General features: G+C 68.1%; 52 protein-coding genes (2 of these 52 cut by a window edge). 24 read left to right on the top strand and 28 right to left on the bottom strand.

Going from position 1 to position 57,671, the window contains the following annotated elements:
- From trpD to ABJF88_15825, 16 genes are all read left to right on the top strand, one after another.
- Positions 1-424: the 3' portion of an anthranilate phosphoribosyltransferase gene (gene trpD, locus ABJF88_15900; protein ID MEP0548421.1), read on the top strand. Its footprint begins 620 nt before the window's first position; the window shows 424 of its 1,044 coding nt (coding positions 621-1,044); the start codon falls outside the window, past its left edge; the stop codon is at positions 422-424.
- 115 nt (positions 425-539) lie between these two features.
- The gene (gene trpC, locus ABJF88_15895) at positions 540-1,367 is read left to right on the top strand and encodes an indole-3-glycerol phosphate synthase TrpC (protein ID MEP0548420.1); all 828 of its coding nucleotides are present in this window, start codon (positions 540-542) and stop codon (positions 1,365-1,367) included.
- Complete coding sequence (locus tag ABJF88_15890) at positions 1,368-2,012, top strand: phosphoribosylanthranilate isomerase (GenBank protein ID MEP0548419.1); 645 nt, start codon at positions 1,368-1,370, stop codon at positions 2,010-2,012. It begins immediately after the preceding gene.
- 64 nt (positions 2,013-2,076) lie between these two features.
- Positions 2,077-3,288 carry a tryptophan synthase subunit beta gene (gene trpB / locus ABJF88_15885; GenBank protein ID MEP0548418.1) on the top strand — a complete coding sequence of 404 codons (1,212 nt, stop codon included), beginning with the start codon at positions 2,077-2,079 and terminating at the stop codon, positions 3,286-3,288.
- Positions 3,289-3,293: 5 nt separating this feature from the next.
- The gene (locus ABJF88_15880; protein MEP0548417.1) at positions 3,294-3,731 is read left to right on the top strand and encodes a GNAT family N-acetyltransferase; all 438 of its coding nucleotides are present in this window, start codon (positions 3,294-3,296) and stop codon (positions 3,729-3,731) included.
- Complete coding sequence (gene trpA, locus ABJF88_15875; protein MEP0548416.1) at positions 3,728-4,552, top strand: tryptophan synthase subunit alpha; 825 nt, start codon at positions 3,728-3,730, stop codon at positions 4,550-4,552. The genes ABJF88_15880 and trpA overlap by 4 nt, the downstream gene beginning before the upstream one ends.
- A complete protein-coding gene (locus tag ABJF88_15870) occupies positions 4,549-5,706 on the top strand; it encodes a DUF4837 family protein (GenBank protein ID MEP0548415.1) in 1,158 nt (385 codons plus the stop codon). The genes trpA and ABJF88_15870 overlap by 4 nt, the downstream gene beginning before the upstream one ends.
- 55 nt (positions 5,707-5,761) lie before the next feature.
- Positions 5,762-6,685 (top strand): ATP phosphoribosyltransferase, encoded by a 924-nt coding sequence (gene hisG / locus ABJF88_15865; protein ID MEP0548414.1) that lies wholly within the window; start codon positions 5,762-5,764, stop codon positions 6,683-6,685.
- A 104-nt stretch (positions 6,686-6,789) separates the two neighbouring features.
- A complete protein-coding gene (locus ABJF88_15860) occupies positions 6,790-7,131 on the top strand; it encodes a hypothetical protein (protein ID MEP0548413.1) in 342 nt (113 codons plus the stop codon).
- On the top strand, positions 7,124-7,450 hold the full coding sequence (locus ABJF88_15855; protein MEP0548412.1) for a DUF4296 domain-containing protein: 327 nt from the start codon (positions 7,124-7,126) through the stop codon (positions 7,448-7,450). The genes ABJF88_15860 and ABJF88_15855 overlap by 8 nt, the downstream gene beginning before the upstream one ends.
- A 61-nt stretch (positions 7,451-7,511) precedes the next feature.
- On the top strand, positions 7,512-8,018 hold the full coding sequence (locus ABJF88_15850) for an asparaginase domain-containing protein (protein MEP0548411.1): 507 nt from the start codon (positions 7,512-7,514) through the stop codon (positions 8,016-8,018).
- Positions 8,019-8,124: 106 nt separating this feature from the next.
- On the top strand, positions 8,125-9,627 hold the full coding sequence (locus tag ABJF88_15845; GenBank protein MEP0548410.1) for a choice-of-anchor B family protein: 1,503 nt from the start codon (positions 8,125-8,127) through the stop codon (positions 9,625-9,627).
- A gap of 132 nt (positions 9,628-9,759) precedes the next feature.
- Positions 9,760-11,277 (top strand): choice-of-anchor B family protein, encoded by a 1,518-nt coding sequence (locus ABJF88_15840; protein ID MEP0548409.1) that lies wholly within the window; start codon positions 9,760-9,762, stop codon positions 11,275-11,277.
- 77 nt (positions 11,278-11,354) lie between these two features.
- Positions 11,355-12,845, top strand: coding sequence for a choice-of-anchor B family protein (locus ABJF88_15835; GenBank protein ID MEP0548408.1), 1,491 nt, complete (start codon positions 11,355-11,357; stop codon positions 12,843-12,845).
- A gap of 90 nt (positions 12,846-12,935) precedes the next feature.
- Positions 12,936-14,396, top strand: a complete 1,461-nt coding sequence (locus ABJF88_15830) for a choice-of-anchor B family protein (protein MEP0548407.1) — start codon at positions 12,936-12,938, stop codon at positions 14,394-14,396.
- Positions 14,397-14,495: 99 nt separating this feature from the next.
- On the top strand, positions 14,496-15,965 hold the full coding sequence (locus ABJF88_15825; protein ID MEP0548406.1) for a choice-of-anchor B family protein: 1,470 nt from the start codon (positions 14,496-14,498) through the stop codon (positions 15,963-15,965).
- Between the two features lie 2 nt (positions 15,966-15,967).
- Here ABJF88_15825 and ABJF88_15820 read toward each other — a convergent pair whose 3' ends face one another.
- On the bottom strand, positions 15,968-17,944 hold the full coding sequence (locus tag ABJF88_15820; GenBank protein ID MEP0548405.1) for an ATP-dependent DNA helicase RecQ: 1,977 nt from the start codon (positions 17,942-17,944) through the stop codon (positions 15,968-15,970).
- A 265-nt stretch (positions 17,945-18,209) separates the two neighbouring features.
- Here ABJF88_15820 and ABJF88_15815 point away from each other — a divergent pair, with 265 nt between their 5' ends.
- Positions 18,210-18,812 (top strand): hypothetical protein, encoded by a 603-nt coding sequence (locus tag ABJF88_15815; GenBank protein ID MEP0548404.1) that lies wholly within the window; start codon positions 18,210-18,212, stop codon positions 18,810-18,812.
- A 71-nt stretch (positions 18,813-18,883) separates the two neighbouring features.
- Positions 18,884-19,912: a glycosyltransferase family 2 protein gene (locus ABJF88_15810; GenBank protein MEP0548403.1), complete on the top strand. Its 1,029-nt coding sequence runs from the start codon at positions 18,884-18,886 to the stop codon at positions 19,910-19,912.
- 14 nt (positions 19,913-19,926) lie between these two features.
- Here the strand turns inward: ABJF88_15810 and ABJF88_15805 are convergent, their stop codons facing one another.
- The 9 genes from ABJF88_15805 to ABJF88_15765 all read right to left on the bottom strand — a co-directional run bounded on the left by ABJF88_15805 (position 19,927) and on the right by ABJF88_15765 (position 27,904).
- Positions 19,927-20,850: a DMT family transporter gene (locus ABJF88_15805; GenBank protein ID MEP0548402.1), complete on the bottom strand. Its 924-nt coding sequence runs from the start codon at positions 20,848-20,850 to the stop codon at positions 19,927-19,929.
- A gap of 21 nt (positions 20,851-20,871) precedes the next feature.
- Positions 20,872-21,285: a DUF4293 family protein gene (locus tag ABJF88_15800; GenBank protein MEP0548401.1), complete on the bottom strand. Its 414-nt coding sequence runs from the start codon at positions 21,283-21,285 to the stop codon at positions 20,872-20,874.
- A 78-nt stretch (positions 21,286-21,363) separates the two neighbouring features.
- Positions 21,364-22,383 carry an isocitrate/isopropylmalate dehydrogenase family protein gene (locus ABJF88_15795; protein ID MEP0548400.1) on the bottom strand — a complete coding sequence of 340 codons (1,020 nt, stop codon included), beginning with the start codon at positions 22,381-22,383 and terminating at the stop codon, positions 21,364-21,366.
- 95 nt (positions 22,384-22,478) lie between these two features.
- Positions 22,479-22,931, bottom strand: coding sequence for a biopolymer transporter ExbD (locus tag ABJF88_15790; GenBank protein MEP0548399.1), 453 nt, complete (start codon positions 22,929-22,931; stop codon positions 22,479-22,481).
- Between the two features lie 39 nt (positions 22,932-22,970).
- Entirely contained in the window at positions 22,971-23,552 is a 582-nt protein-coding gene (locus ABJF88_15785) for a biopolymer transporter ExbD (protein ID MEP0548398.1), read from the bottom strand.
- Between the two features lie 97 nt (positions 23,553-23,649).
- Positions 23,650-23,937, bottom strand: coding sequence for a hypothetical protein (locus ABJF88_15780; protein ID MEP0548397.1), 288 nt, complete (start codon positions 23,935-23,937; stop codon positions 23,650-23,652).
- An 81-nt stretch (positions 23,938-24,018) separates the two neighbouring features.
- Positions 24,019-24,780 carry a MotA/TolQ/ExbB proton channel family protein gene (locus ABJF88_15775; GenBank protein MEP0548396.1) on the bottom strand — a complete coding sequence of 254 codons (762 nt, stop codon included), beginning with the start codon at positions 24,778-24,780 and terminating at the stop codon, positions 24,019-24,021.
- 272 nt (positions 24,781-25,052) lie between these two features.
- Positions 25,053-26,783 (bottom strand): S41 family peptidase, encoded by a 1,731-nt coding sequence (locus ABJF88_15770; GenBank protein MEP0548395.1) that lies wholly within the window; start codon positions 26,781-26,783, stop codon positions 25,053-25,055.
- 311 nt (positions 26,784-27,094) lie between these two features.
- Entirely contained in the window at positions 27,095-27,904 is an 810-nt protein-coding gene (locus tag ABJF88_15765) for a glycosyltransferase (protein MEP0548394.1), read from the bottom strand.
- Between the two features lie 72 nt (positions 27,905-27,976).
- Here ABJF88_15765 and ABJF88_15760 point away from each other — a divergent pair, with 72 nt between their 5' ends.
- Both ABJF88_15760 and ABJF88_15755 read left to right on the top strand, forming a co-directional pair.
- On the top strand, positions 27,977-29,671 hold the full coding sequence (locus tag ABJF88_15760; protein MEP0548393.1) for a helix-hairpin-helix domain-containing protein: 1,695 nt from the start codon (positions 27,977-27,979) through the stop codon (positions 29,669-29,671).
- Positions 29,672-29,755: 84 nt separating this feature from the next.
- Positions 29,756-31,816, top strand: a complete 2,061-nt coding sequence (locus tag ABJF88_15755) for a penicillin acylase family protein (GenBank protein ID MEP0548392.1) — start codon at positions 29,756-29,758, stop codon at positions 31,814-31,816.
- A 37-nt stretch (positions 31,817-31,853) separates the two neighbouring features.
- Here ABJF88_15755 and ABJF88_15750 read toward each other — a convergent pair whose 3' ends face one another.
- The 4 genes from ABJF88_15750 to ABJF88_15735 form a co-directional block, all read right to left on the bottom strand.
- Positions 31,854-32,684 (bottom strand): polyphosphate kinase 2 family protein, encoded by an 831-nt coding sequence (locus ABJF88_15750; protein MEP0548391.1) that lies wholly within the window; start codon positions 32,682-32,684, stop codon positions 31,854-31,856.
- A 77-nt stretch (positions 32,685-32,761) separates the two neighbouring features.
- Positions 32,762-33,394 (bottom strand): DUF937 domain-containing protein, encoded by a 633-nt coding sequence (locus ABJF88_15745; GenBank protein MEP0548390.1) that lies wholly within the window; start codon positions 33,392-33,394, stop codon positions 32,762-32,764.
- Between the two features lie 34 nt (positions 33,395-33,428).
- Positions 33,429-35,219: an aminodeoxychorismate synthase component I gene (pabB, locus tag ABJF88_15740; protein MEP0548389.1), complete on the bottom strand. Its 1,791-nt coding sequence runs from the start codon at positions 35,217-35,219 to the stop codon at positions 33,429-33,431.
- A 56-nt stretch (positions 35,220-35,275) separates the two neighbouring features.
- Positions 35,276-35,752: a hypothetical protein gene (locus ABJF88_15735; protein MEP0548388.1), complete on the bottom strand. Its 477-nt coding sequence runs from the start codon at positions 35,750-35,752 to the stop codon at positions 35,276-35,278.
- A gap of 417 nt (positions 35,753-36,169) precedes the next feature.
- Between ABJF88_15735 and ABJF88_15730 the strand changes: the two genes are divergently transcribed.
- Positions 36,170-36,697, top strand: a complete 528-nt coding sequence (locus ABJF88_15730) for a hypothetical protein (protein ID MEP0548387.1) — start codon at positions 36,170-36,172, stop codon at positions 36,695-36,697.
- 94 nt (positions 36,698-36,791) lie between these two features.
- Here the strand turns inward: ABJF88_15730 and ABJF88_15725 are convergent, their stop codons facing one another.
- Positions 36,792-40,250: a methylmalonyl-CoA mutase family protein gene (locus ABJF88_15725; GenBank protein MEP0548386.1), complete on the bottom strand. Its 3,459-nt coding sequence runs from the start codon at positions 40,248-40,250 to the stop codon at positions 36,792-36,794.
- A 223-nt stretch (positions 40,251-40,473) separates the two neighbouring features.
- On the opposite strand from ABJF88_15725, the gene ABJF88_15720 reads away from it, so the two are divergent.
- The 3 genes from ABJF88_15720 (at position 40,474) to ABJF88_15710 (ending at position 44,119) form a co-directional block, all read left to right on the top strand.
- Positions 40,474-41,925, top strand: a complete 1,452-nt coding sequence (locus ABJF88_15720; GenBank protein ID MEP0548385.1) for a T9SS type A sorting domain-containing protein — start codon at positions 40,474-40,476, stop codon at positions 41,923-41,925.
- Between the two features lie 174 nt (positions 41,926-42,099).
- Positions 42,100-43,215, top strand: a complete 1,116-nt coding sequence (locus ABJF88_15715) for an alkene reductase (GenBank protein MEP0548384.1) — start codon at positions 42,100-42,102, stop codon at positions 43,213-43,215.
- A 16-nt stretch (positions 43,216-43,231) separates the two neighbouring features.
- Positions 43,232-44,119 carry a hypothetical protein gene (locus ABJF88_15710; protein ID MEP0548383.1) on the top strand — a complete coding sequence of 296 codons (888 nt, stop codon included), beginning with the start codon at positions 43,232-43,234 and terminating at the stop codon, positions 44,117-44,119.
- A gap of 1 nt (position 44,120) precedes the next feature.
- On the opposite strand, the gene ABJF88_15705 is transcribed toward ABJF88_15710, so the two are convergent.
- From ABJF88_15705 to ABJF88_15645, 13 genes are all read right to left on the bottom strand, one after another.
- Entirely contained in the window at positions 44,121-44,747 is a 627-nt protein-coding gene (locus ABJF88_15705) for a 4'-phosphopantetheinyl transferase superfamily protein (GenBank protein MEP0548382.1), read from the bottom strand.
- Positions 44,748-44,774: 27 nt separating this feature from the next.
- Entirely contained in the window at positions 44,775-45,059 is a 285-nt protein-coding gene (locus ABJF88_15700) for a hypothetical protein (protein ID MEP0548381.1), read from the bottom strand.
- A 147-nt stretch (positions 45,060-45,206) separates the two neighbouring features.
- Positions 45,207-45,821, bottom strand: a complete 615-nt coding sequence (locus tag ABJF88_15695; GenBank protein MEP0548380.1) for a superoxide dismutase — start codon at positions 45,819-45,821, stop codon at positions 45,207-45,209.
- A 223-nt stretch (positions 45,822-46,044) separates the two neighbouring features.
- The gene (locus tag ABJF88_15690) at positions 46,045-46,626 is read right to left on the bottom strand and encodes a hypothetical protein (protein MEP0548379.1); all 582 of its coding nucleotides are present in this window, start codon (positions 46,624-46,626) and stop codon (positions 46,045-46,047) included.
- 86 nt (positions 46,627-46,712) lie between these two features.
- Positions 46,713-48,200, bottom strand: a complete 1,488-nt coding sequence (locus ABJF88_15685) for an NADH-quinone oxidoreductase subunit N (GenBank protein MEP0548378.1) — start codon at positions 48,198-48,200, stop codon at positions 46,713-46,715.
- A gap of 72 nt (positions 48,201-48,272) precedes the next feature.
- Positions 48,273-48,563 (bottom strand): 4a-hydroxytetrahydrobiopterin dehydratase, encoded by a 291-nt coding sequence (locus ABJF88_15680; protein MEP0548377.1) that lies wholly within the window; start codon positions 48,561-48,563, stop codon positions 48,273-48,275.
- Positions 48,564-48,575: 12 nt separating this feature from the next.
- A complete protein-coding gene (locus tag ABJF88_15675) occupies positions 48,576-50,174 on the bottom strand; it encodes a sodium:proton antiporter (GenBank protein MEP0548376.1) in 1,599 nt (532 codons plus the stop codon).
- Between the two features lie 69 nt (positions 50,175-50,243).
- Positions 50,244-51,851, bottom strand: a complete 1,608-nt coding sequence (locus ABJF88_15670; protein ID MEP0548375.1) for an NADH-quinone oxidoreductase subunit M — start codon at positions 51,849-51,851, stop codon at positions 50,244-50,246.
- Between the two features lie 59 nt (positions 51,852-51,910).
- The gene (locus tag ABJF88_15665; GenBank protein MEP0548374.1) at positions 51,911-53,989 is read right to left on the bottom strand and encodes an NADH-quinone oxidoreductase subunit L; all 2,079 of its coding nucleotides are present in this window, start codon (positions 53,987-53,989) and stop codon (positions 51,911-51,913) included.
- Positions 53,990-54,067: 78 nt separating this feature from the next.
- Positions 54,068-54,373, bottom strand: coding sequence for an NADH-quinone oxidoreductase subunit NuoK (nuoK, locus tag ABJF88_15660; protein ID MEP0548373.1), 306 nt, complete (start codon positions 54,371-54,373; stop codon positions 54,068-54,070).
- A gap of 76 nt (positions 54,374-54,449) precedes the next feature.
- Entirely contained in the window at positions 54,450-54,959 is a 510-nt protein-coding gene (locus ABJF88_15655; GenBank protein MEP0548372.1) for an NADH-quinone oxidoreductase subunit J, read from the bottom strand.
- 232 nt (positions 54,960-55,191) lie between these two features.
- Positions 55,192-56,802, bottom strand: coding sequence for a Ppx/GppA phosphatase family protein (locus ABJF88_15650; protein MEP0548371.1), 1,611 nt, complete (start codon positions 56,800-56,802; stop codon positions 55,192-55,194).
- A gap of 238 nt (positions 56,803-57,040) precedes the next feature.
- Positions 57,041-57,671, bottom strand: the end of a protein-coding gene (locus ABJF88_15645) for a M4 family metallopeptidase (GenBank protein MEP0548370.1). The gene runs 2,162 nt beyond the window's last position; 631 of the gene's 2,793 nt are visible here — the last part of the coding sequence; the start codon falls outside the window, past its right edge; its stop codon occupies positions 57,041-57,043.

The following is a 57,671-nucleotide window of genomic DNA, read 5'->3' as shown; positions in this document are numbered from 1 at the left end:
CCTCGGCTCCGAGCACGTCGTCTGCATCTACGCCCACGACGGCCTCGACGAGCTGAGCACCACAAGCCCGACGACGGTCTACCAGACGGGCAGCGAACTCGACCCCTTCGGCGCGCAGACGCTGATGCAGCAGGTCGTCACGCCCGAGCACTACGGACTGAGCCGGGTCCGCGCCGACGATCTTTCGGGCGGGACGGCGGAGGAGAACGCCGAGATCGTCCGCTCCATTTTGAAGGGCGAGGCCGGGCCGCAACGCGACATCGTCCTCCTCAACGCCGCCTACGCCCTCCTCGCGAGCGGCAGCCACGGCTGGCTCGGCGCCTGCCTCGACGCCGCCCGCGAGAGCATCGACTCCGGCGCCGCCCTCGCCAAGCTCGACGCGCTCGTCGCGTCTTCCAACGACTACGCGACGGCCGCGGCCTGACCCATGCCCCGAGAGCAGATCCACAGCGAGCGATTTACGAACGAGCGATGGCGCCCCGTGCGCCTCGCCTGACGTGCTCTGCTCCTTCTCTCCGCTCGCTCTCGCTGCTCCTGCCATGACGATTCTCGACCAGATCCTCGCCGATACCCGCGCCCTCGTGCTCCGCCGCAAATCGGAGGTGCCCGTCGCTGCGCTCGAAGCACGCCCGGCGTTCCGCGCGCCGACCCTCTCGCTCGCCGAGGCCCTCCGCCGCTCCGGCTCCGCGCAGCCGCCCGCCATCATCGCCGAGATCAAAAAGGCCTCGCCGTCGCAGGGCGTGATCGCCGAAGACTTCCACCCCGTCGACACCGCGCGGGCGTACAAGCGGGCCGGCGCCGCCGCGATCTCCGTCCTCACTGAGCCGACGCACTTCCAGGGCTCGCTCGACGTGCTCGCGAAGGTCCGCCTCGCCGCCGACCTCCCGCTCCTGCGGAAGGACTTCGTCGTCGACACGTACCAGCTCGTCGAGGCTCGCGCGTACGGCGCCGACGCCGTGCTCCTCATCGCCGCCGCGCTCGACCCGGCCGAGCTTCGTGACCTCCACGCCGCCGCCACCGACCTCGGGCTCGAATGTCTGGTCGAGGTTCACGACGCGGACGAACTCGCTGCGCTCGACCTCGACCGGGTTCAGATCCTCGGCGTCAACAACCGCGACCTCAAGACCTTCGACGTGGACGTGGAGCGCGCGCCGCGCCTGCTCGCGGATGTGCCCGCCCACATCGTGCGCGTGGCCGAGAGCGGGCTCCGAGACGCCGCCGACCTCGCCATGCTCCGCCGCCGGGGGATCGACGCCGTCCTCATCGGCGAGACGTTCATGCGGAGCCGGCAGCCCGGCGACGCGCTCCGCCAGCTCCGCCGCGACACCGCTGACCTCCTCAACCCCGCCCTCCGGCTCGCCAGCTAAATGTCCCGAACGAAAGTCAAAATCTGCGGCATCACCCAACTCGCCGACGCGCGCTACTGCGCCGGCGCCGGGGCCGACTACCTCGGCTTCATCCAGTACCCCGACAGCCCGCGCTGGGTCGAGCCGAAAGCCGCGAAGGAGATCATCGGCTGGCTCGACGGCATCGAGTCCGTCGGCGTGTTCGTGAACGAGAACGCCGAGACGATCAACGCGCGCTGCGCCGAGGTCGGGTTCACGCTTGCCCAACTCCACGGGCACGAGACGCCGGAGACAGTTGCCGCCGTCGAGGTTCCGACGATCAAGTCGTTCCGGGTCCAGCACGATGCGTCGTCCGAGCAACTCCGCGCGCTGATGCTGCCGTACGCGGGCATCGCCGACTTCTTCCTGCTCGACACGCACAAGACGAGCCTCTGGGGCGGCACGGGCGAGAGCTTCAACTGGCGGCTCGCGCGCGACCTCGCCGGGGAGTTCCCCCTCTTCCTCGCCGGCGGCATCGACGCCGCGAACGTGCAGGAGGCCATCGACACGATGCGGCCGTTCGCCGTCGACCTCTCGTCGTCCGTCGAGTCCGCGCCCGGCGTGAAGGACTTCGACAAGCTCTACGACTTCTTCGAGGCCTACCGTGCCGCCGTCGAGGCCGAGTGACCAACCTATCATCGTGCGCCGCCCCGTACAGACGCAGCATGCTGCGTCTCTACCTCCCGATCTGATGCAGACGACGACAACTCAATACGCCGCCCCCGACGAGCGCGGGCGCTTCGGCGCCTACGGCGGCGCGTTCGTGCCCGAAATCCTCATCCCCGTCTTGGCGGAGCTGAAAGCGGCGTACGCCGAGGCGAAAGACGATCCTGGCTTCCAGCGCGACGTGGCGGACCTGCTGCGCGACTACGTCGGCCGCCCGACGCCCCTATCGTTCGCGGACCGGTTGACGGCGAAGCTCGGGGGGCCGAAGATCTACCTCAAGCGCGAGGACCTCTGCCACACGGGCGCGCACAAGATCAACAACACGATTGGTCAAGTCCTCCTCGCCCGGCGGATGGGCAAGCGGCGGATCATCGCCGAGACCGGCGCCGGGCAGCACGGCGTTGCCACCGCGACGGTCTGCGCGAAGTTCGGGCTCGACTGCATCGTCTACATGGGGTCCGAGGACATCGAGCGGCAGCACCTCAACGTTCAGCGGATGCAACTCCTCGGCGCCGAAGTCCGCCCCGCGACGAGCGGGAGCCGGACGCTGAAGGACGCCACGAACGAGGCCATCCGCGACTGGGTCTCGAACCCTGACGACACGTTTTACATCATCGGCTCGGTCGTCGGGCCGCACCCGTACCCGATGATGGTGCGCGACTTCCACCGCGTGATCGGCGAGGAGACGCGGCGGCAGTTGCTCCACGAAGAGGGCCGCGAGACGCCCGACGTCGTCGTGGCGTGCGTCGGCGGCGGCTCGAACGCGCTCGGCATCTTCTTCCCGTTCCTCGACGACGAGGGCGTGCGGCTCGTCGGCGTCGAGGCGGCGGGCGAGGGGCTCGACGTGGCGGCCGGGCAGCGGCACGCGGCGACGCTCACGCTCGGGCAGCCGGGCGTGCTCCACGGCGCGATGAGCTACCTGCTGCAGGACGCGGCCGGGCAGGTCGAAATCGCCCACTCGATCTCGGCCGGGCTCGACTACCCCGGCGTCGGGCCGGAGCACAGCCACCTCAAAGACACCGGCCGCGTCCAGTACCGCGCCGTCTCCGATGCCGACGCGCTCGACGGCGTAAAGCTGCTCGCGCGGACGGAGGGCATCATCCCCGCGCTCGAAACGGCGCATGCGATTGCCGTGCTCCCCACGCTCTGCGCCGAGATGCGCGCCGACGAAATCGTCGTCGTCAACGTCTCCGGCCGCGGCGACAAAGACATGGCGACGATCGCCGCGAACCTGTGACGGACGTGTTCACCCGCACCCGCGACGGCCTCACCCTCTCCGACGACCCGGCCCGGCTCGACGTGGCGGCGATCCACGCCTATCTCACACGCTCGTACTGGGCGAAGGGGATTCCGCGTGCCATCGTCGAGCGCTCGCTCCGGGGCTCGCTCTGCGTCGGGCTGTACGACGGCGACGCCCAAGTCGGCTTCGCCCGCGTCGTCACGGACCGCGCGACGTTCGCGTACCTCTGCGACGTGTACGTGCTCGAAGCCTACCGCGGCCGGGGGCTCGGCGTCTGGCTGACCGCGTGCGTGCTCGATCACCCCGACCTGCAGGGCCTCCGCCGGTGGCTCCTCACGACGCAGGACGCGCACGGCGTCTACGAAAAAGTCGGCTTCGTCCGCGCCCCCTTCCCCGAACGCTTCATGGTCATCGACCGCCCCACCCTTTACCAGCGATGACCCGGCTCCAGACGACGATCGAGGCCTGCCGCGCGCGCGGCGAAAAGGCGATGGGGCTGTTCCTCACGAACGGCTTCCCGCACCCCGACGCCACGCTCCCCATCCTCCGCGCCGTGGACGAGGCCGGGGCCGACTTCATCGAGCTCGGGATGCCGTTCTCCGACCCGCTCGCCGAGGGACTCCCGATCCAACACGCGTCCGAGCGTGCCCTCAGTCACGGCGTAACGATGGACGATGCCTTCCGCACGGCCGAGGCGTTCCGCGCCCACAGCGAGACGCCGCTGCTCCTGATGGGCTACGTCAACCCCGTCCTCCGCTACGGCGTGAGCAACTTCTGCCGCGCCGCGCGGTCTTCGGGCGTAGATGGGCTCATCCTCCCCGACCTTCCTCCCGAAGAGGCCGACGTGATCGAAGACGCCGCCGCCGAAGCCGGCCTCGGGCTCGTGTTCCTCGTCGCGCCCAACACGGCGGCCGAGCGCGTTCGGCTCGTGGACCAGCGGGCGACGGCGTTCGTCTACGCCGTCTCCGTGGCCGGGCTCACAGGCCAGCAAATCGGGGGGTTAGATCAAGTCTCCGCGTATTTGGCCCGCACCCGCGCCCTCGTCGACAACAATCCGCTCCTCGTCGGGTTTGGGATACAGACGCACGCGGACGCCCGCCGCCTCAGCGCCCACACCGACGGCTTCATCGTCGGCAGCGCGCTCATCCGCACGGCCGAAGCGCTCTGGGACGACCCGGCGCTGACCGAGCCCGAGCGGCTGGACCGCATCCACGCATGGGCGCACGAACTGAAATTCGGACCCACCGTCTCGCACGCATGAACCGACTCCCGCTCCTCCTCGCTTCGGCCCTCAGCCTCGTCGTGCTCCTCGGAGGGTGCCGCGAGATCACGAACTACAAGCCGCTCGCCGTCGGCGCCGAGGGCGACGTCATGGTCGTCACCGATTCCGCGACGTGGAACGGGCCCGTCGGCGAGGCGCTCCGCGCGACGCTCGGCCGCGAGGCGCTGACGTTCCCGCAGCCGACGCCGGCCTTCACGCTCTCGCGCCAGTCGCTCTCCGACTACGCCCTCGATGGCATCCAGCGCCAGCATAGCGTCGTCTTCGCCGCGCCCTACACCGACACCACGGCGACGGCCCGCTTCCTCCGCGCCCGCCTCGACTCGGCCGGCGTCGCCGCGCTCGACCGCGGCGGACAGGGCGTGATCGAGCGCGACGACCTGTGGATGCGCGACCAACTCGTCGTCTACGCCACGGCCCCGAGCGAGGATGTCCTCGCCGCGCAGATCCGCGCGAATGGCGACCGCCTCCGCGCTTCGTTCGCCCGCCTCGCCCGTGAGCGGCTGACCACCGACATGTTCGACAAAGGCCAGCAGACCGAGGTCGAGCAGCGCCTGCTCGACGAGCACGGCTTCACCGTCAACATCCAGCACGACTACGTCGTCGCCGCTGACACCACGTTCCTCACCGAGCGCGGCGAGCGCGGCACGTTCCTCCGCTTCCGCCGCCTCGCCGGGCAGGACTCGTGGCGCGACTTCTTCGTCTACTACGAGGAGGACCCGAGGCTGGAGCGGCTCCACCCCGACTCCGTCCGCGCCCTCCGCAACCGGCTCACTGAGCAGTTCGTGCGCGGGAGCTTCGACGAGAGCTACATCGCCATCGAGGACCGCGACCTCGTCCGCAGACCCATCGAGACCGACACCGTCAGCCTCGCCGGCCGCTTCGCGCTCGAGACGCGCGGGACGTGGCGGATGACGGGCGACGCGATGGGCGGCCCGTTCGTGAGCTACGCCTTCTTCGACGAGGACACCGGCCGGTTCTACCTCATCGACGGGATGATCTACGGCCCGCGCTACACGAGCGAGCAGAAGCGCGAATTCCTCCGCCAGATGGAGGCCATCGCGTACACCTTCCGCACCGACGATGTCGGCGCCGAAGTCATCGCCGGCTCCGGCCCGCCCGCCACTTCCGAATAATCCAACCGCAGAGGCGCGGCATGCTGCGTCTCTGCTTCTCACCCAACGCCTTTTCATGTCTACCGAAACCGCCCCCACCGCGACCTCCTCCAACGGCACCGCCGAGACGAACGTGCTCCGCCTCGGCCTCCCCAAAGGGAGCCTCCAGGACTCCACGTTCGACCTCCTCGCCAAAGCCGGCTTCAACTTCTCCGTCTCCAGCCGCTCCTACTTCCCCTCGATCGACGACGACGAGCTGACGGCGATGCTCGTCCGCGCGCAGGAGATGGCGCGCTACGTCGAGGACGGCGTGTTCGACGCCGGGATCACCGGGCTCGACTGGATCGCCGAGACGAGCGCCGACGTCCACGTCGTCGCCGACCTCGTCTACTCGAAGGCGTCGATGCGGCCCGTGCGCTGGGTGCTCGCCGTGCCCGAGGACTCCGACATCCAGAGCGTCCACGACCTCGAAGGCAAGCGGATCGCCACGGAAGTCGTGAACCTCACGAAGCGCTGGCTGGCCGACAACGGCGTCACGGCCGACGTCGAGTTCTCGTGGGGCGCGACCGAAGTGAAGGCCCCGGACCTCGTCGACGCCATCGTCGAGGTGACGGAGACGGGCAACTCGCTCCGCGCCAACAACCTCCGCATCGTCGAGGTGCTGCTGAAGTCAAACACGCAGCTCATCGCCAACAAGGCGGCGTGGGAGGACCCGTGGAAGCGGGAGAAGATCGAGAACATCGCGATGCTGATGGAGGGTGCGATCCGCGCAGAGGGCCGTGTCGGGCTCAAGATGAACGCCCGGAAAGAGGATGTAAACAAGATCGTCGAACTCCTCCCCGCGCTTCGCAACCCAACGGTCTCGCCGCTGTTCTCGGACGGCTGGCTCGCGATCGAGACGGTGATCGAGGAGCGGCAGGTGCGCCGCCTCATCCCTGAGTTGAAGCGCGCCGGCGCCGAGGGCATCCTCGAATACCCCATCGACAAGATCATCCCGTAGCAGACCGGCCGTATGACGTAGCGGGCGGAGCGTGCGCGATGGCGTCTCCGCCCGCCGTCGCCTATCTTTCGGCCGCCGCTATTCCCAAGCCTATCCGAAGCCCCTTGAAAACAAACCTCCTCGCCATCGCCCACGCCCGCAGCGGCGACAAGGGCGACGCCGTCAACGTCGGCCTCATCGCCCGCGACCCGAAGGCGTACCCGTTCCTCAAAGAGCACGTCACGGCCGAGCGCGTCAAGGCGCATTTCGGCCCCCGGTGCGCGGGCGACGTGGAGCGGTTCGAACTGGAGAACCTCGGCGCGCTGAACTTCCTGCTGCACGAGGCACTCGGCGGCGGCGGCACGGTCTCGCTCAAGCTCGACGCACAGGGCAAGACGTACGCCGCCCACCTGCTTCGGATGGAAGTGGACGTGCCCGACGACCTCCTCGCCCCGGCGGATGCGTAGGCTCGCGCTCGTCGCTGTGCTCGTCGCCGGCTGCGGATCGGAGAGCCCTTCCGCGCCGGACCTCACGGACAGCTTGATGGTCGACGTGCTCGTGGAGATCCACCTCGCGGATGCGCGGGCGTCGCACACGGGCGAGCCACGCGACAGCCTCCGCGCCGCTGCCCTCGCAGCGTTCGACACAGACACCGTCGCCTTTAACGACGCGCTCGACTACTACGCCCGCCATCCCGAAGCCTACCAGCCGCTCTACGAGCGCGCGCTCGACCGGCTCCTCAACGAGCAGCGCGGCGCGGCGCCGCCCCCCGAATCCGAATGGTGACGGCCCCCACGTTGTAGCCCCTGCCTCCGCCCCGCTCTCCCGCTCCCTAGCCCCGACCCGTGTGCCCATCAAAGTCTTCACCACCGGCGGCACGATCGACAAGGTCTACTTCGACGCCCGCAGCGACTACGAGGTCGGCGACCCGCAGGTCCGCGGCATCCTCGATGACGTCGGCGTGACGGTCGAGGTCGAGGTCGAGACGCTGATGCGGAAGGACAGCCTCGAACTCACCGACGCCGACCGCGCGCTCATCGCCGAGCACGTGCGCGGCGACGCCTGCGACCGCATCCTCATCACGCACGGCACCGACACGATGGTCGAGACGGCGAAGGCGCTCGGCGACACCGGGCGCAAAGTCGTCGTGTTCGTCGGCTCGCTCAGCCCGGCGCGCTTCAAGGGGTCCGACGCCGAGTTCAACATCGGGTTTGCCCTCGCGGCGGTGCAGCTTCTTCCGCCCGGCGTCTACGTCGCCATGAACGGCCATATCTTCCGCGCCGATGCGGTCACAAAAAACCGCCCGGCGAACCGTTTCGAAGGCGAGCCGTATCAACCTCTTAACGCTTCGTGACCCCGTCCCGATACCCTGCGTCCCCCGCTCGGCGATAGATCGCCGGACTGCCGAGTGGCCCCTGCTCCCGTAGGACCCGTTCCTCAACCTCCTAGCCTCTACCTGGATGACTCGTTTTGCTTCGTTCTGCACGCTCCTCGCGATGTTCTTCGCCGCCTCCCCCGGCGCCTTCAGCCAGGAGGCAGCGTGCGTCGACGGCTTCGCTGCTTCGTTCCCCTGCGCCTCCGTCAACCTGCTCAGCCAGGTCTCGCTCGCTGAAATGAACGGCTCGTACGCCAACGACATCTGGGGCTGGACCGACGACATGACCGGGAAGGAGTACGCCATCGTCGGCCTCTCCGACGGGACCTCGTTCGTCGACGTCTCGAACCCGACCGACCCCGTCTTCCTCGGCAAATTGCCCGGTCGGGGCAGCGCGTCCACGTGGCGCGACATGAAGGTCTACGCCGACCACGCCTTCGTCGTGAGCGAGGCCAGCGGCCACGGCATGCAGGTCTTCGACCTCACCCAGCTCCGCGGCCGGACGGGCCCGACGACGTTCGCCGAGACGGCGCACTACAATACGGTCGGCCGTGTGCACAACATCGCCATCAATGAGGACACGGGCTATGCGTACATCGTCGGTGCCGGCGGTGGCGCGGGTTGCGCCGGCGGCCTCCACATGGTCGACATCCAGGACCCGCTGAACCCGACGTTCGCCGGGTGCTTCGACGACGACGGCTACACCCACGACGTGCAGTGCGTGGTCTACGACGGCCCCGACACCGACTACACCGGCGCGGAGATCTGCTTCGCCTCGAACGAGGACACCGTCACCATCGTCGATGTCACGGACAAGGCGAGCCCGGTCGAGATCTCGCAGGCGGTCTACCCCAACGACGCCTACACCCACCAGGGCTGGCTCACCGAGGATCACAAGTACTTCATCGCCAACGACGAGCTCGACGAGAGCAACTTCAGCTTCAACACGCGGACGCTCATCTTCGACGTGTCGGACCTCGACTCGCCGGAGTTCGCGCGGCAGTACAACCACCCCACGGCGTCCACCGATCACAACTCCTACGTCAAGGGGCGCTATGCGTACCAGTCCAACTACACGTCCGGGCTCCGCATTGTCGACCTCGACCGCCTGCTCTCGACGGGTGGCCCGGTGAGGGAGGTCGCCTTCTTCGATACGTTCACGCAGAACGACAACGTCGGCTTCGGCGGCGGCTCGTGGAGCAACTACCCGTATTTCGAAAGCGGGATCGTGATCGTGAGCGACCAGGGAGGCGGCCTCTTCGTCGTCGAGCCGCAGCTTGCGGGTCAGAACCCCGTCGCGAACGAAAGTGACGCCACGCCGGGCTCGGTCGCCCTCTCGGCGGCGTACCCCAACCCCTTCGCCGACCGCACGCAGTTCGAGCTCACCCTCGGCGACACGCAGGAGATCGACGTCGCCGTGTACGACGTGCTCGGCCGCCGCGTGGTCGACCTCTTCCGCGGGACGCTCGGCGCAAACGAGCAGCGCACGTTCGTCTTCGACGGCACGGCGCTTCCCGCGGGGCTCTACTTCGTCCGCGTCACCGGCGAAGACTTCGCCGAGACGCGGCAGGTCGCGCTCACTCGCTAACAGGGCCGCCCTGAAACGTCAGTCTGCCGTACGCGTACGCGTGCCGATCCTCCGACGGTCGGCGCGCGTACGTTTCATGTTCGCCCTCCGTCGACCGACGACCTGCCCGCTCCGCCCCTACCGATCTCTCCTATGCGCTTCTTCCCGCTCCTCCTCGCCCTCTTCTGCCTGACGGCGCTGCCCGCCGCCGCGCAGTCCGTCCCCTGTGACGATGCCGGCATGGCCGGGGAGTACCCCTGCGGCAACGTGACCCTCCTCTCCCACATCGGCCTGCCCACGATGAACACCCAGGCCGGGAACGACGTGTGGGGCTGGACCGACTCCGTCACCGGCAAGGAGTACGCCCTCATGGGCCTCGCCGACGGCACCGCGTTCGTCGACGTCAGCGACCCGACGACGCCCGTCTACCTCGGCAAGCTCCCGACCCACACCTCCGCGACAATCTGGCGCGACGTGAAGGTCTACGGCGACTACGCCTTCATCGTGAGCGAGGCCGACGGCCACGGCATGCAGGTCTTCGACCTCGCCCGCCTCCGCGACATCGCCCCGACGCAGGGGCCGGTCGAGTTCACCGCGGATGCGCACTACGACCGCGTCGGGCAGTCGCACAACGTGGCGCTCAACGAGGAGACCGGCCTCGCCATCATCGTCGGCAACCGCGAGTCCGAGGGCTGCGCCGGCGGGCTCCACCTCGTCGACGTGACGACGCCGCTGAACCCGACGTTCGCCGGCTGCTTCGACGACGACGGCTACACCCACGACGTGCAGTGCGTGGTCTACGACGGCCCCGACGCCGACTACACCGGCCGCGAGATCTGCATCGCCTCGAACGAGGACACCGTCACCATCGTCGACGTGACGGACCGCGAGAACACGGTCGAGATCTCACAGGCGGTCTACCCGAACCCGGCGTACACGCACCAGGGCTGGCTCACCGAGGACCACCGCTACTTCATCGCCAACGACGAGCTCGACGAGCAGCGCTACAGCCACAACACGCGGACGCTCATCTTCGACGTGTCGGACCTCGACTCGCCGGAGTTCGTCGACGTCTACCTCAGCGACTACCCCTCCATCGACCATAACCTCTACGTGCGCGGCGACGCCGTGTACGCCGCCAACTACCGCATCGGCCTCCGCATCCTCGACGCCTCGAACGTCGCCGACGGCGAGCTGACCGAAGTGGCGTACTTCGACACGTTCCCCGTCGACAACGCGAACCAGTTCGGCGGCGCGTGGAGCACGTACCCCTACTTCGCGAGTGGGACGGTGCTGATCAGCGACATGCAGCGCGGCCTGTTCATGGTCCGCCCCGAGCGGGCCGAGCCGCTCGCGCTGGCCTCGTTCTCCGCGTTCCCGTGGGACGGCGGCGTCGATCTGAGCTGGCGACTGGAGCCAGAGGTCGAGGCGTCGCGGTTCGTCGTCGAGCGCGACCAGAACGGGACGTGGGCGACGGTGGGCACCGTGACGGCCAGCGCCGACCGGATGCTCTACCGCTTCCGCGCCAGCGGCCTCGCAGGCGGTGAGCACACCTTCCGCATCCGCGCCCTCGACACGGACGGATTCACCGTCTTCAGCGAGCCCGTGTCGGCGTCGCTGGGCATGGCCGCCGAACCCGCGATGGAATCCACGGACGTGGCGGGCGAGTAAACCTCGCGGCCTCCGACGTACGCGCGGCGGTTCGGCCTTTTGCCGGGCCGCCGCGTCTTGTTTAACTGGAATGCCCTATGCGCTGCCTCCGCTCCACGCTGCTCGCCCTCATTCTGCTGCCGGTCCTCGCCTCGGCGCAGCCTGTTCCCTGCGTGGGCGGCTTCGCGGGTGAGTTCGCGTGCCGCGACGTGGACCTCCTCGCCCGGCTCCCCCTCAACGCCACGCCCGAGTTCAGCCAGTCGTCGAGCGACATCTGGGGCTGGACCGATCCGGTGACCGGGACGGAATACGCCATCATCAACCAGTACAACTACACCGCGTTCGTGGACCTGAGCGACCCGACCGAGCCGGTCGTCGTCGGCACGCTCGACGCGCCGTCGCAGGCCGTCGCCCGCGACGCGAAGGTGTACGCCGACCACGTCTTCCTCTCGACGGACTCCGGCCTCGCGCCCGTGCAGGTGTTCGACCTCACCCGGCTGCGCGATGTCACCGATCCGCCCGAGACGTTCACCGCCGACGTGCTCTATACCGACGGCACGGACCCCCACAACATCGCGATCAACGAGGACTCCGGCTTCGCCTACTTCGTCCTGACAGGCTCCGGCATCTGCGATGCTGGCTTCCACTTCGTGGACGTCCGCGATCCGCTCAGCCCGACCTTCGCCGGCTGCTTCACCTACCCTACGGCCGAGTTCCACGACGCGCAGTGCGTGAATTACGACGGGCCCGACGCCGATTACAGCGGCCGCGAGATGTGCTTCGGCCCCGCCGGCTCCGGCGGCGTCCTCACCATCGTGGACGTAACCGATAAGGCAGACCCTGTTCTGGTCTCTGAAACGCCGTACCCGAACGCCGCCTACACGCACCAGGGCTGGTTGACCGAGGACGGCCGCTACTTCCTCCTCAACGACGAGTTCGACGAGGGCAGCTTCGGGATCAACACCCGCACCGTCGTCTTCGACGTCTCGGACCTCGACGAGCCCGCCTTCTTCTTCGAGTACGTCGCCCCAACGACGTCGACGGACCACAACCTCTTCGTCCACGACGGCTACGTGTATCAGGCCAATTACACCGCCGGCCTCCGCATCCTCGACCTCGCGGAGATCGATGGCGGCGCGCTCACCGAGGCGGCCTTCTTCGACACGCTCCCCGAGAACGACGAGACGGGGTTCGACGGCGCGTTCGGGGTATACCCGTTCTTCGAGAGCGGGATCGTCGTCGTCTCCGACATGCGGCGCGGCCTGTTCGTGCTGCAGCCCCGCCTCGGCACGGCGACCGGAATCGGGTCCGGCACCACGCCGGGCGACGGCGCCTCGCTCGCGGTCTACCCCAACCCGCTCGGCCCGCGCGCGACGGTGGAACTCACCGTTCCGACGGCGCAGTCCGTCGCCGTCGCCGTGTTCGATGTGCTCGGCCGGCGCGTGGTCGAGGTATACGAGGGGTCGGTCTCGGCCGGCACAGCGCACCGCCTCGCGTTCGACGCCGCCGTGCTGCCGGTTGGCTCGTACGTCGTCCGCGTCACGGGCGAGACGTTCGAGGCCTCGCAATCGGTCACGCTCATGCGCTAGCCGTCGCGGGCGGAGGATGGAGAGCCCCGAGTTGTTTACCGACGCCGGCTGTCGTTTCATGGGGTTCCTCCTCCTCTGTCCTGCGCTCCCATGAGATACGGCTTCGCCCTCTGCGCCCTGCTCCTCCCCTTCGTCGCCGTCGCGCAGCCGGTGCCGTGCGAGAACGGTTTCGCAGGCCCCTATCCCTGCTCGAACGTGGACCTCCTCTCCCAGCCCACCGAGGTGGGCGCGTCGGACATCTGGGGCTGGACCGATCCGCAAACGGGCACCGAGTACGCCATCTTCTTCACCGGAGGACGGACCACGTTCTACGACCTCAGCGACCCGACCGCGCCTGTCCTCGTCGGTCGGCTAGCAGCTACCGCCGGGAAAGATGCGCGCGTCTATGCCGACCACCTCTTCGTCGTGGACGACAGCGGCCTGCCAGGGATGCTCGTCTTCGACCTCACCCGGCTCCGCGGCGTCGAGACGCCCCCCGCCACCTTCGAGCACGACGCGGTGTACACCGGGATTGAGCGCGCGCACAACCTCTCGCTGGACCCGACGAGCGGCTTCGCCTACCCCGTTTCTTTCACCAGCCGAGGCCGGAATTGCGCCGGCGCCCTTCACATCGTCGACGTGCGCGATCCGCTGAACCCCGCGTTCGCCGGCTGCTTCACCGGCACGGCCTCGGTCATGAGCTTCCACGACGCGCACTGCATCACGTACGATGGCCCCGACGCCGACTACACCGGCCGCGAGCTTTGTTTCGGCTCCGCCGGGAGCGATGGCGTACTCGCGGTGGTGGACGTGACGAACAAGTCCCGGCCTGCCCTGATCTCCGAAGCGCCGTATCCGAATGCCGCCTTTGCGCACCAGGGCTGGCTCACGGAGGACGGCCGCTACTTCCTCCTCAACGACGAGTTCGACGAGGGCAGCTTCGGGATCAACACTCGCACCGTCGTCTTCGACGTCTCGGACCTCGACGAGCCAGAGTTCGTCTTCGAGCACTTCGCCGAGACGATGGCGACGGACCACAACCTCTTCGTCCGCGGCGACTACGTCTACCAGGCCAACTACGGGGCCGGCCTCCGCATCCTCGACCTCAACGGGATCGACGGCGGCGTGCTCACGGAAGCCGCTTTCTTCGACACGAGGCCCGACGTGGACGGGTTCAGCGGCGCGTGGGGCGTGTACCCGTTCTTCGAGAGCGGGATCGTCATCGTATCGGATATGGCGCGAGGCCTCTTCGTTCTTCAGCCCCGGCTCGATCCCACGACCGACGCCGAACCGGTTGCGGAGCCCAGCGAGCACCTAGCGCTGACGGCGTATCCCAACCCCTTCGCCGGTCACGCTACGGTTGCGCTCTCGGTGGAGACGACGCAACGGGTCCACGTCGCCGTCTACGACGTGCTCGGCCGCGAGGTGGCTCTGCTCCACGACGACTTGCTCGGCGCAGGCGAGGAGCGCACACTCACGCTCAATGGCGCGGGGCTCCCTGCCGGGTCGTACGTCGTCCGTGCCGTCGGAGAGACGTTCGAGGTCTCTCGCTCGGCCTCGCTCGTGCGCTAGCATGGCACTCCGAAAGGGCACGGCGGCGTGGACTTGTATTTGCCCCTCTGCCTTCGTTTCATGCAGCTAGTCTTTCTTGCCTCTTCGACTGGTTAGCCCATGAATCCTCGCTACACCATCCTGGTCCTGCTGCTCCCCCTCATCGTCCTGCTCCTCCCGCTCGCCGCCGCTGCGCAGCCGGTGCCGTGCGTGGATGGCTTCGCAGGTCCCTACGCCTGCTCGAACGTCGACCTCCTCTCGCAGCCGTCCGACGAGGGCGCCACGGACATCTGGGGCTGGACCGATCCCGTGACGGGCGTGGAGTACGCCATCGTTTTCTACGGTCTGGGGCCCCACATCTTCGACCTTAGCGACCCGGCGGCGCCGTTCGAAGTAGCGCGCTTGGAGGGAGGCGGACAGGACGCCCGGGTCTACGCTGACCACCTGTTCTTCGTGGGTGATGGAGGCCAGGGCATGGTGGTCTTCGACCTTAAACGCCTCCGGGATGTCGAGAACCCGCCCGTCACCCTCAGCGCCAACACCACTTACACCGGCATCCAGGGCGCGCACAACCTCTCGCTCGACCCAGAGAGCGGCTTCGCCTATCCCGTCCTCACCGTCGATAGCGACCTCTGCGCAGGGGAACTCCACATCGTCGATCTGCGCAACCTGCGCAGCCCGCGATACGCCGGCTGCTTCGATTCCCCGACGTTCGACCACTTCCACGACGCGCACTGCATCACGTACGACGGCCCTGACGCCGACTATACCGGCCGCGAGCTCTGCTTCGGCTCGGCCGGACTCAACCGCGTGCTCGCCATCGTCGACGTGACGGACAAGTCCAACCCGGTCCTGATCTCCGAAGCGCCGTACCCGAACGCTGCCTATACGCACCAAGGCTGGCTGACCGAGGACAGTCGTTACTTCCTGCTCGATGACGAGCTCGACGAAATGAACTTGGAGATCAACACACGCACCGTCGTCTTCGACGTCTCGGACCTCGACGAGCCGGAGTTCGCCTTCGAGTACGTCGCCGAGACCGCCGCGTCCGACCACAACCTCTTCGTCAAAGGGGATTACGCCTACCAGGCCAACTACACCGCCGGCTTCCGGATGCTCGACCTCACCGAGATCGACAGCGGCGTGCTCACCGAAGCGGCGTTCTTCGACACGTACCCCGAGGAAGATGGGGCCATCCTCAGCGGGGCGTGGGGCGTGTATCCGTTCTTCGAGAGTGGCATCGTGGTCGTCTCCGATCTGGCGCGGGGGCTCTTCGTGCTGCAGCCCCGGCTTGGCACCACGACGGAGGCCGAAGCCGTGCCGGACGAGGGTGTCTCCCTCGCCGTCTACCCCAATCCGTTCGCAGCCCACGCCACGGTGACGCTCGACATCGCGGCCGTGCAGCACCTCCGGGTGGCGGTCTACGACGTGCTCGGCCGCGAAGTAGCCGTGCTCCACGACGGCCTGCTCGGCGCGGGCGAGGAGCATGCGCTGACGCTCGACGGCGCGGGGCTCCCCACTGGGGCGTACATCGTCCGCGTCACGGGCGAGACGTTCGAGACGTCGCGGGCAATCACGCTCGTGCGATAGCCTCAGGCGACGAACCGCTCGCCCTTGGGGGTGAGCGCGAGCGTCCCGGCGAGCGGGTCGGCGACGCGGAGGTAGCCTTCGTGCACGAGCCAGTCAGCGAGGCCGTCGACGCGGTGATCGGGGAGGGCTTCGCCTGCAAGCCACGCCGCCCGGTCGTCGCCGCGCGCGGCGTGGGTGAGGAGCCGGCGGAGCGCAGGCTCGTCCTCCGGCGTGACGACGGCGGGCCGGTGACGGCCGAGACAGACATCGCAGGTGCCGCACCGCTCGGGGCTGGCCTCGCCGAAGTAGCTCAGCAGAAAGTGGCGGCGGCACGTGATCGAGCGGACGTAGCGCAGCATCTCGTCGAGCCGGGCGATGGCGCGGCGGCGCGAGGCGCGGAGCGCGTTCGCGTCGAGCAGAGCACGATCCGAACGGGGTCCGTCGAACGCGACGCGGAGGTCGTCGCCGGGTGGGAGGTAGACCAGGAGGTCGTGCTGAGCGAGGAAGTCGAGGCCGCGCAGCAAGCGGGCACGCGGGAGATTCGTGCGGCGTTCGAGCGCCCGCAGGTCGAGGTCCGACCAGCCGGAGAACGCTTCGGCGTGGACGCCCCGCAGCAACTCACGGACGAAGCCGGCGAGCGCGGCATTGCCCAGCCCATCGGCATACGCACGCACGGTCTCGGCAGGCTGTCGGAAGCGGAGGAGCCCGCGGTGCGCGCTCGGGGACCGTACTTCCCACGCCCCGGCGCGGGCGAGCGCGGCGACGGCGGACCGCACCGCCATCGGCGAGAGCCCCTTCGTGGCCGCGATCGTCTCCACGTCCACCGCCATCGGCCCGTCCGGCTCCGAGCCGATCGGGAGCTGGGCGAGGCTGCACGCCGCCTCGTACACCGTCTGCACGACCGCCGCCTCGGGATGCCCCTCCTCGGTGAACGACTGCGCCGCGGCGGCGTCGCGCTCGGCGAAGAGCAGCACGGCGAACGCCCGCTCGCCGTCGCGCCCGGCACGGCCCGCCTCCTGATAGTAGGCCTCCACCGTGCGCGGCAGATCGACGTGGAGCACGAAGCGCACGTCGGGCTTGTCGATGCCCATGCCGAAGGCGCTCGTCGCCGCGATCACGCGCGTCTCGCCGCGCTGCCAGCGCTGTTGGACGGCGGTGCGGGTGTCGGTCGCGAGCCCGGCGTGATAAGCCTCGGCGGCAAAGCCCGCCCGCCGCAGCGTCTCGGCCCACGTCTCTGTCCCGCGCCGCGTTGAGGCGTACACGATCCCGCTGCCGGGCACGCTGCGCAGGATCTCCAGCGCCTTCTCTTTCTTGTCGTCGGTGCGGAAGACGCTCGGGACGACGTTCGGCCGGTCGAAGCCGTGGACGATCACGCGCGGCTCGCGGAGCCCGAGGCGCTCGACGATGTCGCGGCGGACGTCCGGCGTCGCCGTCGCCGTGACGGCGATGACGGGCGGGTGTCCGAGGAGCGCCGCGCCATCGGCGATGCGGAGGTAGGCCGGGCGGAAGTCGTGGCCCCATTCCGAGATGCAGTGCGCCTCGTCCACGGCGAGCAGCGTCGTCGGGAGGCGGCCGGCGCGGGCCTCGAACGTCTCCGACTCCAGCCGCTCGGGCGAGAGGTAGAGCAGGCGGTAGCGGCCGAACTCGGCGTCGGTCCAGCGCTGCTCGGACTCGTGATATGGCAGCGAGCTATCGATGAACGTGGCTGGGACGCCACGCGCCGTGAGCCCGCTCACCTGATCGCGCATGAGCGCCACGAGCGGCGAGACGACGACGACGAGCCCGCCCTGCAACACGGCCGGTACCTGGTAGCACACCGACTTCCCGCCGCCCGTCGGCAGCACGGCGAGCACGTCGCTCCCGCCGAGGACGGCTTCGATAGCAGACCACTGGCCCGGCCGGAAGTCCTCGTGCCCCCAGTGCCGCCGGAGTGCCGCCGTCGCATCACGCCGCGACGGACCGGGCGACGTCGGGGAAGCGGGAGAGGCGGCAGGTGTCATCGGTTGAGTCAGGGCGAGCGAGCTAGAAAAATATCGCGCTGAGGTTACGTCGAGGGCGCACGTGTGTCTAATGGGGCAGGATAATCATAGGAGCCCCCAGAAATAATGGTGGGGGCGGCCGGCGCATCCGGAGTTCCTGGTGGGGGACTTTCAAGGTGCGCCGGCCTTTATTTTTGGCGCTACGTGCTGATACTCCGGGCATGCGCGGCCCGACTCGTCGCTCGCCGCCTCCCCTAGCCCATTCCCCACGTTCCCCCAGCACGTTATGCGCCCAGCAACCCGCGTCCTCTCGCTCGCCCTCCTGATCGCCCCCCTCGCCCTCGTCGGCTGCGACGCCCTCGAGAACGTCGCCGGCCTCGACGACATCAACGTCCCGCTCGGCAGCGCCGGCGATAACATCCCCGTCGCGCCCAACGCGCTCGTCTATCAAGCAGGCATGGTGGACATCGGCCAGGACATCCCCGGCTCGCCCGGCGTCGAGAACATCATGATCGACCGCGAGGACGTCTCCTTCACGCCCATCGAGGCACGCGGTGCGAACGGCGCGGCCGGCACGTGCATGCTCTCCGCGACCCTGCTCATCGACAATATGCCCGCCGTGACCGGCACCGTCGAGATCGTCGACGACGTGGTATCGGCCGTCGCCGTCGGCTACGCGAGCCCCGCCTACGACCGCGCGCGGCTCTGCGAAGCGATCGACGCCGAGGTGTGCCCCGTCAGCGAGGGCCTCACGGAAGCGCAGATCCGCGGCGCGGTCGAGTCGGCCATCAACAGCGGTGGCTTCAGCGCCGGCGTCGTCGTGGACAACCCCGGCGACTGCCAGGGCACGCTCGACATTGAGCGCGCGACGTTCGACCTCGACCTGTAGGCCGCACGCTTTACCAACAGGCACGGGGGCCGGGGATCACGTAGATTCCCGGCCCCCGCTGCGTCTGCCCCATGCCTCTCCCCCGCGTCTCCGTCGTCATCGTGAGCTGGAACGCGCTGCCGCTCCTGCAGCAGTGCCTCCCGTCCGTCGTCGCCACGGACTACCCCGACCTCGAAATCGTCCTCGCGGACAACGCCTCGACCGACGGCTCGGCCGAGTGGGTCGAGGCGACGTTCCCGTCTGTCGTCGTCGTCCGGCATCCGGAAAACTGGCTGTTCTGCCGGGGCAACAACGAGGCGATCCCGCACACGACGGGCGCCTACGTCTGCCTGCTCAACAACGACGTCGAAGTGCCGCCGGGCTGGCTGATGCCGCTCGTCGAGGCGATGGAAGCGCAGCCGGACGTAGCCGCCGTGCAGCCGAAGCTGTTGCAGTATGACGACCGCGGCCGGTTCGAGTACGCCGGGGCGAGCGGCGGCTTCCTCGACCGCTACGCCTACCCGTTCACGCGCGGCCGGATCTTTGACACCGTCGAGCGCGACGACGGGCAGTACGACAACGCCCGCGATGTGTTTTGGGCGACGGGCGCCGCCCTCCTCCTCCGGCGTTCCGCGCTCGACGAAGTCGGGCTGTTGGACGAGCGGTTCGTGATGCACATGGAAGAGATCGACCTATGCTGGCGGTTGTGGCGGGCGGGGTGGCGCGTCCGCGTCGAGCCCGCGAGCGAGGTCTACCACATCGGCGGCGGGTCGCTGCCGCAGGGGAATCCGCGCAAGACGTACTACAACTTCCGCAACAGCTTCCTCCTCCTGTGGAAGCACCTCCCGCGCCGCCACTTCCGCCGCGTCGTCGCCGGGCGCTACGCCCTCGACACGCTCGCCGCCGTGCGCGCCCTTGTTGCCGGCAACCTCGCGGAAGTCGACGCGATTCGCCGTGCGCATTTCGACTTTCGAACGCTGCGGAAGCACTACACGCCGCCGCCGGACGACATACCGCTTGTGCTCCCTCCATACGACTCCAGCATCGTCCGGGACTACTTCATCGGTAGGCACAAGACGTTCGCCGACCTGCCGACGGAGCGCTTCCGCTCGTTGCCGTAGACGACCCTGCGTGGCTACGCGGCGTTCTTCGCTTTCCGCAGGCGCGGCGCGAACACGACGGCGATCGAGGCCAGCACGACGGCCATCCCGACGAGTGCGAGCGGCCCCGGCACCTCGCTGAAGAGCACGAGCGCGAGGGCCGACGACACGATCGGCTCCGATAGTGAGAGCAGGCCGAGCAGCGCCGCCGGGAAATACTTCACCGCGTAGTTGAACGAGCCGTGCCCGACGAGTTGGGGGAAGACGGCCATCGCGAGGCAGAGCGCGAGGATCGGCCACGGCTGGAGCAGGTCGGTCCCGCGCACGAGCGCCGCCACGAGCGTCGTCACCGACGCCGTCGCGTAGAGCGGGAAGAGGTACGCGAGGAACGACGTGTGCTGCCGTACGGCGCGGCCGATCAGCAGATACACCGCCATCAGGAGGGAGGCCGAGAGCGCAAGCCCGTTGCCGAAGACCGCATTCGGGAACGCCCCTTCCGAGGCGTCACCGAGCCCGATCAGCCCCGCCCCCGCGACGGCGACGATGATCGCGATGACGGTCCGCCGCGCCAGCCGCTCGCGCAGGAAAACGAACCCGAGGACGGCGATGAAGAGGGGGCTCGTCGTCACGAGGACCGACGCGCTCGCCACGCTCGTGTGGTAGAGCGACTCGATCCACACGATGAAGTGGAGGCCGAGGACGACGCCCGCCGTCCCGATCAGCCGCCAGTCGCGGCCCGTGAATCGCCGCACCTCCGGCCCGATTTTCGGGAGGGCGAACGGGGCCAGCAGGATCGTCGCGAAGACGGTGCGCCAGACGGCGAGGGCGATGCCCGGTGCCGAGGTCCCGTACCGGATGAGGATCGCGCTCAGCCCGAGCGAGATCAGCCCCGCGACGAGGGCGAACGCGGCCCGCCGTGGCGTCTGCGATTCCTCAAGCGGGGGCGGAACGGCAGCCATAGCGGGCGGGAGCGGGAGACGCTAGCGCAGCCGGTCCATTGAGCGGACGAGCGCGATGTCCTTCTCGACGCCGCGCCGCGCGAGCCGGAGGAAGACGTACGCGACGATCGGCAGGAGGAGTGTGAGATAGAACGACGTAGCCCCGACGCCGAGGCTCCCCGCATCGCCGAATGTGAGCGCGACGAGCCCGCCAGCGATGACCAGCACGAGGAGAACGTCGAGCCACTGAGCGGCGAGCACCACCTTCCGCTGCTTCGCACGGTCCCGGTAGAGAAACACGGCGACGAGGGAGACGAGCGCAGCCAGTCCGCCCAGCACGAAGGCGACCGGCGTGATCCACGGATAGGCGACGGCGACCACGCCCTGCCACACCCCGCCGAAGACGAGGAACAGCACGAGGAAGGCCGCGGCGAACAGGAGGTACAGGGACTGCAAACGTTGGATCATCGGTCCAGAAATACGGCAGGGATTTGATGCATCAAACCCCTACGGAACGGTGGTACGGGATACGGTTCAGGAAGCGACGTGAGCCGCCACGCTCTCCGCGAGTCGCTCGGCGAAGGCGCTCGTCGAGGCCGAGCCGCCGAGGTCGGAGGTGAGGTGCGTCCCTTCGGAGTAGACCTCGAAGATCGCGGCGCGGACGGCGTTCGCCGCGTCCTTCTCCCCGAGGTAGCGCAGCATCATCTCGGCCGAGCGGATCATCGCCGTCGGGTTCGCCTTGCCCTGCCCCGCGATGTCGGGGGCCGAGCCGTGGACAGCTTCGAAGACGGCATGCTCCTCACCGATGTTCGCCCCGCCCGTCACGCCCAAGCCACCGACGAGCCCGGCCGCGAGGTCGCTCAGGATGTCGCCGAAGAGGTTCGTCGTCACGATGCAGTCGTAGCGCTCGGGGTAGACCACGAGTTGCATCGCCATGTTGTCCACGATCCGGTCGTCGAACTCGATCTCGGGGTAGCCGCGCGACGTATCGCGCCCGATCTCGAGGAACATCCCGCCGGCCATCTTCAGGATGTTCGCCTTGTGGACGAGCGTGAGCCGCTGGCGGTCCATCTTCTTGGCCTGCTCGAAGGCGAAGCGGATGATCTTCTCCGACCCCCGCCGCGTCACGCGCGCGATCGAGTCGGCGATCTGGTTCCGCTCGTCGAAGTACTCGATCCCCGCGTAGAGCCCTTCGGTGTTCTCGCGGAAGATGATGAGGTCGATGTTCTCGTAGCGCGCCCGCGTGTTGGGCAGCGAGACGCAGGGGCGGACGTTCGCAAAGAGGTCCAGCACCTGCCGGAGCTTGACGTTCGCGCTCCGGAAGCCGGTGCCGACGGGCGTCGTGAGCGGTCCCTTAAGCGCGATCTTGTTGCGCCGGATCGACTCGACGACGGCCTCGGGGAGCGGGTCGCCGCCGGTCTCGTACGCCGCCATCCCGGCGGTCTGCTCGTCCCAATCGAACTCGAGCCCGGTGGCTTCGAGGACACGGAGGGTAGCGTCGGTGACTTCCGGGCCGATGCCGTCGCCGGGCAACAGGGTGATGGTGTAGGCCATGAAACAGGAGGGGATAGACGGGCGGGGGAAACGAAAAAGCCCTACGCTCGGCAGGGCTCTTTCGCTGGAGAGAAGATAGGACCGGGGCGGGGGGCTTACGAGGGCGTCAGCCGCTTTGTCGAATAATTGATACGCAGCGTCCCGGCCTCGCGAAGCTCTTGCTGCACGTCGTAGAGGATGCCCGTCTCCGACTCCTCGTCCACGCGGAGCGAGATGATCGTCCGGGGCTCGTCCTGCAGCCGCCTGAACATAAGCTGCCGGATGTCGGTGATCTCGGGAACGAGCGCGTCGTCGATCTGCACGCGGTTGTCGCCGATCTGGTTGCCTTCCAGCTTCTCGGGTCCGATGTAGACGTACGAGACGAGCCGCTTCTGCTCGATCTTCTGAATGGCCTCGGCGTCGGGGAGCTGCACGCGCACCTTCAGGTCCACCTCGCGGAGCACGGTCGAAACCATGAAGAAGATGAGCAGCATGAAGATGATGTCCGGCAGTGAGGCCGTCGGAATCTCCTGCTTGGCGCGGGATTTCTTATGGAAGTGAACCGACATGGGCGTCGTTAGCGGTCAGGTGGAGGGCGGTGCGGGCGTTCAGGCCCCAGTCCCTTCGGAGGACGGGTTCGTGGCGTCGGGCTCGGCAATCGAGATGCGGTAGGGATACTCGCCCGAGATCTCGTCCTCGGCCCCTTCGGGCAGCCGGTTCCGGTAGTCGGCGTAGTCGCGGAAGCCGCGCGCGCGCGCCTCATCGTTGCGGAGCTCATTGAAGCCCATCTTGATCTCGTCGAGCACGGTGATGTACTGCTCGTACTTCGACTGCCGCTCCGTCTTGAACGAGACGATGGCCTTGTCTGGGCTGTCCGAGAACGCCGGATCCGCGCCGCGATTCGTGACGAAGCGCTTGACGGTGGGGCGGATGTCGCTGATCTGCACGAACTCCTTCTCGAGCAGCACATCGCCCTGGGAGTTCACGAGGATCGTGAGGATGTTCCGGTCCGGGATCTCCGGCGGCGGCGTGTCCTCTTCGAGCGGCGGCGGCAATTCCATGTAGATCCCCGTATCCACGTCGATCGTGGTCGTGACGAGGAAGAAGATCAGCAGGAGGAACGCGATGTCCGCCATTGAGGAGGTCGGAATCTCGGCCTCCCGACTGGTGCGACGCTTTAGCAAGCCCATGACGCGGTGGGGTTATAGGTCAAAAAAGCTGCCCGTGGTGACGTTAGAACGACGCCGGGCGGCCGGTTCGTATCCCGGCCTGCCCGGCGCGCACGACTCAGAAGCCGATTACGCCCTTGAGCCCGGTCACGAGGATGGCGACAATCCCGGCGACGAGGAGCACGAGCGCCGTCAGGATGACCGCCGTGATGGCCGGGTCCGGGCCGCCCGACGTGATGGCGTAGCAGATCCCGAAGACGACGAGCGGCAGCACCATCGCACCGATGGTCCAGATCCGGTGCTTGCCGGAAGCCAGCCCCTTGATGCCGAAGACGACGATGACCAGGAGGCCGATGGCGACCATCGCGAGCGACAGCCAGATAGCGATAGGAACGAGCCCTTCCATAGTGTTTTGTCCGGTCTAAGGTGTATGTAGGGGCGACCGGATGGTCGCCCCTACTACGGCGTGCAACGCGACGACAGGGCCTCAGACGCGCGTGCCGGTGAGGTCGTCGCCGGCGTCGGGGGCCTTGCGCGGGATGCTCTTGGCCGCGACGGGCTCGGCGAGCGGGCGGCTCCCCTCCATCAGCACGAGCGAGTCGATGAGCTCCACCGAGGCCTCTTCCATCTCGACCACGATGCGGTCGATCTTGGAGATCGCGTAGTTGTAGAAGAACTGCAGGATGAGCGCGACGATGAGGCCACCGACCGTCGTGAGGAGGGCCACTTTGATACCCCCGGCCACGAGGCTCGGCGAGATGTCCCCGGCCGACTCGATGGCGTCGAACGCCTCGACCATGCCGACGACCGTTCCGAGGAAGCCGAGCATCGGGGCCGCCGCGATGAAGAGGCTCAACCATACGAGGCCGCGCTCGAGGAAGCTCATCTCGATCGAGCCATACGAGACCACCGCTTTCTCGACGGCGTTGATGCCCTCGTCGGCGCGGAGGAGGCCGGCGTGGAACACGCTGGCGACGGGACCGCGGGTGTTCTCGCAGACTTCGAGGGCGCGGCTGATGCCCCCCTCGTCGAGCGCCGTCTTGACGCGGGCGAGGAACTTGCGCGTGTTCGTGTCGGCCATGTTGAGCGTGATGATGCGCTCGATGCCGATGGCCAGGCCAATGACGAGGCAGATCAGCACGGGCCACATGAACCCGCCGCCTTCGTTAAAGCGTCGGACGAGCTCGTTCGTGAACGAGGTCTCCGTCGCTACGTCTTGGAGCAACAGGACCAGCGAGTAGAGCTTCATAGATTACCTCCGGGGGCAATGCGGGTGAGCAACGATAGGATAGAACCGAGCCGCGCTTGGGCAGGTACGCCCGGCAGATGAGGGTGGGGCGGCACAGAGCGGCCCTCAATATCCCCAATCTCTTCGGGATTGTCAACGCAACTTGACGGGCATGGGCCCACATCGGGCCGCGAAATCTTCCGAGCGTGACGGTGCGTCCCCCCTCAGACACAGCGGGCGCGGCGGAGTTGCTCCCCGCCGCGCCCGCTGCAAAAAAAGCTCTTCGCCTGCCGCTACCGACGGCGCTCGGTCACGACCGCGAGGTCCGACGCCTGCGGCCACAGCTCCATCGCTTCCATAAAGATGGGGTCGATCGTCTGCACCACGGGATAGAACGACTCGATGCCGAAGAGGCGGCGGGCGAGGTAGGCCTTGACCCGTGCCTCGATCAGCGGACGGGCCTCGCGGAGCTCGGAGCGCGCGATCACGCTGTCACGCGCCTCGTCGTCGTCGGCCGGGGCGCGCTCGACGATCTCGACACCGTGGTCCTCCGCGTACGCGATGAAGGACTGGAAGAGGGCGTCGTCGGGCTCGAAGGTGCGGACGAACTCGTTCTCCCGGCTGCGCCACTCGTCACGCAGGGCGCTCCCCTCGCCGTCGAGGTAGGCACGAGAGAACTCGCTGTCGAGGCTGCGGGCGATCACCGTTCGGAGCGCGGCCGAGATCGTGTCGGCGGGCACGAGGTAGTCGGGGAGGATGCCGCCGCCGCCGTAGACGGTGCGCCCGCCGTCGGTCTGGAAGCGGAGCGAGTCCGGCACCTCTTCGGCGAGGGCCGTCGCGTCGATGGCGCCGCTGAGCCCGCCCGGCTGCTCGATAAGCTCGCGGAGGTGGTCGCGGTCCGCTTTCGCTAGCTCGACCTTCGAGGCGTAGTACTCGTCCTCATCCTCGCCCTTCGCATACGGCGTCTGGATGAGGCGGCCGGCGGGGGTGTAGTACCGCGAGATCGTCATCTGTAGCACGCTGCCGTCGTCGAGTTGGAACTGCTGCTGGACGAGGCCCTTGCCGAACGTCCGACGGCCGACGACGAGCGCGCGGTCGTGGTCCTGGAGCGCGCCGGCGACGATCTCGCTCGCGCTCGCGGAGTTCTCGTTGACGAGCACGATCACCGGCTTGTCCTCGAACGAGCCGCCCGCGCGGGCGCGGTACTCGCGGTTGAAGTCGCCGCGGCGGCTGCGGGTGTAGACGATCATGTCGTCGGCCGGGAGGAACTCGTCGGAGATACGGATCGCCATCTCCATGAGCCCGCCGGCGTTGTCGCGGAGGTCGAAGACGAGGCGTTCCATGCCCTGCGCTTCGAGGCTGCGGAGCGCCGTCATGAACTCGTCGTAGCTCGTCCGCGCGAAGCGCTGGAGCTTGATGTAGCCCGTCGTCTCGTCGATCATGTGGGAGGCGATGACGGTGTTGAGCGGGATCTCGTCGCGGGTAATCGTGAACGTCAGCGGGCGCTCGAAGCCTTGCCGCTTCACCGTCACGTCCACCTTCGTCCCCTTCGGGCCCTTGAGATACTTCTCGACGTCGGCCGTCTCCCACCCGATCGCCGTCGTGTCACTCACGTTGATGATGCGGTCGCCGGCGAGGAGCCCGGCCTCTTCGCTCGGGCCGCCCGCGATCGGCATCAGCACGGCGAGCGTGTCGCGCTCGTCGGGGCCTTCGAGGAATTCGTAGTAGATCCCGATGCCCTCGAACGAGGCCTCGAAGTTCTCCCGGACGCGCCGCATGCTCTCGGCGTCGATGTAGATCGAGTGCGGGTCGAGCCCTTTGAGCATGCCTTCGATAGCGTCGGCGGAGAGCTTCGCGGAGTCCACGCGCTCGACGTAGTTCCGGTTGATGAAGCTGAACGCCTCCTCGATCTTCCGGAGGTTGTCGGTGCCGGGGTCGCTAGAGGCCGCGTCCTGCGTCTGCATGCCGATCACGAGGCCGAGCACGCCGACAAATACGATAAGGAGGGGAGTTCTGAGCTTCATCGAGTCGGTCAGATTGAGGGTGAGGGCGCCAGAGAAGGGCGCGGCGTTCCCATTTAAGACATGGAACGCGCGGGGGTTCTGTGTGCGACGGCACACGATGCAGATCACTGCAAATATGACGCCGGGCGGGGGCACACGGGGGTAGAACGGGAGAGCCAACCCGGAATTGTGTTCGCGGCCCGCCGAGGCATCTCCGTGCGCAGGGCGCGGACGGTTACCGGCCTCGATGAAGCATCCGGCGACGGACTTCGGTGGACACGGTGTCCACCGGACGGGGCGCTCATTCTGCCGTCATGCTACCGAATTCGGCATCATCGCACCGGCTCCCACGATTCGGAGTAGGCGCGGCCGAAGAACGTGATGCTTGCCGAGTTCCGCAACCACTCCCACATCGTCCGCACGTACCCCGCCTGCCGGTAGCGCCGGGGATCCTCGTAGAGCACCCACCGCCACAAGAACCGGATGCGATCCTCGCCGCGCCGCTTCGCCCGCTGCGCGATCCGGTTGAAGAGGTCGAAGTCCTCGCCCGCCGCGTACGCCTCGTTGTAGCCGCCGACGGCCTCGAACACGTCGCGGCGGACGGCGTGGCACTCGCCGCGCCCCATCCCGCCGCCGACGAGGTTCAGCCCGTAAAACAGCACGTTGCACGTCCCGAGCACGACGCGGTCCGCCCACGTCGCCTCCGTCGGGTGGACGCCGACGCGGCACGTCGCGGCCCCGGACTCGGCCGCGGCGATGAGGTCGGCGAGGAAGGCGTCGGCGTCGTCGGGGAAGCGGACGTCGGCGTTGAAGAAGAGGAGCACGTCGCCCGTGGCGGCGGCGGCTCCGGCGTTGCGCCCGGCCGAGATCGTCTGCCGCTCCGGCCCGGCGTGCACGACGACGCGGTCGGCGAGGCGCTCGGCGACGGCGAGCGTGCCGTCGGTCGAGCCGCCGTCGGTCACGACGAGGTCAAGGCCGAAGCGGCGGCGGCGCTCGGGCGTGAACGTCTCCAACAGGGACCCGAGCCGCTTCACCTCGTTGAGCGTCGGGATGATGACGCTCACGCGCGCCGTCGCGGGTACGCTTCGCGGCGCGTCGGGCGGAACCTCGGCCGTAGCGGGGTGGGTTTCTGTAGGCCTCATGCCCCGAAGGTCGGCACCGCCGATGCGTCGGTGCAACTGCTTCCCCCTCCCCTTTCGCTTTCTCCCGTCTCCATGACCAACAAAGGCATCGCCCGCCGCCTCAAACTGACCGCCGACCTCATCGAACTGACCGGGGGGAACGCCTTCCGCGCCCGCGCCTACGGCAGCGCGGCCCGCACCGTGGACCGGATGGACGAGGCCGTCCTCCAACTCGTCGAGCGCGACGAGATGACGGACGTGCAGGGCATCGGCAAAGGCATCGCCGCCGACATCACCGCGCTCGTGACGACGGGCTCGTTCGAGACGCTCGACGAACTCGTCGAGACCCTCCCGCCGGGCCTGCTCGACGTGCTCCGCGTCAAGGGGCTCGGCCCGAAAAAGGCCCGCGCGCTCTGGACCGGCCTCGGCGTGACCACGCTCGACGACCTCGAAGAGATGGCGACGACGGGCCGCATCGCCGAGCTCGACGGGTTCGGGAAGAAGTCGCAGGACACGATCCTCGACAACGTCCATCAGCTCAAGCGCTACCGCGCGCGTCGCCGCTATTTCGACGCGCTCGGCGCCGTCGCTCCGCTCATGCAAGCGCTCCGCACGAACCCCGCCGTCGAGCGCGCCGAGCTAGCGGGCGACATCCGGCGCCGGCTCGAAACCGTCGCCACGGCGGATCTCGTCGTGGTGGGCGACGCCGACGCGCTCCGCGTCGTCCTCGCGCATCACGCCGCCGCCACCGATCCGACCGACGGCGCGTTCTTCGCCGGCACGCTCCCTGACGGACTCAGCATCCGGGTCTTCCACGCCGAGGCCGACGACTTCGCCCGCGCGTGGTGGCAGCGCACCGGCTCGGCCAAGCACGTCGCCGCATTCACCGAGCGGTTCGGCGAGCCCGAAGCGGCGGCGGACGAGGCCGCGATCTACGAGCGGCACGGCCTCGCGTTCGTCGAGCCCGAGCTACGCGAAGGGGACGGCGAACTCGACGCGGCGGCGGACGATGCGCTGCCCCACCTCATCACCGTCGGCGACCTGCGCGGGACGCTCCACAACCACTCGACGTACAGCGACGGCGCGCACACGCTGAAGCAAATGGCCGAGGCCGCCCGCGCGATGGGGCTCGAATACTTTGGCGTCTGCGACCACAGCCGGTCGCTCCAGATTGCCAACGGCCTCTCGGTCGAGCGGCTGCGCGAGCAGGCCGACGAAGTCCGCCAACTCAACGCTGCCTTCGCCGCCGACGCTGGCCCGCCGTTCCGCATCTTCCACGGCTCCGAGTGCGACATCCTCCGCGACGGCTCGCTCGACTACCCCGACGACGTGCTCGCCGAGCTCGACTTCGTCGTCGCCAGCATCCACTCGCACTTCAACATGACGGAGGACGAAGCGACAGAGCGGCTGACGAGGGCCGCCGAGCACCCGCACGTCTCGATCCTCGGCCACCTCACCGGCCGCCTCCTCCTCTCGCGCGAGGGCTATCCGGTGGACCACAGCCGGGTCATCGCCGCCTGCGCCGCACACGGCGTCGCCATCGAAGTCAACGCGAACCCGTACCGCCTCGACATCGACTGGCGCTACGTCCGCGAGGCCACGGCGCAGGGCGTGATGATCGCGATCAACCCCGACGCCCACGCCGTCGATGGGCTGAAAGATGTGCAGTGGGGCGTGGCCGTCGCGCGGAAAGGGTGGCTGACGCCCGCGCAGTGCCTCAACGTGAAGTCGATTGACGGCTTCGCCGTGTGGCTGGCGGCGCGCTCCGCTGCCACGGCGAGCGCGTAACGCGGATCGTGGCGAGGCCGCGCCGAGCGGCGCCTGCCGTACCTTTCCCGACTCCTCTCCGGTCCCCCAACTCCCCACCCCTCCGTGGCTCGCATCTTTACGGTCCTGCTCGTCCTCCTGCTCGCCGCGCTCGGGCTCGGTGTGCTCCTGTGGTACCTCGCCTACGGGACCGGCCCCGGATTCAGCGGCGAGGCCCGCGTGCCCGGCCTCACCGCGCCGGTGACGATCGCCTACACCGAGTCCGACATCCCGATTATCGAGGCCCAAAGCGAGGCCGACCTCTACGCCGGGCTCGGGTACGCCCATGCGTTGCAGAGCGCGTGGCCGATGGTACTCTGGCGGCAGGCCGCGACCGGCTCGCTCAGCACATGGTTCCAGGACTCGACCGCGCTCACGCTCGACCGCCACGCCCTCGCGCTCGGCTTCGGCGCCTTCGCCCGCCAGACCTACGACGCGCTCCCCGACGACGACCGCGCCGTGCTCGAAGCCTACGCCCGCGGCGTCAACCGCGCCTTCACCCGCGCCCGGCTCAATGAGGGCGACGAGTTCGTGCTCTTCGACGTGCGGGCCGAGCCGTGGCAGCCGTGGGACGCGCTCGCCATCGAGCGGCTCGTGGCCTACCTCGCCATCCCCGCCTCCGCCCTCCCCGACTCGACCGCGCCGGCTGCATACCGCGCGAGCCCACCGCTGCGCCGGTTCGTCGTGGCCGACTCCGTCTTCCGCAGCACGCTCTACCTCGGCGGGCTCGAGCACGCGCTCGCGTTCACCGTGCACGACGACGCCGGGACCTCGCTCGTGCAGCGGCAGGTCTACGGGAGCTCCGCGCTCCCTCTGTTCCAAGAGGTCGTGCTCCGGCAGGGAGGCCGGAGTACGCTCGTAGCCTCGATCCCCGGCACGCTCATGGTGCCCTCCGGCTACGACGGCGACACCGCGTGGAGCATTTTCCTAAACGGTACAACCACCCTCGCTCCCGTGGCCGATTCTCTCGCGCCCGATCCGTCGTACGCACGCGTCACCACCCGCAGCGGGAGCGAGTCGCTCGTGACGATTTACCGCGACGGGAGCACGTTGCTCCTCCACGACCCCAATGCCCTGCCCGTCGCCCCGCCACCCCCCACGATCGTGCGCGACACGACGGGCCGCGCCGTCGACACGCTACGTGCACCTGCGCAGCCCGCCTCATGGCGGCTCCGGTGGGGCGGGTTCAACTCGGGCACCGACCTGAGTGCGTGGCGAGCGCTCCTCCGTGGGGAGTTACCCACGTTTGGCCTGTTTCCCGGAGCAGGACTCGTCGTCGAAGGCGGCGAGGGGCGCGTGCTCGGCAGTCCGGCCGTCACCCGCACCCTGCCGGGCGGCGTTTTTGCAGGCAACCATCCGTGGGCGGAATACGTCGCCGAACGGCTCACGCTGCTGAGCGCCGACAGTGTGGCCCTCGACCCCACAACGCTGTTGACGGACGCTTACAGCACGTGGGCGGCCGAGCTCGCCCCGGCTATCATCGCCGTCCTCGGCGAGCCAGGTACCGTCGATGACGACATTCGCGATGCCTCGGCTTACCTCCGCGGGTGGGAGTTCCGCTACGAGCCCGCCTCGATTGCCGCCTCCATCTTCGAGACCTGGATGGAGGACTACCGCGAGACCACCGGAGCACTGCCCGACCTCGCCGTGGTCACCGCTCCACCTCCCCCGCCGGACTCGACCGGCTTCGTGCCCGTCCCCCCCGTCATCGCGGCGCTGAAGGCATCGTTCCGCCGTGCCCTGTCAGCGTTGGAGCAGGAGTACGGGCCGGTGGGAGCAGCGTGGCGCTGGCAAAACGTGCAACGTGCCACACGCTACTATCCACTCTTCACGCGCGACACCACAAAGACCGGACGGCAGCGCTTCGCGCCCACCCTCCGGCCCGACGGCGGACACCCGACGGCGCTCGCATGGGGCCCCTCGCTCCTCTTCCCGAGCGCGCGGTCGACGGCCGCGTGGGCGGCGAGCAGTAGTGCTCCCGGCTGGAGCCCGATCTGGATCCGCCACCGCAACCCGTACGAGAGCACGTCGCGGACCCGCCGCCTTACCGATCCCATCGAGCCGTACCGTGTCGATCCAGCGCTGACCCCGGAGCCGAGCATCCGGCTCCTCCCCGCCGACGGGTAGGGCTTCCCTTCCCCGCCGAAACCGCCACCCGACGGGATCACTCGATGGAGTCCGGCGGGTACTCGGCGGGGTCGAACGTCGGCTCTGGATACTGCGGGTCCATCGCTTCCAACGTCTCTAGCAGGAGCTGGCTGACGACGAGGTCCCGGAACCACCGTTCTTCGCCGGGAATGACGTACCACGGCGCGGTTTCCGTCGAACACCGGGTGAGGGCGATCTCGAAGGCGTCCATGTACTCGTCCCAGCGCGCACGCTCCTTGAGGTCGGCGGGGTTGAACTTCCAGTGCTTGTCCGGCTTCTCCAGCCGCCGCCGCATTCGTTCGAGCTGGTAGTCCTTCGAGACGTTGATCATCAGCTTTAGGACCCGCGTGCCCCCGTCGGCGAGGAGCGACTCGAAGTGGTTGATGTGCTCGTAGCGGCGCTCGATCACGTCCGGCGCGGCCCAGCCGTGGACGCGGACGATCAGCACGTCTTCGTAGTGCGAGCGGTTGAACACGCCGATGTATCCGGCACCGGGCGTTCGTCTGTGGATGCGCCACAGGAAGTCGTGCGCGAGCTCTTTCTCCGTCGGCTTGCCGAAGTTCCAGACGCGGACGCCCTGCGGGTTGAGGCCCCCGAGGACGTGCTCGATGGTGGAGTCTTTGCCCGCGCCGTCCATCGCCTGCAGAATGACGAGGAGCGACTGCTTGCGCTCGGCGTAGAGCCGTTCCTGCAGGTCGTCCAGCCGGTCGAGGTTGTCCTCCACCTGCTCGTCGACCCGGTCCTCATCGCGGTCTTCCACGAGTCCCTGCGTGTCGGCCGGGTCGCGCTCGGCGAGGCGGGGAGGCTGACCGGGGGAGACGAGGTACCGGCTGAGATCGATGCGCATCGGAGAGGGGGCGAGGTGAAAAGACGAGGGGCGGGACGCCGGCGACGTCCCGCCCCTGAATCTAGGGCTATGCTCTATTACCGTTTGCCCAGAAATCCGCCGAGCATCCCGGCCACGTCGTCGAGCGGGTTCCCGTCGCCGTCGCGATCGAGGAAGTTGCCGATCGTGCCGAGCAGATCGTTCGGTGCGGCTTCGCGCGAGCGCGAGGCCTCGCGGCCGATGAGGTCGGAGAGGCCGCCGGCGTCGAGATTTTGCTGGCGCTTCTGCCGGCCGAGGTACGCCATCACGAGGGGGGCAAGCGTGATGAGCATCCGCGTGACCTGCCCGCTGTCGAGCCCCGTCGCTTTCCCGACGCCCTGCTGCACCTGCGGCAGTTGCTTCCCGAAGATGTGGCCGAGGATCCCGGTCCCGTCCGCAGCGCGAGGGCTAACCCCGGCCGCGGAGGCCGCCGATCCCGCCCCGGTGAGGTTGCCGATGAACCCACCGAGGTTGTCGAGCAGGCTCCCGTCGTGGTCCTTTTCGAGCGCCGTGGCGAGGGACTGCGCGCCGCTCGGGTCGTTCGTGTTCCGGTTCATCGCGCCGAGGATGAGCGGGAGCGCCGCCATCATCGCGCGCTGCGTCGTCTGCTCGTCGGTGCCGACGGTGCGGCTGAGGTTCTGGAGGGTGCCGCCGCTGAGCGCGGGGCCGAGCATGTCGAGGATGCCTGCCATATCGGAGAGGGGAGTTGGGGAAGGAGGGACACGGTCACGGCTCGGGCACCGCCGCGACGGTCACCTCGTGCCAGCCACGCAGCGCGTTGCAGAGGTAAACGGCATCGGCATCGAAGAGGTCCGCCGCGTGGAGCTTATGCTCGGTGGCACCGGGCCGCGTCGCCAGCACGTGCGCCCGGAAGACGCCGTCGAGCCCGCCGGACGCGAGCGGGGGCGTGAGCAGCCGGCCGCCGCGCCGGACGAACACGTTCGTCCGCGTGCCCTCGGTGACCTCGCCGCATTCGTTCAGCAGGAGCGCTTCGTCGAAGCCTCGTTCCTGCGCCCACGCGAAGGCACGGTCATAGAGCGGCCGGTGCGTCGTCTTGTGGCGGAGGAACGGGTCGGCGGCGTCGACGGACTCGGCGAAGACGACGGCATTGCGGAGTGGGAGCGGGGCCGCGGCGAGGTGCGCAGCTTCGATATTCACACGGCCGCTTTGGTCAAACGTGAGCCGCAGCCGGTACGCGATGTCGGGGCGGAGATCGGCGGTGTCAGCCGTCAGTCTCTCGCGGATCAGCGACTCATCGAAGGGGAATCCGAAGTAGGCCGCGCTGCGGCGCAGCCGGTCGAGGTGGCGATCGAGGAGGGCGCAGCCGCCGTCCCACCGCATCGTTTCGAGCAGGGCGAAGTCCGGGAGGGGCGGGGCTGTGAGAAACCGCGCTTTCAGCACGCACTCGTCGTACTCCGCGTCGGCGTCGGAGTCCCACACGACACCGCTGCCGCTCCCCATCCGCCCCTCGCCATCGCGCAGGACGACGGTGCGGATCGGCACGTTGAACACGGCCCGGCTGTTCGGCCCTGCGAACCCGACGGCGCCGCAGTACACGCCCCGCAGCTCGCCCTCTAGCTCGTCGATGAGCTGCATCGCGCGGATCTTCGGCGCGCCCGTGACCGAGCCACACGGGAACAGCGCCCGGACGATCTCGGCCAATCCGACGCCCGGCCGCAGCCGCGCCTCGACGGTCGAGGTCATTTGCCAGAGCGTGTCGTAGCGCTCGGCGGTGAAGAGCGCCGGCACCCGCACCGACCCCGGCTCCGCAACGACGGAGAGGTCGTTGCGCAGGAGGTCGACGATCATCAGGTTCTCGGCACGGTTCTTCGCATCGTCCGTCAGCCACCGCGCCTGCGCCGCGTCCTCCTCGCCCGTCGCGCCGCGCCGCGCTGTCCCCTTCATCGGCCGGGCGGCGATGTCGAGCCCGTTTCGGCTGAAGAACAGCTCCGGCGAACGCGAGAGCACCCACGTCTCCTCTGTGCGAACGAGCGCTCCGTACCCAACGCGCTGCCGCTGCCGGAGCGTGCGATAGAGCCCGACCGGGTCGCCCTCGAACCCGAAGCGGAACGGCGCGGTGAAGTTGATCTGGTAGACGTCGCCTGCGCGGATGTGCGCTTTGATGCGAGCGATGCGGTCCCGGTACGCCGCCCGGTCGAGCGCGAACTGCGGCTCAGTGAGGCTGTACGTGCCCGCGCCATCGAGCAATCTTTCCACTTCGGCCGTGGCCAGCCGTTGCGGCGCACGGTACACGCCGAACCACGCGAGCGGGCCGGGCTGCGAGGCGATTTCGGCGACCCGCTCGAAGGCGTATCCGGCTTCGTACGCGAGGTATCCCGCAACCCATTCGCCAGCCGCCGTTGCTCGGTCCAACTCGGCGAGGAGCGGAGGCACCTCGCTGAGCGTGTGCGCCGTCAGGACCCGCTCGGGGTCGGTGAAGAGCAGCGGTCCCGTCGCCGTGCCGGCCGCGTCGGGCCAGGCCGTGTCGAGCAGGACGGAGTCGGGCGGAAGGGTCACGGCGGGCGGCGAGAGAGCGAGCAGGCGCTACGCCCCGACCGGCCGCCGTGATCCACTCAGCCGACGCCGAAGAGTGGCTCGGTGCCGTCCGTGCTGAGGTGGCGGAGCGCGTCGGCGAGGGCGTTGTACGTGCCGCCGAAGCGGAGTTGGGCGAGGACGTCGTTGCGGCCGGTGCAATAGCCGAGGAAGACGTGTGGGCGCTGGAGGTGGTGCAGCCCCTCGCGCACGACCCACGCATGCCACGGGCCGTACTCGTTGTCCTCAAAGCCAAACAGACCGCAGTAAAGCCGGTGCGTCGCTTTGCCGATGTCCTCTTCCTCGTTCAGTTCGCCGAGTTCGAGCAGGCGTTGGAGCGCCCCGTAGAGGTAACCGGCGAGGAAGTCGTGCTGAATGTCCGAGAGGACGAGCGTCGAACGCGGCCCTTCGTACCCCGCCTCGCGGAGCGGGCGACGTACGGATCGGAGCACGCGGGCGACGGCCTCACGGACGATCGCTTCGATGTATGCGGAGGATTTTCGACGGGGAGGATTCATAGGGGGATGGCGGTGGGAGGTGGCAGATCACAGGTCCGACAGGACGCCGATACAAACTGCGTGCGGCGGCGCTGCTTCCCGCGCGCTTCCGGCGCATTGTTACGCTGCCTTTTCAGCCGCGTCCCCTAATCCTGCCGAAATCCGACGTGTCTCACCGCGTCGCCGAAGCGATACGGCTTCAAACGCCTCACATGGTGCGCCGGCCCCGACCGCCGGCCTCGAAGAGCGCCGTCGTGATCTGGTCGGGCGAGCACACCCGCGCCGTCCCCATCAGTCCGCAAGACGTTGCCGCCCTCGGCGGCCCTCGGCGGCCCTCGGCGGCCCTCTCCAACCACCTCCACCCTCGCTCATCAACCCAACAAGCCGCCGCCGATATATTCTCTCGTTCGCTTTCACTCACCTACGCTCTGCCCTTCTATGTCTTACCAGAACCTACTCGGACGATTCGGTCTCGGGCTCTGCCTCGTTCTGTCCCTCGCCGCCTGCGATACGACAGAGTCCACCGACGACGGAGACGGGCCAGGCACCACGCTCGGCAACGGCACCGTCACCATCACCGGCGACGTCAACACCTCCATCGACGGCGGCGCAGCCTTCTATGACGGAGGAGAGGGCTTTGACCTCTTAATCGCTGCCTATGACTTTACCATCCCTTTCGACGATAGCAGCGACCTGGGTGACGAGTACCTAGCGATTAGCGTCCCTGAGGCACTTCGCACGGGGACCATTACCATTGACCGCGAGGCCGAGGTGTACGTGGAATATCAACGCCCGGAAGGCGACCTCTACGCTCGGAGCGGCACCATCACCATCACCGAGGCCAGCAACGAGCGCCTCGTCGGTACCATCTCGGCCGTAGTCGGCCGTCCGACTTCAGACTCGACCTACTCGTCGACAGCGGAAATGCAAGCTTCGTTCGAGGCTCTCCCGTTGGGCATCGATTAACGCGAGGCATCGCCTCACCAGACCAACCGGCGCATGCAGAGTGCCCCGCCTCGGACCTGAGGCGGGGCACTCTTTCGTTCGGCTGGAGCCGCTCTTACATGTTGCGCCGGTACTGCCCGCCGACCTCGAAGAGCGCCGTCGTGACTTGTCCGAGCGAGCAGACCTGCGCCGTGCCCATCAACTCGGCGAAGACGTTGCCGCCCTCGCGGGCGACGGTCTGGAGCCGGTCAAGGGCTTCGCCCGAGCGGTCGGCGTTGCGGGACTGGAACGCGCGGAGGTTGGCGATCTGCCGTTGCTTCTCCTCGTCCGTCGAGCGCATGAGTGGGACGGTCTGCGGCTCTACCATCGCGCCATCGCCCGAAGTGAACGTGTTGACCCCGACGATCGGGAGGTCCCCGGAGTGCTTCTTGTGCTCGTAGTACAGCGACTCGCCCTGGATTTTGCCGCGCTGGTACATCGTCTCCATCGCGCCGAGCACGCCGCCGCGGTCGTTGATCCGCTCGAACTCGGCGAGGACAGCGGCCTCGACGAGGTCGGTCAGCTCGTCGATGATGTAGGCGCCCTGGATCGGGTTCTCGTTCTTGGCGAGGCCGAGTTCACGGTTGATGATGAGTTGGATCGCCATCGCGCGGCGGACGCTCTCCTCGGTCGGCGTCGTGATGGCCTCGTCGTAGGCGTTCGTGTGAAGGCTGTTGCAGTTGTCGTAGATCGCCATCAGCGCCTGCAACGTCGTGCGGATGTCGTTGAAGGCGATCTCCTGGGCATGGAGGCTGCGGCCGGAAGTCTGGATGTGGTACTTCAGCTTCTGCGCCCGCTCGCTCGCGCCGTAGCGGTCGCGCATCGCCACGCTCCAGATCCGCCGCGCCACACGGCCGAGCACGCTGTACTCGGCGTCCATCCCGTTCGAGAAGAAGAACGAGAGGTTCGGGGCGAACTTGTCGATGTCCATCCCCCGGCTGAGGTAGTACTCGACATACGTGAACCCATTCGAGAGCGTGAGCGCGAGTTGGGTGATCGGGTTCGCCCCGGCCTCGGCGATGTGGTAGCCGGAGATCGAGACGGAGTAGTAGTTGCGGACGTCGTGGTCGATGAAGTACTGCTGCACGTCGCCCATGCAGCGGAGCGAGAATTCGGTCGAGAAGATGCAGGTGTTCTGCGCCTGGTCCTCTTTGAGGATGTCGGCCTGCACGGTCCCACGTACGGTCGCGAGAGCGCGCGCACGGATCTCGTCGTACGTCGACTGATCGAGCACGCCCCAGTCGACGAGGTCCTGCCCCGTGCAGCCGAGGAGGCCGAGCCCGCTGCCGTCGTGGCCCTCGGGCAAGCCAGCGCTCTCGTACGGCGTGTAGACCGGCCGTTTCTTGCCGAGCTTCTTCGCGAGGACCTTGTCGGCCTTGTCCCACCGGCCCTCTTCACGCAGGTGCTTCTCCACTTGCTGATCGACGGCCGTGTTCATGAACAGGGCGAGGATCGTCGGCGCGGGGCCGTTGATCGTCATCGAGACGCTCGTCTTCGGGTCGCAGAGGTCGAAGCCGGAGTAGAGCTTCTTCATGTCGTCGAGCGTGCAAATGCTTACGCCCGCATTCCCGACCTTGCCGTAGATGTCAGGCCGCTCGTCGGGGTCTCGCCCGTAGAGCGTGACGCTGTCGAAGGCCGTCGAAAGCCGCTTGGCCGGGAGGCCGAGGCTGACGAGGTGGAACCGGCGGTTCGTCCGCTCCGGCGTGCCCTCGCCGGCGAACATCCGCGTCGGGTCCTCGCCGGTGCGCTTGAGCGGGAAGACGCCGGCGGTGAAGGGGAAGTAGCCGGGGATGTTTTCGAGGAGCGCGAAGCGGAGCCGCTCGCCGGGGTCCTCGGTGCGCGGGAGCGCGACGCGCGGCACCTTCGTTCCGCTCAGCGTCTCGTGCGTCAGCGGCTGGCGGATTTCGCGCCCGCGCACGGTGTAGACGAGTTCGTCCTGCCGGTACTGCGCGGCGAGATCGTCCCAGTTGCGGAGGATGCTGCGGCTGCGGCCGTCGAGCTTCTCCCACCAGTAATCGGCCATCTCGCCGAGGCGGGATTCGAGCGCCTCGCGGTCCTCGGGCTGCCAGTCGGCGACCTGCGCCTTCGCACCCGCTGCCTGCCCCCACTTCCGGGCGAGGGCGACCTGGGCCTCGGCGTAGCTGCGGTAGTCGCGGCACGCGTCGGTGATCTCGGCGAGGTAGCGCTGCCGCTTCGGCGGGATGATGGCCTGCTCGTTCGGGTCGACGGCGGGGAGGGTGGCGGCGTCGTAGATCCGGCTCTCGCGGCCGAACTCGTGCTTCCGGTTGAGCCGGTCGAGGAGGGCGAGGTAGAGGCGCGAGACGCCGGGGTCGTTGAAGTGCGAGGCCATCGTCGGGTAGACCGGCATCGACTCGGGGCCGCGGTCGAAGGCGGCGCGGTTGCGCTGGACCTGCTTTTTGATGTCGCGGAGGGCGTCTTCGGACCCGCGCCGCTCGAACTTGTTGAGCGCGACGAAGTCGGCCACGTCGAGCATCCCGATCTTTTCGAGCTGCGTCGGCGCGCCGAAGTCATGCGTCATCACGTAGAGCGAGACGTCGACGAGCTCGGCCACCTCCGTGTCGCTCTGCCCGATGCCGGCCGTTTCGAGGAGGATGAGGTCGAAGCCCGCCGCCCGGCACACGCCGATCGACTCTTCGAGGGCCTGGCTCGTCGCGCGGTGCGCCTGCCGGGTCGCGAACGAGCGCATGTAGACGCGGTCGGCGTACTCACCGTAAATCGCGTTCATCCGGATGCGGTCGCCGAGGAGCGCACCGCCCGTCTTCCGCCGCGTCGGGTCGACCGAGAGGACGGCGACGTGGAGGTCGGGGAAGTCGTGCAGGAAGCGGCGGACGAGTTCGTCGGTGAGCGTGCTCTTGCCCGCACCGCCCGTCCCCGTGATCCCAATGACCGGCGCTTCGACGTAGACCTCCGGCGCCCCGTCGCCGCCCATCCCGGCATGGACCGGGTCGAAGAGTTCCTCGACATCTTCGACGAGGTTGCCTTCGACGGCCGTCAGCAGCTTCGCGAGAGCGCGGGGCTCACGGCTCGGCTCGTCGTCTTCGATCAGGTTCTGCACCTTCCCGTCGAGCACGTGGACGGTCTGGAAATCGGCCTCGCGGAGCATATAGTTGATCATCCCCTGGAGGCCGAGGCGCATCCCGTCCTCGGGCGAGAAGATCTTCGCCACGCCGTAGGCTTCGAGCTCGGCGATCTCCTCGGGCACGATCACGCCGCCGCCGCCGCCGTAGACGCGGATGTGGCCGCAGTCGTGCTCGCGCAGGAGGTCCACCATGTATTTGAAGTACTCGACGTGGCCGCCTTGGTACGACGAGATCGCGATCCCCTGCGCGTCCTCCTCGATCGCCGTCTTCACCACGTCGAGGACCGAGCGGTCGTGACCGAGGTGGATGACCTCGGCGCCCGAAGCCTGCAGGATCCGCCGCATGATGTTGATCGAGGCGTCGTGACCGTCGAACAGGCTGGCGGCGGTGACGAAGCGGACGGGGTGCTTCGGGGAATAGCTCGTGGGTTCCATCGGAGACTCGGGGAGGATGGCGGCGGGAGAAAGCGCTTCCGGTGATGGGCAAAAATAAACAACGCGCGGGAGGCAATCGGGGATTCGCCCGAATCGCACGGGAGACGACCCGCTTTATATTCGGTTATGTACTCTAACTAGCGTAACCTAGCGCGACTTCGCCCGGCCCCTCGGCGTGCCGCTGCTCGGCCTATTCCTTCCCCCCTCCAGACCTTTCGACACCATGCGCTCTCGTTGGATCTTACTCGCTGCATCCCTCGCGTTCTCTCTCCCCGCGTGGGCGCAACCCGCCGACCACCCGTTCTTCCCCCTCGCCGAAGGAAATGTGTGGATCCACGATGTCTACGGCCTCTCCGGCGGACATCGCACGACGACCGTGCTCGGGTGGGAGGGCGAAGGCGACGAGGCGTTCTGGCGCGTCGGCGTGTCGTTTGCGCGGTTCGACGGGGGCGCGCCCACGGAGAGCGAGTGTGCCGTGCGGATCGTAGAAAGCGGAGGAAACCACTCCGTCGAAGTGACGCTGCTCTCCGGAACGAGTTGCTTCGCCCTCGAGGTGGAACCCCTTCTCCCGGCCTCCGGCACGCCTGGGGCCGTGTGGGTGACGGGTCAGCCCCACACGCTGACCCTCCAGTCGATCTCGGCGTCGAGCCCGCAGGGCCCCCCGATTCACTGCATGCGCGTCGCCGAGAACGTCGGCGTGTTCAGCCGGTCCTCGTGCAGCGCCCTTTTCGGCGGGGGTCGCAACCTCACCGAACGCCTCGTCTACGCCGTGGTGGACGGGACGACGTACGGCACCCACCCGGACGATTTCTTCGCATCGCACGACCCCATGCAATACATGCCCCTGGACGTGGGCAACCGATGGATTTACGAGGTTTCGCGATATGACACGGGGTTGCCCTCCTCCTCCTACCTCAATGAGTACCTGATCACGGGGTTCAATGAGACCACCGGCCGCTACGCTCTGACGCTGACACGCTCTGACGAGGGGGAAGTGACGGCGACCTACTCCTGCCAGATCTGGATGGACCCCGCCGGACGCATCCGGTTCTCCGGCTCTTCCGCCTGCGTGTTGGGCACGTCGCCCCTCCCGGAATCGAAGTGGAGCTTCCGGTTGATCGGAGCCAGCGCACTCCAGTCCTACGATATCTCCGGCATCCCGTACGACCTCTTGACCCTGTCCTTCTCCGAGAGCATGCCTCGGTACAACGCCTACGACAACCAGGTCTCGACCACCTACCAAAGCGCGCATGGGCTCGGCCTGCTCCATTACGATTACGACTACTACAACCTCAACGCCAACTACGGCACGGGACGGACCTACACCCTCCTCTTCGCCGACACGGGCGAGGCGGTGTACGGAGTGAACCCGGTCGCCTCCGAGGACACGCCGGTGACACCGGACCGACGGCTGCGCCTCTCGGGCCATCCCAACCCGTTCTCCGGCTCGGCCGAGATCGCGTTCCACCTCCCCTCGCCCGGAACCGCCCGTCTCGCCGTCTACGACATGCTCGGCCGCGAGGTCGCTGTGCTCGCCGACGGCCGGTTCGACGCCGGGGACCACGCGGTCCAACTCGACGGGACGGAGCTGCCGAGCGGGGTGTACCTCGTGCGGATCGAGGGCGAAGCCGGCGCCGGCGCCGTCGCGACGCGACGCGTGACGCTCATCCGGTAGCCGCAGGACACTGCAATCGGCGTATGGTTTCGGCCGGGGCCGCCCTCTTGCGCAGGGTGGCCCCGGTTCCGTTGTGGGGGCGGCGGTCTCTTCGGCGATTGCCCTAGAACTTATTTGTTGCAACAGACGTTTGCAGATGCCAACGCGCTTCTCTTCTACGGAAATGACACCGGCATGAACCTCCTCTCTTCGCACGCCCTCGGCCCGCTCCTCCTCCCCAACCGCGTCGTGCTCGCCCCGCTCACACGCAGCCGCCACCCGCAGGCCATCCCCAACAACCTCGCCCCGACGTACTACGCGCAGCGTGCCTCGGCCGGCCTCCTCATCGCCGAGGCGACGCAGGTGGACCCGCGCGGGCAGGGCTATCCCGACACGCCCGGCATCCATTCCGAAGCCCAGGTCGAAGCCTGGCGCGAGGTGACGGACCTCGTCCACGCCGTCGGCGGTCGGATCTTCCTCCAGCTCTGGCACGTCGGCCGCGTCTCGCACTCGGCGTACCACGGCGGCGCGCTCCCCGTCGCGCCGTCGGCGATTCCGGCGCAAGGGAAGGTGATGCTCCCGGACTTCAGCATGACGGAGTTCGAGACGCCGCATGCGCTCACGACCGACGAGATCGCCGATGTCGTCGCGCAGTTCCGCCACGGCGCCGAGCTCGCCCAGGAGGCCGGGTTCGACGGTGTCGAGATCCACGGCGCGAACGGCTACCTCATCGAGCAATTCCTCTCGACCTCGTCGAACCAGCGGACGGATGCGTATGGCGGCTCCGCCGAGAACCGCGTGCGCTTCCTGCGCGAGGTGACGGCGGCCGTGCTGGAGGTGTGGCCCACCGAGCGCGTCGGCGTGCGGTTCTCGTTCGGGCAGGGATCGAACGGCGTCACCGACGCGAACCCGACGGAGACCTTCGGGCTCGCTGCCCGCGCGATGGACGAAGCAGGGCTCGCCTATATCCACGCTGTCCGCCCGAACGCGCAGATGGGCACGGCCGGCGGCGACACGCCCGACGTGCTCCGCATCGTGCGCGATAATTATGACGGTACGCTCATCGCGAACGGAGGCTACGACCGTGCCGAGGGCGAGCAAGCCGTCGCCGACGGCCGGGCCGACCTCATCGCCTACGGTCGCCCCTTCCTCGCCAACCCCGACCTCCCGATCCGCTTCGCCGCGCAGGCGGCCGGGCTCGACGCCCCACTGAACGAGCCGAACCAGGCCACGTTCTATGGTGGCGGCCCCGAAGGCTACACCGACTACCCGATCTGGCCCGCCGAGCAGACCGAACTCGAACCCGCCTGACCTACCCCTCCTGCCGATGCGCCCCGCCTCCGCCCTGCTCGCCCTCGTCCTCGTCGCCGGCTGCGCCTCCGATCCGGCTCCGCGGGCGGACGCCGATACCCCCGCTGAAACGGTAGCCCTCGCTGCGCCCTCACCGAACGAGGTCGAAGTGCGGGTGGGTGAGGCGCAAGCTCGGCTCGCGGAGAGCGAGGCGGGGCGTCGCGTGTGGGCCTCGATCGTAGCCCACGGCGGCCTCGCGCGCTGGTACGGCAACGGCCCGCTCCACTTCCGCTACCGCTACGAACGCGGCGGCGACGAGCCCGCCATCGACACGGAGCAGACGGTGGATACGTGGAGTTCGCGGGCGCGGCACACCGTCATGCCCGACTCGTCGGCGTCGTTCGGGTGGACGGGCGATACGGCCTGGATTCAGCCCGCCGGAGCCGACATTTCGACGAACGCGCGCTTCTGGTCGCTCACGCCGTACTACTTCGTCGCGATGCCGTTCGTCCTCGCCGACCCCGGCGTGAACCTCGCGCTCGACGGGCAGATGACCGCGGAAGGCGAGACGTACGACCTCGTCCGCGTCACCTTCGACGCCGGAACAGGCGACGCGCCCGACGACTACTACGTCCTCCTGCTCGATCCCAAAACCGACCGCGTCGGTGGCGTGCGCTACGTCGTCTCGTACCCCGGCTTCTTCCCCGAGGGTGGCACCACGCCGGAGCGGCTCATGCTCTACGACGGCGCGCAGACGGTGAGCGGCATCACGCTACAGGAAGGCTTCCGTTCGTTCGCGTGGACCGCCAACGGCGTCGGCGAGCCCGCCGCGCAGGGCACCGTCTCCGGCGCCCGCTTCGTCCCCGACGCGCCCGATTCCCTCTTCGCAATGCCAGCCGGGGCCGACGTGCAAGAGGCGATGTAGCTCAGAAAGCGACGGCGACGAAACAACCGTCACGCTGGTCATAGACGAGCGACCAGCTTCCCCCCTCTTCGACGCTGACCGTCGCCGCCTGCCGCTCAGGATCGACGGACAGCCGGAGCTTTTTCGGCGAGACGCGGAACCCGGTCCGCATCGCTTTCAGCGTGGCTTCCTTCAGCGTCCATACGAGTATCTGCGCCGCGTCGTGGTCGTGCGGCAGCGTTTCGAGCAGGCCGTACTCATCCGGGTGAAGCATGAACCGGTAGAGGTCGGCACGACGCGGCCGAATCACTTCGAGGTCGACGCCAACGGGGCGGGGCGAGACGGCGGCGGCGGCGAGCGTCCGCTCGGATGTGGCGGCGTGTGCGATGGAGACGTGCAGGCGCCCGCCGTCGAGTTCCGGCGCGCCGTCGGCCGCAACGCGCAGCGGTACGTCCGGGGCGGCAACAGCGAGGTGGTCGGCTAGCAGCGCCCGCGCCGTCGTCCGGCCGAGCGCGAACTCGCGGCGGCGCTTCTCGCTGCCGAACCCCCCGACCCGGTCCCGCTCGCCCGGAGGCAGCGCGTCGAGCGAGAGCGGAGCCGCCGCCTCGTGCACGGCAAGGCGGAGCGCAATGTCGTCCGGCAGATTCATGCAGGCAGTATACCGCCCGAACCGCCGCTACGCCGCGTGCCGCAAGCTCCAGTCCCCACCGACGGAGACGAACACGCGCGCCTCCGACTGCGACCGCCCGACGGCGGCGCGGATCTCGCTCGCGAGACGGCGGTGGAGCGCATGGGCCGTCGGCCCTTCGAAGACGCCCGCGTAGGTGTTGCGCGGCAACACGTGCGACTCGTTGCGGCTATCGACGAGGCAGCTGAGCAGGCCGAGGGCGGCCAGTTCGCGCTCGACGGGCGCGCGGTCGGTGTCGGCGAAGTCGAGGGTAGTAACGACGAGGTAGCTCATAACCGGGGCGTTGGTGGGTGATGCGCCAGGCTACGGCCCGGGGGTGACAGCCCTGCGTCGCACGTGTCCCGTACATTTATACCTTAATGCGAAGCGGGGCGACAGGCCTCGGCCCGCCGCCCCGCTCGATGTCGGAAAGCGCTCGCGCTACGACGTGTACTTCTTATAGCGCCGGTTCGCCTCGTCCCAGTTGACGACGTTCCACCACGCGCTCACGTAATCGGGCCGCTTGTTCTGGTACTTGAGGTAGTAGGCATGCTCCCACACGTCGATACCGAGAATCGGGTGGGCGCCGTGCATCACGGGGTTGTCCTGATTGGCGTGCCCGTGGACCTGCAATTTCCCACCGTCGGTCACTTCGAGCCACGCCCAGCCGGAGCCGAACTGCCCCGTCGCCGCGCTCTCGAACGTCGACTTGAAGGCGTCGAACGAGCCGAAATCGCGGTCGATGGCATCGGCGAGGTCGCCGGTGGGCTGGCCGCCGCCGTTGGGCGACATCGTCGTCCAGAAGATGCCGTGGTTGAGGTAGCCGCCGCCGTTGTTGCGGACGGCCGTGCGTTTCTCTTCGGGGAGGGCGTCGAGATTGGCGAGGGTTTTCTCGATGGGCTGGTCGGCCCACTTCGTCCCTTCGAGGGCGGCGTTGAGCTTGTTGGTGTAGCCCGCGTGGTGCTTGCCGTGGTGGATGCGCATCGTCTGCTCGTCGATGTGCGGTTCGAGCGCGTCGTAGGCGTACGGGAGGTCGGGCAGGGTGAACTGAGCCATGAGGAGCGAGGGGTTGGGTGAGTAGTCTCGGAGGTGTCGATGTTCAACGGGGATGCGGGCCGAGCGTTTCCATCGCCGCCCCCCGAACGGCACCGCGAATCCCGCCGCGGCGCGCCGCGCCTCATCGCCGAAGGGCGAACACGTGGGTTCGCCCCTACGCTTGCCGAATCGTCGTAGGGGCAGACCTGCGTGTCTGCCCCCGACCGTCGGGCCACCGCAACGCCTATCCCTCGCGCAGCACGTCGAGCAACCGGCGGTAGTCCGCGTCAGCCAGTTTGCCGGCGGCGCGGAGGTCGGCGAGGGCGCGTTCGACGGCGGTGACGTCCGTGCCCGTGGCGGCGGACGCCAGAGCGCTCGACGCGGCGCAGCGGCGCCCATCGTCGGCGCGGGCCGAGGCGAGCATGGCCTCGTGGAGGAAGCGGGCGACGTACTCGGCAGCGTCGGACCGCGCGGAGAAGTCGAGGGCGTGCGTCGTCGTGGCGCGGCCCTGGTTCACGTCGAGCTCCACCTTCCGCCCGCCGAGGAACAGCCGCTTCTCATCGACGCGGACGATGTCCTCGTAGCGGATCGTCTGCGCCGGCGTGAGGTCGTTGTTCTGGTAGACGAGACGGTCGGCGAGAAAGACGGCGCCGTCTTTGGCCGAGCCGAGGCGGGTCGCGTCGTAGAGGGCGAGCACCGCGCCGGGCGCGATCTCCGGCGCGTAGTCCCGGAGCGCCGCCTGGAGCTTGTCGGCCGGGATCGACGGCGCGCGGTAGAGCCCGTGCTGTGGGGCCTGCGGGAGGTATTCGCGGAGGAGCGCTTCCATTTAGGTATGGGAGGGTGGACGTGTGAGAGTGTGGGCGAGAGGGACTTCCATACGTCCACACCCCCCTACCTCCATACCGTAACCGCTCACCCCCGCGCGGCGAAGGCGGCTACGTCGACGAAGAACATCCGTGTCGTCTCCAGCACGCCGCCGGGGAGGACGCCGAAGAACAGCAGGCCTACGGCGCATGCGACGAGGACGACGGCCGTCAGCGCCGAGACGGGGAACGACGCTTCCTGCACGTTCACCGGCCCCTCCTCGGGCGACTTCATCCAGAACGCCACGAGCACGCGGAGGTAGTAGAACGCCGACACGATGCTCGCGATCACGCCGACGAGCGCCAGCCACGTCATGTCGGCCTCGACGGCGGCGGCGAACACCTTGTACTTCCCGATGAACCCGGCGAGCGGCGGGAAGCCGGTGAGGGCGAACATGAACACGCCCATCGTCACGCCGAGGATCGGCTTGCGGTAGCCCGCACCGGCGAGGGAATCGAGCGTCTGCTCGGCCCCCTGCTCGGCGTCCCACTCGAGCGCGGCCATCACGCCGAAGGCGCCGAGGTTCATGAGGGTGTAGGCGAGGAGGTAGTAGAGCGCCCCGCTGTATCCCTCGACGCTGCCCGCCGCGATGCCGGTCAGGACGTAGCCCGCGTGCGCGATCGACGAGTAGGCCAGCATCCGCTTCACGTTCGTCTGGCTGAGGGCGAGCACATTCCCGAGCACCATCGTCACCGCCGCCACGGCCGCGATCACGAGGCTCCACCGCACCGCGAGGCTCGCCTCTGCCATCCCGACCGACAGCACGAGGATGAGCGCGGAGAACGCCGCCGCCTTCGACGTCGTCGACATGAACCCGGTGATCGTTGTCGGCGCACCCTGGTACACGTCGGGCGTCCACATGTGGAACGGGACGGCGGACACCTTGAAGAAGAACCCGATCAGGAGGAGCGCGAGGCCGGCGAAGAGGAAGCCCGTGCGGCCGGTCACGAGGATCGCCGCCGGCATCTCAGCCAGCACCATCGTCCCCGTCGCGCCGTAGATCAGCGCGATGCCGTAGAGGAAGAACCCCGTCGAGAACGCGCCGAGGAGGAAGTACTTCAGCGCGCTCTCGTTGGCGCGCGTGCCCGAGCGGACGAGCCCGGTGAGCACGTAGAGGCAGATCGACATCGTCTCCAGCCCGACGAAGATCGAGACGAGGCTGGCCGACGCGGCGAGCACCATCATCCCCGTCGTGGCGAAGAGGATGAGCGCGTGGACCTCGCCGTAGTTGTGCCCGATCCGCTGGAGGTACGGGACCGAGAGGATCACGCTGCCGAGCGCGCCGAGGAGGATCACGGCGTTGACGTACGACGCGTAGCCGCCGGCGAAGAGCTGGTCGGCGAAGATCGGGATGCCGGGCGTGCCCATCCGGAACAGCTCGATCCCGAGCGCGACGGCGATCCCCGCCCCCGTGATCCACGGGATCTCCGGCGCGTCGTTGCGGAACGAATCGTAGAGCACGATCACGATCCCGAGGAGCGCGACGAGCACGGTCGGGAACGCGGCGGCGAGGTCGCTGAAGAGGGAGGCGTACATCGGGGGGTGGTTAGTGGTTAGTAGTCAGTGGATAGTGGCTTGCCGTTGCATCATGCAACAAACCACCAACAACTATCCACTAACCAGGCTCTCAATCGCCCGCGCGAGGTCCACATCCTTCTGCGTGACCCGGTTGCCGGCATCGTGCGTGGTGAGGGCGATCTCGACGCGGTTGTAGACGTTCGAGAGGTTCGGGTGATGGTCCCGCTCTTCCGCCTCAAACCCGATGCGGACGATGAACGCGATCGCCGCGCGGAAGTCGCCGAGCGTGAACGTCTTCGCGAGCGCGTCGTCGGCGTGCGTCCAGCCCGGCAAGTCGCCGAGGGCGGAGCGGATCTGGTCGTCGGAGAGCGGGGCGGCCATCGGGTGGAGAGGTTAGCCTGCGATCGGGATGATCCAGCCGCTGAAGAAGACGAGCCAGACGAGGGCGTAGATCGGGAGGAGGATCGGGAGCGAGTAGCGGAACATGTAGCCGCCGAAGCTCGGCGTCTCGACGCCGCTCGACTGCGCGATCGCCTTGACCATGAAGTTCGGGCCGTTGCCGATGTAGGTCAGCGCGCCGAAGAACACGGCCGCCACCGAGATCGCCTGGAGGTAGAAGCCCGTCGCCGCGCCGGGGTGCGCCGCGAAGTCGAGCACCTCGGCGGGGATGTTCACGTCGAGGCCGAACTTGCCCATCGCGGCGGAGAGGAAGGACACGTAGGTCGGCGCGTTGTCGAGCACGCCCGAGAGCAGGCCGGTCCCGAAGTAGAACGTGTTGACCCCGAGCGTGTCGGCGTTCTGCGCGGCGAACTGCCCGATGAGCGTGAGCGCCGGCTGCATCGTGAGGAAGATGCCGACGAAGAGCCAGCCCACCTCGCGGATCGGCTCGAAGTTGAAGTCGTTGCCCTTGAGCACCTCGGGCTTCGCCGTCTTGTAAGCGAGGAAGCAGACCGCGAACATGATGATCTCGCGGATGCCGAAGGGCACGTGGATCAGCTCGTGGAGGTCGGGCACGAACGCGAAGATGTTCGGGTCGATGAACACGCTCGCGATGATGACGGCGAGCCAGCCGAAGCCGGCCTTCCCCGTGATCGTGATGTGGCTCTTCGTGTGGTCGGCGGGGACGGGCATGACCGCGCCTTCGCCCTCACCGGGGTCGACGTCGATGCCCGATTCCTCCATCCGCTCGCGGTTGCTCTCCAGCTTGTTCCGCGCGTCGAACACCCAGAACACAGCGATCAGGATGAGGAGCGTCGGGAGCCAGATGTACCAGACGTGGACGAGCGTCCAGAAGAACGGCACGCCGCGGAGGAAGCCGAGGAAGAGCGGCGGGTCACCGATCGGCGTGAGCGCGCCGCCGACGTTCGAGACGCAGAAGATGAAAAAGACGATGTGGTACGGCTTGATCCGCCCGGCGTTGAGCCGCATGTAGGGCCGGATCAGCAGCATCGACGCGCCCGTCGTCCCGATGAAGTTCGAGATCACCGACCCGATGAACAGGAGCGCGGCGTTAACGCGCGGGCTCCCGGCGTAGTCGGTCTTGATGAGGATGCACCCGCTCGCGACGAAGAGGCTCGCCAGGAGCGCGATGAACGAGAGGTATTCCTGAGCGGCGTGCATGATCGGCGTGCCCGTGTGGAGCACGACGAGGTAGTAGACCGCGACGATGGTGCCGAGCGCGACGGCGTACTTCGGGTAGTGGTGGTGCCAGTGGTGCGGGTAGAACAGCGGCCCCGTCGCGATCATCAGCAGGAGCACGACGAACGGAATCACCAAGAACAGCGGCGGTGCGGGGCCGTGACTCTCGTCCTCCCCGTGGACGCCCTCCCCTTCAGCGACCGTGACATCGTCCGGCTCGGTGTCGGCCGTCAGCGGCGCCTCGCCGTGCTGCTCGGTCGTAGCGGGAGCGTCCTGCGCCAGCGCGGGGTTCCCCACGACGCCGACGAGCACCGTCAGGAGGAAGATGCGAAGCAGGGTGGCGGCGGGAGGCATCGGGCGGGCGAGTTGGGTGAGGAGGTAGAGACGCGACAGGTCGCGCCTGTACGGGACGACCGTGCGGCGCTACGGTGCCGAGGTCGGAACAGCTGGGGCCGGCAGCGTGAGCTCTTCGACCGGCACGCCGGCCGCGTCGAGTGCGGCGATCCGCTTCGTCTCGATGACTTCGAGCAGGGCCTGCACGGCGGGCTCGCTCTTGGCGAGGAACGGCGCCGGGCCGAAGCCGAGCCAGAACATCAGCACCACGAGCGGGACGAGGAGGCCGATCTCGCGGAGGTTGAGGTCCGGCATCGTCGCGTTCGGCGAGTCGGCGGCGAGCGGGCCGTAGAACGTCTTGTAGAGCATCGTCAGGAGATAGACGGCGGCGAAGATCACCCCGCTCGTCGCGATCGTCGTGATCCACCACGCGCCGAGGACCGTGCTCTTGAACGTCCCGAGCAGGATCAGGAACTCGCCGACGAACCCGTTCAGCCCCGGCAGCCCGACGGAGGCGAGCACGCTGAACACCATGAAGAAGGTCAGGATCGGGACGGACTTCGCGATCCCGCCGTAGTCGGCCATCAGCCGCGTGTGGCGCCGCTCGTAGAGCATCCCGATGAGGAGGAAGAGCGCGCCCGTCGAGATCCCGTGGTTGACCATCTGGATCATCGCGCCCTGCAACGCCTCCGGCGTAAACGCGAAGATGCCGAGGACGACGAAGCCGAGGTGGGCCACCGACGAGTACGCCACGAGCTTTTTCGCGTCCTCCTGCGCGTACGCCACGAGCGCGCCGTAGATGATCCCAATGAGGGCGAGGATCGCGATTGGCACGGCGAACTGCTGCGCGGCGTTGGGGAAGAACGGGAGGCAGAAGCGGACGAGCCCGTACGTCCCCATCTTCAGGAGCACGCCGGCGAGGACCACGGAGCCGCCCGTCGGCGCCTGCACGTGGGCGTCGGGGAGCCACGTGTGGAACGGGAAGAGCGGGACCTTGATGAAGAACGCCAGCGCGAAGAGCACGAAGAGCCACGTCTGCGACCCGAGCGGGACGCCGAAGGCGAGCAGCTTGTACCAGTTCGTCGTGAACACGCCGCCGTTGACGGCGTCGCCCGCCGCGAACCCGATCCACAGGAGGCCGACGAGCATGAGGAGCGAGCCGAAGAGCGTGTAGAGCACGAACTTGACGGCGGCGTAGACCCGGTTCTCGCCACCCCAGATGCCGATGATGAAGTACATCGGGATCAGCGTCAGCTCGAAGAAGATGTAGAACAGGAAGAGGTCGAACGAGGCGAACACGCCGAGCACGCCGGTCTCGAGGATCAGCAGGAGCGCGAAGTACCCCTTGACGTGCTTGCCGATGTAGGTCCACGACGAGAGCACGATGATCGGCCCGAGCAGTGTCGTCAGGAGCAACAGCAGCAGGTTCAGCCCGTCCACGCCGACGAAGTAGGTGATATCGACACCGGGGAACCAGTTCAACGTCTGCTCGACGAGCTGCGGCCCCTCTCCCGTCGAGACCGCCGGGTCGAACCCGAACCACAGCCCGAGCGAGACGACGAACGTCACGAGCGTCGTGCCGAGCGCGGCCCAGCGCACGGCCCCGTCGCTCGGCATGAGAAGGGTGACGAGCGCGCCGAGCGCGGGCAGGAAGATCACCCACGAGACGAGGTGCGAGAGGCCAGCGAGAAGGTCCATGTTGGGCGGTGGGTAGGGGCGCAGCACGCTGCGCCCGTACTACAAAAATGGCGCTGCGTCTAAACGAAGATCATGAGGGCGACGACGACGACGACGCCGAGCACGAGGGCGAGGGCGTAGTTCTGCACGACGCCGGTCTGCATCCCACGTCCCCACCCGCTGAGGCGGCGGACGAGGCTCGCGGTGCCGTTCACCGCGCCGTCCACGACCTTCGCATCGAACGGGGCGAGGCCGCGGCGCGAGCCCTCGGTGATCGGGCGGACGATGGTCGCGTCGTAGGCCTCGTCGACGTAGTACTTGTTCGCGAGGAGGGTGTAGACCGCGCCGAGCTTGCGGCGGACCGTGTTGTCCGTCTGCACCCCGCTCGTTTTATAGTTCAGCCACGCGAAGCCCATGCCGACGATGGCTATCAGGCCACCGAGCCCGAGCAGCCCCCACTCGATGGCGTGCGAGACGTGGTGCACGGTCTCCGCTTCGGCCACCGGCCCGCCGTACGCCGCGCCGAGGTAGTGGTGGATCCAGCTCTCGCCGAGCACGGCCGGCAGCCCAAAGAACCCAGCGATCGCGGCGAAGAAAGCGAGTACGACGAGCGGGACCGTCATCGTCCATGGGCTCTCGTGCGGCTTCGTGTCCACGGCGTCGGGCCAGCGCTCGCGGCCCTCGAACGTAAGCACGTACGCCCGCGTCATGTACACGGCCGTCAGGAGCGCCGTCACGATCCCGATGCCCCATACGATGTACGCCCAGAACGCGCCGTCGTAGCCCAGTTCGAACGCCTTGAACAGGATCTCGTCCTTCGAGAAGAACCCAGAGAGAAAAGGGAAACCAGCAATGGCGGCGGTAGAGATGAGGAAGGTGATCGCCGTGATCGGCATGTGCTTGCGGAGGCCGCCCATCGTCCGCATGTCCTGCGCGTCGAACGGCCCGTCGTACGGCAGCGGGTTGTTGCGGAGCGGGTCCTGGTGCTTCTCCGAGTCGAGCGGGGTGTCGTGGTCGCCGTGGTGCTTCGGGATCACGCCCTTGTGCTCGAGTTCGTGCTCGACGTGGTGCATCGCGTGGATCACCGAGCCGGAGCCGAGGAAGAGACAGGCCTTGAAGAAGGCGTGCGTCATCACGTGGAAGATCGCGACGAAGAACGCGCCGACGCCCGCCGCGACGAACATGTAGCCGAGCTGCGAGACGGTCGAGTACGCGAGGACCTTCTTGATGTCGTTCTGCGTGATCGCGATCGTCGCCGCCATGATCGCCGTGATCGCGCCGACGAAAGCGATGAGGATCATCACGCCGGGCGCTTCGAGCACGACCGGGCTGAGGCGGGCCAGGAGGTAGAGCCCGCTCGTCACCATCGTCGCCGCGTGGATCAGCGCCGACACCGGCGTCGGGCCGGCCATGGCGTCGGGGAGCCACACGAAGAGCGGGATCTGCGCGCTCTTGCCCGTTGCCCCGATGAACATGAGGAGGACGATGACGGAGGCCGTCCCCGCCGTCAGCACGTCCATGTTCTCGAAGATCGTCGTGAAGTCGAGCCCGAACGGCGTCACGCCCGCGCCTACCATCGCCTTGTAGAGCACGAACATCCCGAGGAGGAAGGCGAAGTCGCCGATGCGGTTGACGATGAACGCCTTGTTCGCCGCCGCCGAGTTCTTGAGGTCGGTGTACCAGAACCCGATGAGGAGGTACGAGCACAGCCCGACGCCCTCCCACCCGAGGAAGAGGACGACGAGGTTCTCCGCGAGCACGAGGTTGAGCATCGCGAAGATGAACAGGTTCAGGTACGCGAAGAAGCGCCAGAACCCGTCATCGCCGTGCATGTACCCGATCGAGTACAGGTGGATCAGCGCGCCGATGCCCGTCACGATCAGCGTCATCAGGAGCGAGAGCGCGTCGATCCGGTAGTCGAACGCGAGCGAGAGGTCGCCCGCCACCATCCACGTGTACGTCCGGACGACCTCGAACCCGCCGTGCTGCCCGAGGAACAGCATGACGGTGAGCACGAACGGGATCGCCACGGCCGCCGTCCCGATGATCCCGATGAGCTTCTCCTGCTTCCGGAAGGCCGGGGCGAAGAGCCCCATCAGCCCGATGAGGGCCGCGCCGAAGAGCGGCAGGAGGAGGATGAGCCGTACGGAAGTTTCCATGCTGTTGGTCAGTAGTCCGTTGTCCGTGGTCCGCGGTATAGCAACGGACAAATGACTACGGACAAATGACTCGCGGCGCTAGCCGCGAAAGAGGTTGATCTCGTTGACGTTCACGGTCGTCTTGTTGCGGAAGAGCGCGATCACGATGGCGAGCCCGACGGCGGCCTCGGCCGCGGCCACGCTCATCACGAAGAACACCAGGATCAGCCCGTCCACGTCCGCGAAGCTCTGGGCGAAGGCGACGAGCGTGAGGTTCACCGCGTTGAGCATGAGCTCGATCGAGAGGAAGATCACGATCGCGTTGCGCCGGAGGAGCACCCCGAGCACGCCGATCACGAACAGCACGGCCGAGAGCGAGAGGTACCAGTTGAGGGTGAGTTCCACGAGCGTCGGGAGTCAGGGGTCGGGAGTCGGGGGTCGAGGCTCAGGAGCAATGGACGCCCGACCCCCGACGCTCGACTCAAACGAATCGCTTCTTGGCGAGGAGGACGGCGCCGATCGTGGCCGCGAGCAGGAGCACGCCGATGATCTGGATCGTGAAGGCGTAGTCGGTGAAGAGCACGAGGCCGACGGCCTCGGCCGAGCCGTTCACGCTCGCCTCGAAAGGCGTCGTCGTCGTCGGCACCACGTCGAGGCCGAGGGCGACGACGTAGAGGATCTGCGCGAGAACGGCGACGCCGAGGAGGAAGGCCACGCCCTTCCGCCAGTCGAAGGCCGGCAGGCGCGGGACTTCGCCGAGGTTGAGGAGCATGATCACGAAGAGGAACAGCACCATGATCGCCCCGGCGTAGACGAGGATCTGGATGATGGCGATGAACTGCGCGTGCAGCGTGAGGTAGAGGCACGCGATCGAGAACAGGTTCATCACCATCCACAGCGCGCTCGACACCGGGTTGCGCGCGATCAGCATGCCGAGCGCGCCGACAATCGCGAGGACGGCAAACAGGAAAAACAGGAGGGGTCCGATCATCGGGTGAGGGGTCGGGCGGGCGCGAGCGAAGCGCACGAAAACGGGCGGCGCGGGGGACGAGACGACGAGGGGGTGAGGGCTCCCGCGCAGATCGACGGAAGTTAGAGAAAGGACGCCAGAGCATCAACCGGCCTCCCACGCGAAGAGCGGAAGAATGCAAGAAAGGCCCGCCATAGCCCGTAGCGGCATCGCACAAGATACCGCCGCGCGGGCTGCGACGGCGCGCCTCCCCCTACGCCCCTTCTACCTCGACGCGGACAGGCAGACCAAACGTGCGGCGGAACAGCCCCGCGCCCCGGCCCGCCGCCCACACGTCGAGCTGCGGGTCGGCTTTCGTCTGCACGACGAGGCGGAGCCGGTCGTCCTCGCAGTGGGCGTCGAAGTGGATGACGTTCTGGAAGTGGCTGCGGTCGAGGCCGTTCGCGAGGCGGAGGATCGCGGCGAGTTCGTCGACGAGGCGCCGCTGCTCGCCGTCGAGCCGGGCGTAGTCGGCGTGGCGCTCGCTCGGGAGGCCAGCGCGGTGGTAGCGGGCAACATTCGCGATGACGGCGATCTCGTCGGGCGTGAACCCCTTGAGGTCAGCGTTTTTGATGACGTAGAGTGAGTGCTTGTGGTGGCTCCGGCGGCTGACGGCGTAGCCCACGTCGCGGAGGATCGCGGCGTATTCGAGCAGCTCGCGCGCGTGCTCGCCCCGGCTGTGGAGCGGCTCGGTCGCGTCGAAGAGGCGGAGGGCGAGGCGGGTGACGTGGCGGGCGTGGGCCTCGTCCCACCGGAGCCGGATCGCGAGGTCGTAGACGCTCCGCCGCCGCACGCTGCGGAACGGCGCGAGCCGCTTGATCCACTTGTAGTTCCGCTCGACGAAGTCGACCACGATCCCCTCGCGGAGCGCGTCGGGGCTGACCTCGAACCGCTTGATCCCGAGGTCCTTCAGCACGACGTCGATGAGCGTGGCCCCGGCGACGATCTGGTCCACGCGCTTCTCCAGCAGGCCAGGCATCCCCAGCCGCTCTGCGCGGTCGGAGCGCATGACGAGCTTCGTCGCGCGCCGGATGTTGACGGCGTCGAAGACGTAGTCGAAGATCTGCCCGGCCTCGCCGAACGACGACGACGCGAGCGTGGCGAGGTTCTGCAGCGTGCCCGAGCTGCCGATGACGCGGCGGACGCCGCGCTCGTGCGCCACGCGGAAGACCGGCCCGAGCTCGCGGCGGATGTGCGCCCGGAGCGCCTGGAACTCCGGCGCCTCCACGGGATCGGTCGTGACGAACTGCTCCGTCATCCGCGCCGCGCCAAGCTTGAGGCTCGTGGCGAAGTGCATCCCGTCGCGGTCGGCCACGATGAACTCCGTCGAGCCGCCGCCGATGTCGACGAGGAGCGACGGCTCGGCGAGGTCGACGGCGTGGCGGACGGCTTTGTAGATCAGCTCGGCCTCGATCTCGCCCGAGATCGTGCGGATGTAGATCCCGGTCTCCTCGCGCGCCCGCTCGATGAACTCGCCGCCGTTCTCGGCCTCGCGCACCGCGCTCGTGGCGCAGGCGACGTAGTCGGACACGCCGTAGCCGTCGGCCATCTCGCGGATGCTGGCGAGGGCGGCGAGCCCGCGCGCCTGCGCCGCCTCGGTCAACTGGTGCGTCGTGAACCCGCCCTCGCCGAGCTGCACCATCTCCTTGAGCGTGGCGACGATCGCGAACGTGCCGTCGGGGAAGGCGTCGAAGACGACGGCGTGGAACGAGTTCGAGCCGATGTCGATGACGCAGAGCCGGATCGCGCCGGGTACGGCGCTGGTCTCGACGCCGGGGGCGGGGTCGAGGGTGGCGTCCGTCGTCGGGTAGAGCGGGACAGGCATGGAGCGCTGAGGCAGAAGGGCTGGCCGAGGACCGCAAGCTACGCCGCGGCGGGACCCCCCGCCCCGTTCGCATCACACTGACGCGCTCAACGCTCACGGGGCTGTCCCCCTTGAAGGGGGACAGCTCGTCGAAGTCGGGAGCAGACCGACCACGAGACGGACAGGGGGTCCGCCAACGAAAGAGGGGGCGCCCCGATATCGGAACGCCCCCTCGCTACCCCTCAGCGAACGTGCTGTGCTAGCGCACGATCGTCATCTGCTTCGTCTCGACGTGGTCCCCCGCCGTCAGGCGGTAGAAGTACGTCCCCGCCGGGAGGTCCGTCGCGTCGAAGCGCACCTCGTACGACCCCGCCTCGCGCACGTCGTCGGCGAGCACGGCCACCTCGCGGCCGAGCACGTCGTAGACCACGAGCCGGACGGCGCTCGTCGCGTCGAGCCCGTAGCTAATCGTCGCCGATGAGGTGAGCGGGTTCGGCCGGTTCTGCCCGAGGCCGAACTCCACCGGGCCGGTGAGCGACTTCGCACCGACCTCGACCGGCACGCTCTCGGCTGCGTCCGGCGCGAACGCCATCGGCGTGCCCTCTTCCCCACCCGCGAAGAGCGGGTTCGGGCTGAAGTAGGCCACACGCGTCACCTTGTAGCCGTAGCGCGTCACGCTGTAGTCGCTGACGAGATTGGCCGTGATGCTCGCGCCGTCCACGATCGCCCAGAACGCGGACTTGCTGCCGTGGTAGGTCGCCCGCGTCGTGCCGCCCGCGTCCTTGATGTAGACGAAGTCGTAGTTCGCTTCCGTGTTGAACTGCGAGAAGTACATCGCCACGCGCTGCGCGCCGGCCTTCGTGTAGGTCTTCGAGTTGTTGTAGTTGTTG

This window comes from Rhodothermales bacterium, from assembly GCA_039944855.1.
GTDB lineage: Bacteria > Bacteroidota > Rhodothermia > Rhodothermales > JANQRZ01 > JBBSMX01.
This window is presented reverse-complemented; position numbering and strand designations above follow the sequence as displayed.

Bases quoted from the DNA above. Each gene is read 5' to 3' on its own strand.
- trpC (MEP0548420.1), top strand. From the start codon at position 540: ATGACGATTCTCGACCAGATCCTCGCCGATACCCGCGCCCTCGTGCTC.
- ABJF88_15890 (MEP0548419.1), top strand. From the start codon at position 1,368: ATGTCCCGAACGAAAGTCAAAATCTGCGGCATCACCCAACTCGCCGAC.
- trpB (MEP0548418.1), top strand. From the start codon at position 2,077: ATGCAGACGACGACAACTCAATACGCCGCCCCCGACGAGCGCGGGCGC.
- trpA (MEP0548416.1), top strand. From the start codon at position 3,728: ATGACCCGGCTCCAGACGACGATCGAGGCCTGCCGCGCGCGCGGCGAA.
- ABJF88_15870 (MEP0548415.1), top strand. From the start codon at position 4,549: ATGAACCGACTCCCGCTCCTCCTCGCTTCGGCCCTCAGCCTCGTCGTG.
- hisG (MEP0548414.1), top strand. From the start codon at position 5,762: ATGTCTACCGAAACCGCCCCCACCGCGACCTCCTCCAACGGCACCGCC.
- ABJF88_15855 (MEP0548412.1), top strand. From the start codon at position 7,124: ATGCGTAGGCTCGCGCTCGTCGCTGTGCTCGTCGCCGGCTGCGGATCG.
- ABJF88_15845 (MEP0548410.1), top strand. From the start codon at position 8,125: ATGACTCGTTTTGCTTCGTTCTGCACGCTCCTCGCGATGTTCTTCGCC.
- ABJF88_15840 (MEP0548409.1), top strand. From the start codon at position 9,760: ATGCGCTTCTTCCCGCTCCTCCTCGCCCTCTTCTGCCTGACGGCGCTG.
- ABJF88_15835 (MEP0548408.1), top strand. From the start codon at position 11,355: ATGCGCTGCCTCCGCTCCACGCTGCTCGCCCTCATTCTGCTGCCGGTC.
- ABJF88_15830 (MEP0548407.1), top strand. From the start codon at position 12,936: ATGAGATACGGCTTCGCCCTCTGCGCCCTGCTCCTCCCCTTCGTCGCC.
- ABJF88_15825 (MEP0548406.1), top strand. From the start codon at position 14,496: ATGAATCCTCGCTACACCATCCTGGTCCTGCTGCTCCCCCTCATCGTC.
- ABJF88_15820 (MEP0548405.1), bottom strand. From the start codon at position 17,944: ATGACACCTGCCGCCTCTCCCGCTTCCCCGACGTCGCCCGGTCCGTCG.
- ABJF88_15815 (MEP0548404.1), top strand. From the start codon at position 18,210: ATGCGCCCAGCAACCCGCGTCCTCTCGCTCGCCCTCCTGATCGCCCCC.
- ABJF88_15810 (MEP0548403.1), top strand. From the start codon at position 18,884: ATGCCTCTCCCCCGCGTCTCCGTCGTCATCGTGAGCTGGAACGCGCTG.
- ABJF88_15805 (MEP0548402.1), bottom strand. From the start codon at position 20,850: ATGGCTGCCGTTCCGCCCCCGCTTGAGGAATCGCAGACGCCACGGCGG.
- ABJF88_15795 (MEP0548400.1), bottom strand. From the start codon at position 22,383: ATGGCCTACACCATCACCCTGTTGCCCGGCGACGGCATCGGCCCGGAA.
- ABJF88_15790 (MEP0548399.1), bottom strand. From the start codon at position 22,931: ATGTCGGTTCACTTCCATAAGAAATCCCGCGCCAAGCAGGAGATTCCG.
- ABJF88_15785 (MEP0548398.1), bottom strand. From the start codon at position 23,552: ATGGGCTTGCTAAAGCGTCGCACCAGTCGGGAGGCCGAGATTCCGACC.
- ABJF88_15780 (MEP0548397.1), bottom strand. From the start codon at position 23,937: ATGGAAGGGCTCGTTCCTATCGCTATCTGGCTGTCGCTCGCGATGGTC.
- ABJF88_15775 (MEP0548396.1), bottom strand. From the start codon at position 24,780: ATGAAGCTCTACTCGCTGGTCCTGTTGCTCCAAGACGTAGCGACGGAG.
- ABJF88_15770 (MEP0548395.1), bottom strand. From the start codon at position 26,783: ATGAAGCTCAGAACTCCCCTCCTTATCGTATTTGTCGGCGTGCTCGGC.
- ABJF88_15765 (MEP0548394.1), bottom strand. From the start codon at position 27,904: ATGAGGCCTACAGAAACCCACCCCGCTACGGCCGAGGTTCCGCCCGAC.
- ABJF88_15760 (MEP0548393.1), top strand. From the start codon at position 27,977: ATGACCAACAAAGGCATCGCCCGCCGCCTCAAACTGACCGCCGACCTC.
- ABJF88_15750 (MEP0548391.1), bottom strand. From the start codon at position 32,684: ATGCGCATCGATCTCAGCCGGTACCTCGTCTCCCCCGGTCAGCCTCCC.
- ABJF88_15745 (MEP0548390.1), bottom strand. From the start codon at position 33,394: ATGGCAGGCATCCTCGACATGCTCGGCCCCGCGCTCAGCGGCGGCACC.
- ABJF88_15735 (MEP0548388.1), bottom strand. From the start codon at position 35,752: ATGAATCCTCCCCGTCGAAAATCCTCCGCATACATCGAAGCGATCGTC.
- ABJF88_15730 (MEP0548387.1), top strand. From the start codon at position 36,170: ATGTCTTACCAGAACCTACTCGGACGATTCGGTCTCGGGCTCTGCCTC.
- ABJF88_15725 (MEP0548386.1), bottom strand. From the start codon at position 40,250: ATGGAACCCACGAGCTATTCCCCGAAGCACCCCGTCCGCTTCGTCACC.
- ABJF88_15720 (MEP0548385.1), top strand. From the start codon at position 40,474: ATGCGCTCTCGTTGGATCTTACTCGCTGCATCCCTCGCGTTCTCTCTC.
- ABJF88_15715 (MEP0548384.1), top strand. From the start codon at position 42,100: ATGAACCTCCTCTCTTCGCACGCCCTCGGCCCGCTCCTCCTCCCCAAC.
- ABJF88_15710 (MEP0548383.1), top strand. From the start codon at position 43,232: ATGCGCCCCGCCTCCGCCCTGCTCGCCCTCGTCCTCGTCGCCGGCTGC.
- ABJF88_15705 (MEP0548382.1), bottom strand. From the start codon at position 44,747: ATGAATCTGCCGGACGACATTGCGCTCCGCCTTGCCGTGCACGAGGCG.
- ABJF88_15700 (MEP0548381.1), bottom strand. From the start codon at position 45,059: ATGAGCTACCTCGTCGTTACTACCCTCGACTTCGCCGACACCGACCGC.
- ABJF88_15695 (MEP0548380.1), bottom strand. From the start codon at position 45,821: ATGGCTCAGTTCACCCTGCCCGACCTCCCGTACGCCTACGACGCGCTC.
- ABJF88_15690 (MEP0548379.1), bottom strand. From the start codon at position 46,626: ATGGAAGCGCTCCTCCGCGAATACCTCCCGCAGGCCCCACAGCACGGG.
- ABJF88_15685 (MEP0548378.1), bottom strand. From the start codon at position 48,200: ATGTACGCCTCCCTCTTCAGCGACCTCGCCGCCGCGTTCCCGACCGTG.
- ABJF88_15680 (MEP0548377.1), bottom strand. From the start codon at position 48,563: ATGGCCGCCCCGCTCTCCGACGACCAGATCCGCTCCGCCCTCGGCGAC.
- ABJF88_15675 (MEP0548376.1), bottom strand. From the start codon at position 50,174: ATGCCTCCCGCCGCCACCCTGCTTCGCATCTTCCTCCTGACGGTGCTC.
- ABJF88_15670 (MEP0548375.1), bottom strand. From the start codon at position 51,851: ATGGACCTTCTCGCTGGCCTCTCGCACCTCGTCTCGTGGGTGATCTTC.
- ABJF88_15665 (MEP0548374.1), bottom strand. From the start codon at position 53,989: ATGGAAACTTCCGTACGGCTCATCCTCCTCCTGCCGCTCTTCGGCGCG.
- ABJF88_15655 (MEP0548372.1), bottom strand. From the start codon at position 54,959: ATGATCGGACCCCTCCTGTTTTTCCTGTTTGCCGTCCTCGCGATTGTC.
- ABJF88_15650 (MEP0548371.1), bottom strand. From the start codon at position 56,802: ATGCCTGTCCCGCTCTACCCGACGACGGACGCCACCCTCGACCCCGCC.